Below are 57,671 nucleotides of genomic sequence, written 5' to 3' on the forward strand. Positions count from 1 at the left end.
GGTACACCAAGTAACTTGCCACAAAAGTGGTCTTCTAGACCTGCGCGTATAATTTGTTTGCCGTTAAAAAGATACTCTGGGCCAATAAAACCGACGACTGTATTTACTAAAAGCGGATTATATTTTCGGGCTACGGCATAGGCACGGGTTTCCAATGTTTGCTGGTCAACGCCGTGATGTGCGTTGCTTGATAAGGCGCTGCCTTGGCCCGTTTCAAAGTACATAACATTTTGTCCAATGGTCCCGCGTTTGAGTGCGAGCGTGGCTTCATATCCTTCTTGGAGTAAATCAAGTGAAATTCCAAAACCTTCGTTAGCTAGTTGGGTGCCAGCGATTGATTGAAACATTAAATCAATCGGCACATTTTTTTCAGCGAGTTGAATACCTGAGCTGATATGCGTGAGTACACAAGATTGCGTCGGAATTTGATATTCCTGAATTACATGATCAAGTAATTTCAGTAGCTCTGACAAATTATGTAGATTATCTGTTGCAGGGTTAATGCCAATCACAGCGTCACCATTGCCATACATCAAGCCATCTAAAATACTGGCAGAAATACCAAGAACATCGTCGGTAGGGTGATTTGGTTGCAAACGGGTAGAAAGATGGCCTTTTAGACCAATGGTGTTGCGAAACTGGGTAACGACTTCACATTTGCTGGCGACATAAATCAAATCTTGATTGCGCATAATTTTGCTGACAGCAGCCACCATTTCTGGAGTTAAACCTGATGCTAATGCTTTTAAGCTTTGTGCAGTTGCTTCTTCTCCAAGTAACCAATTCCGAAAATCACCTACTGTAAAGTGTGAAATAGGAGCAAAGGCTGCCAGATCATGTTCATCAATAATCAGTCGCGTAATTTCATCTGTTTCGTAATCGACCACTACTTCATTTAAAAAAGTTTTAAGTGGTACATCGGCCAGTGTCATTTGTGCCGCAACATGTTCAGTTGCATCTCTGGCAGCTACACCTGCTAACTCATCGCCTGAACGTAATGGCGTTGCTTTTGCCATTAAAGTTTTTAGGTCAGCAAAGTGATATTGCTGATTGGCGACAATATTGCGATAACTCATGGTTGCATCCTTTTATTTATAGCTCTTGTTCAGCAGCTTTAATATTTGCAAACTCTTCTTCTGGCGTACCTTTAACTAAATGATAGCGACTGTAGAATAAAAAGTAAGCAATAAATGCAGCATAAATAGCAGCAGCAATAAACCAGACTTTAGGGTTAACCACAAAACCTGCAACTACCGCAGCCACTGCTAAAACTAATGCAATACTTGAGGTCACAATGCCACCTGGTGTTTTATAGGGACGGGGCATGTCGGGTTTAGATAGGCGTAATTTGATGTGGGATAAGAGAATCAATACATAAGAAATAGTTGCACCAAAAACGGCAATTAAAATCAGTGAATCACCTTCTTTAGTAAGTGAAAGCAAGAAACCGATAATGCCCGGAATAATAATTGCGAGATAAGGGGCTTTATTTTTATTGGTTAAAGAGAGTGAGGTTGGTAAATAGCCAGCACGTGACAATGCAAAGATTTGACGGGAATAGGCATAGATAATTGAAAAGAAACTCGCGATTAAACCTGCTAAACCGACAAAGTTTACAAAGGTCGCAAGCCAAGTGTTGCTGCCATAAACTTTAACCAGAGCATCGACGAGAGGAGCGCCTGAGTTTTGTAAAGTACTTGCACCTGCTGCGCCCGCACCCAAGAATAAAATGAGCATGGCAAACGCCGTTAATATGAGCATTGCACCGATTAAACCGCGTGGGAGAGATTTGGCTGGATCTTTTGCTTCTTCTGCTGCTAAAGGAACACCTTCAACCGCAAGAAAAAACCAGATAGCAAATGGAACTGCTGCCCATATACCTAAGTAACCATGGGGTAAGAAACGACTAGCGCCAGCTGCTGTACCGACTGGAATATCTAACAGGTTTTGTGCATTAAAATGCGGGATCATTGCTGCAATAAATACAATAAGAGCAACTGCTGCAACAAGCGTAATTGCAAACATGATTTTTAAGGCTTCGCCAGCACCTTTCAAATGTATGCCCATAAAAATCGCATAGCAGGCGAGGTAAATCATCCAGCCATTAATTCCAAATAAAGATTCGCAATAACCGCCAATAAATACGGCAATAGCAGCAGGGGCAATCGCGTATTCAATTAAAATAGCTGTACCTGTTAAATAGCCACCAAAAGGACCAAAGGCAGCACGCGCAAAACTATAACCGCCACCTGCTGTCGGCATCATGGTGGACATTTCTGACATAGAAAGACATAGGCACAGGTACATGATTGCAGCGAGGGCAGTGGCAATAAACATACCACCCCAACCACCTTGGGCAATACCGAAGTTCCAACCGGCAAAATCACCAGATATCACATAAGCCACGCCTAAACCAATCAGGAGTAACCAACCCACGGTACCTTGTTTAAGTTGACGCTGAGCAAAATATTCTGCTGATGAAACTTCTGCGCTTGAAGCAATAACGGAAGTTGTTTCTGGTTGATTCATACAATACTCCTGCGAGTGGGTTTGTATGAATCAATGCAAAAGCAATGCCTAAATGAAGCACTTTCGATAATAGATGGCGCTTTTTTATTCCAAATGATAAAAACTTGAGAACTAACAATACTAAATAAAGAAGCCAGTAATCTAAATTACTGGCTTCTTACATAATTAATGAGCTTACTTCTTTCTAATGTTGATAATCTGGTATCAACTTGGTGCAGAACTTAGAAGAAGCCCATTGGTTTAGTTGAATAACTAACCAACAAGTTTTTAGTTTGTTGATAATGATCTAGCATCATCTTGTGGTTTTCACGACCAATACCTGATTTTTTGTAGCCACCAAATGCAGCATGTGCAGGGTAGATGTTGTAGCAGTTTGTCCAGACACGGCCCGCCTCAATGGCACGACCCGCACGATAAGAAATGTGAGCTGAACGTGACCATACACCTGCACCTAAACCATACATGGTGTCATTGGCAATTTTAATTGCATCGTCAAAGTCTTTGAACGTTGTCACAGCAAGTACAGGTCCAAAAATTTCTTCTTGGAAAACTTGCATGCCATTGTGACCTTTAAAAATAGTCGGATCAACATAGAAGCCATCGCCTACTTCTTTACGGCCACTACCACCAAGTAAGAGTTCTGCACCTTCTTCACGACCAGTGTTAATACAACGTAAGATTTTCTCTTGCTGTTGTAGAGATGCTTGAGCGCCAATCATGGTTTCAGTATCAAGTGGATGACCAGTTTTAATACGTTTTACACGCTCTACAGCCAACTCCAAGAACTGATCAGCAATACTTTCTTGTACTAAAGCACGAGAAGGGCAAGTACATACTTCACCTTGGTTCAAGGCAAACATCGCAAAACCTTCAAGTGTTTTTTCTAAGAAATCATCTTCTTTATCCATGATATCTTCAAAGAAAAGGTTTGGTGACTTACCGCCAAGTTCTAATGTCACTGGAATAATATTTTCGGTTGCATATTGCATGACCATTTGTCCAGTTTGAGTTGAACCTGTGAACGCGATTTTGGCAATACGTGGGTTTGTCGCTAACGGACGACCGACTTCTGAACCGAAACCATTAACAATATTAAGTACACCCGGCGGTAAGATATCTTGGATGAGTTCAGCCACCAGTAAAATACCTACAGGTGTTTGCTCTGCTGGTTTAATCACGACACAGTTACCCGCCGCTAGAGCAGGAGCAAGTTTCCATGCTGCCATTAAAATCGGGAAGTTCCATGGAATGATTTGGCCAACCACACCTAATGGTTCATGAAAATGGTAGGCAATTGTATCTTCATCAATTTCAGAGATCCCGCCTTCTTGAGCACGAATACAACCTGCGAAATAACGGAAATGGTCAATCGCAAGTGGAAGGTCTGCTGCTAAAGTTTCACGAACCGCTTTACCGTTATCCCAAGTTTCTGCAACAGCAAGCATTTCAAGATTTGCTTCTAAACGATCAGCAATTTTTAAAAGTATATTAGAGCGTACCGTTGGTGAGGCTTTATTCCATGTTGCTTTCGCTTTATGTGCTGCATCTAGAGCAAGTTCGATATCTTCGGCACTAGAGCGTGGAATACGGGTGAAAGCTTTTCCATCAACAGGAGATACATTATCAAAATATGCACCCTTTACAGGTGCAACCCATTCACCGCCAATAAAATTTTCATATTGTGATTTAAATTGAACTTTTGAGCCTGGTTGATTTGGATCGATATAGCGCATATAAATATTCCTTTGCTTTTTAGGACTAAAGACTAACAAGAACCCTGTCAGTAGGTACTTTCGTACTTTGTATAATTAGGATATAAAGAAGAAGGTTGGAGAAAGGTTGGAATAGAAATGTGGATATATAAGGAATTTACAAATGTTCACAAAAAAGGATTTATTGCAGCAACGGACGTTGATTGATCAACTGCGTACGCAAAATAGTCTCTCTCCTCAAAATGCTGCCAAACTGGGTCAAAGTATTGCAAGTTCATGGGAACGGTCAGCCTCTGCTGCGATTCCTAAAGAGCGTTTTGCTGCTCCATTAGTCGAGAAAAAATCTGCTTCACAAAATGCTTTAGATATGGCTTTAAGTCAGTGTGCCGATAATTTACGTCATATCGCTGAACAATCCTCAATGGTGATCGCTGTTGGTGACATTGGTAGTACGATCATTTGGACGGCAACAAGTGCTCAAATGCAAAGTGCAGCTGAGCGTGTTCACTTTGTGCAGGGTGGGCAATGGCGTGAAGAATTTGTTGGCACCAATGCATTGGCTTTGTCTTTAAAAACTCAGCAATCAAGCTGTGTTTTTTCCAATGAACATTATATGGAATCGATTCATGATTGGGTGTGCTATGCCGCGCCAATTATCGATCCATACTCAAAACAAACCCTTGGCGTGGTTGATTTATCAACCACATGGAAGAATCATAATAGTTTAGGAATATTGGCTGCTGAACGTTGTGCATCAATTATTCAATCTGCCTTGCTAGAGCAGCAGCGTCAGCAATTACATATTCGTGCATTTTCGACGCCACAAGTTAAATTTAATGGCAAAAGTTTGTTATTAACACCGCGTCAAATTGAAATTTTGACGATATTGGCCTTATGTCCACATGGCTTAACTTTAGAGCATCTTTATCAGGCGCTCTATGGCGAACGTAAAGTCAGTATGGGTACGCTTAAAGCTGAAATGTCTCAACTTCGAGATATTTTGGGTGGTTTACTTGGATCTCGGCCATATCGTTTGCTTGTACATGTTGAAGCTGATTTTTTACAAGCTGAACAGGCACTGGATGCGGGATATGCGGCTTCTGCTTTGCAGCTTTACACAGGTGTTTTTCTGGCAAAAACTGAAAGTCCGTTTTTATGTGCATGGCGTGATTGCCTCGAATCACGTTTAAGCGATGCAATTTTTAAAACGCAAGAAACAGATTTATTACTTAAGCATTTAGCTCATTTCCCTGAAGCAATCGATGCGGTAGAACGTCTTATGGAGTTAGTACCTATCGAACATCCCGCGCATCAATTGCTGATGAAATACCTTGACTTGCCTAAGCTCAGTTAAGTGATTTTTGATCCAGCCACTGGAACAACTGTTGATAAACTTGTTCTCGTACTGGCTGGACAGAAAGGACTAAATCATGCAAGCCATTGTGAATAGAGACAACAGAGACATCTCCTTTAATTTTTTTACCGTGTTTTTTAATGTCTTTAACATCTAAAATCACATCACTTTGAGTCGCATCTACTCCCCATTTTTTAGGGTTTTTAGTTTGGTGGGAGTGCATAATCAGTGCAGGGATATCGAGTTTAACCCCGCGATGAATCTCTTTTTGTGCCGTATGAATCGCATGTACAAAACTGAGTTGAACAGTAGGGGCAGAAGTTGGTTTCCAGTCCAGATTAAAGTCCCATTCGCCTTTAAGTTCTTTGTGAAGACTCGCGGTGTACCATTTGTTAAGTTGGCTTGGGAATTTAACTTTAGGTAGATATTTTCCTACTCGGCTGAGCATTGGAATACCAAACTTTTTTTCGACCAAGCTTAAATTAAAGTCGTAAAATGGACTATTTGCCCACAGCGCTTTAACAAGAGGATGATTTGGGTGATGGGCAGCATAAAGCGTTGCTGTCAGACCACCTGTTGAATGACCTGCAAGCAAGACTTGTGTGTGTTGTTCTTTAGCAATGATATCTAATGCTTGAGTAATTTCGGCATCGTATTCACTTAAATCAAGCACATTATAGAAGATTTGATGGGGTAGTTTGGAACGACCGTATTTTCTTAAATCCAAGGCATAGAAGTCATAACCATGCGCGTTGAATTGTTCAGCCATTTCAGTTTGAAAGAAATAATCTAAAAAACCATGAATATACAGCACAGCTTTTTGAGTAGATTGAGCGGCCTTTTTACGCACTAAGGTAGCTACAACTTTACCTTCATAATCATCAGGAAAGTTGAGTGTGAGCTGTTCGTAGCCAGTACCTAAAATATCTGGAACATAATTTTGAGTAGCTGAGGATGTATTCATTTTTATCGAGCTATTGTAATTAAGACATGCTGAGTATCCTTCAATGAAATGGGTGAATTGTCAATCAGGTTTAGAGGTTGGATTGGAATAGAGGTTTAAAAAAAGGGAATACCGCTGGAGCTAAGTATTCCCCAAAAAGTAAGTCAACGGTCGGAGGGGTTTGACTTACTAGAGGGATGTGCCATTACATCAGTATTAAAGTGCTGCTTTAAAAATCTCCACAACTTGTGCATGATTTGCTTTACGTGGATTGGTCAGCATACATGCATCTTTTTGAGCATTATCGGCCATGACCGCAAGGTCTTCAGTTTTTACACCAAGCTCTGTTAAACCAGATGGAATACCAATGGATGAAGACAGTTTACGAATGGCATCAATTGCAGCATACGCAGCTTCCATCACAGTTAGTCCATGAGTTTTTACACCCATTAACTCTGCGATTTTTGCGTAGCGATCTGGGCAGGCAATTAAGTTAAATTCGCACACGTGTGGTAACAAGATTGCATTACATACGCCGTGAGGTAGGTTATAGAAACCGCCCAATTGATGCGCCATCGCATGTACATAACCTAAAGATGCATTGTTAAACGCCATACCAGCCAAGTATTGTGCATAGCTCATTGCATCACGTGCTTCGATGTTTTCACCATTTGCTACAGCAGGTTGTAACCATTGACTAATCATGGTGATGGCTTTTTCTGCACACGCATCGGTAATTGGGTTGGCCGCCGTAGAAACATAGGCTTCAACAGCATGGGTTAAAGCATCCATACCCGTTGCCGCTGTTAAACCAGCAGGTTTGGCAATCATGAGTTTCGGATCATCAATTGCAATGAGTGGGGTACAACGCCAGTCAACAATTGCCATTTTTACGTGAGTGTCTGTATTGGTAATAATACAGAAACGGGTCATTTCAGATGCAGTACCAGCCGTTGTATTCACTGCAATCAGTGGTGTCATTGGGACTTTACTTTTATCGATACCTTCATAGTCACGAATATGACCACCGCCAGCAGTGACTAGGCCAATCCCTTTTGCACAGTCATGAGATGAACCACCGCCTAGCGAGACAATAAAGTCACAGCCATTGTCGTTATAGGCATTTACGCCATTATGGACATTAATATCGGTTGGGTTAGGTTCTGCACCCGGAAAAATATGGCTAGCAACGCCTGCTTCGGTTAAATAGTTTGCGATAAGATCTGAGACACCAAATTTAAATAAGCCTTCATCGGTCACAATTAATGCTTTTTTTGCGCCGAGGTTTTGTGCCTTTGTACCAATTTCTTTGGCACATCCTGGTCCAAAGAGTGATACGCATGGAATATAAAAACCGTTTGTTTGATCTGCAATATTTTTAAAAGCCATGGAGTGATTCCTTCTTCCATAAATCCATTGTTTGTTATTACAGGTGAGCCTCACCATGGCCTTAGTATTGTGATGTGAAGATTATTTTCCTACCTACCAAAAACCTACCAAATATTATTTTAATGTTAATTATTGATTTATATTGATTTTACAGAAATTCTAGCTCATTCATTTAATTTTTTCGGGAAAGTCGTTAAGCTATGGGCTGTTGAAGATGTACTTATGAGATTATGAAACAGGAAACTGCGCTTAAACTGCTTAAAGCAGGTGAAAATGTCTTTTTAACCGGTTCGGCTGGTGCAGGGAAAACCTATACACTCAATCAGTACATCCAATACTTAAAAGCACGTAAAGTGCCTGTGGCTATTACGGCATCTACAGGTATTGCTGCAACGCATATGAACGGCATGACGATTCATACATGGGCAGGCATTGGGATTAAAGATCAGTTAACTGATGATGACCTAAAACGTATGAAAGAGCGTAAATATCTCAAGGAACACCTTGAAAATGCGCAAGTTCTCGTCATCGATGAAATTTCGATGTTACATGCGAAGCAGCTTAATCTGGTGAATCAGGTTTTAAAATATTTTAAAGAAAGCGATGAGGCATTTGGTGGTATCCAAGTCATTGTTGCCGGAGATTTCTTTCAGTTGCCACCAGTTGGACGTAATAGTGAAGCCAACCGTGACAAGTTTTGTTTTATGTCTGATGCATGGGTCGAAGCTAAATTCCGCGTATGTTATTTAACAGAACAACACCGCCAAGATGATGAAATCCTTAACCAGATTTTAAATGCCATTCGTGCGCAAAATATTCAATCAGATCATTTACACGCGTTACGTCAATCACGCTCGCATGATATTGGTGAGACCTTTACTCGTCTCTATACACACAATATAGATGTCGACAATATCAATTATCAGCACTTAAATGAAATTGATAATGAAGGGCATCAATTCAATGCGGTTTTAGATGGTAATGAAAAACTGGTAGAAACTTTAAAATCTTCGGTTCGTGCACCAGAAGAACTCACCTTAAAGAAACATGCAAAAGTCATGTTTGTAAAAAACAACTTTGATATGGGCTATATCAACGGGAGTTTAGGTGAAGTCATTGGTTTTGAAGAAGATGATGAAAACGGTTTGTTACCGAAGGTGAAACTAACCGATGGTACGACATTGCTGGTTGCACCTGAAACTTGGTCAGTTGAAAATGATGCAGGTAAAGTGATTGCCAGTTTCCAGCAAATTCCACTTCGTTTGGCATGGGCGATTACCATTCATAAAAGCCAAGGGATGACTTTAGAAGCTGCTGAAATTAACCTCATGAACACCTTTGAAAAAGGTCAGGGCTATGTTGCGCTTTCACGTTTGAAATCTTTAACTGGATTAAAGTTATTAGGTATTAACGAGCAAGCTCTAGAGCTAGATAGTTTGGCTGTAAAAGCCGATCGTCGTTTCCAAGAGCTGTCTAAAGAAGCCGAAGACAACTTTACAGATGTAGATTTAACTGCTCAGCACAAAGCATTTATTCGTCATTGTGGTGGAACTTTAAATGAAACCGAGATTTCTCGTAATGAGAAAAAACTCACAAAAGGTGGAAAGCAAAATTACGCCTCGGCAACGCTAGACGAAACACGTGCGTTGTTTGAAGAAGGCTATGAGATTGAAGATATTGCGCATGAACGTGGCCTTACCCCAGCGACAATCATTAACCATTTGGCACGACTTCATAAAGAACAAAAACTGGATATTTCGGTTGCCCATCCTGGAGAAGAAGTAGTCGAAGAAATCCGAAAAATTTATAAGAAACTGAAAAAGCGCCAAAATCCAGATCATTTTTCTGATGATGGTTCGATCAAACTAAGACCAATCGTTGAAGCAACCAGTCCTCGAATGGGATATGATCAGGTTCGATTAGCTTTATTATTTATTGAGTAAAGTTTAATTGGCTTAATTACTTATTACATAAATTGAGGTGGCTATGCCGCACATTGTAGTTGATTATTCAGATAACTTAACTGGATTAAACGCAAAACAATTACTTGAAGAAATTAATACAACGCTCATTGAAACAGAGTTGTTTAGCCCAGAAGACATTAAAAGCCGTGCGCGTAAAGATGATGTTTTCCTAATTGGTTTGGGACTAGAACAGGCTTATATTCATGTAAAAGTTTATATTTTGTCGGGAAGAAATGCAGAGCAAAAACAGCTGATGGGTGATCAGTTGTTAGCGGCACTCAGCAATAAAAATTATCTACAACAAGAGTTTAATAAAGAAATTCAATTGTGTGTTGAACTTGTTGATATGCCAAAAGAAGATTATTTTAAGCAAGTTGTATAACTTTAAAAAGCGCAATTTCGATCAAGAATAGAGATCAGCACTATGTAAAAGTAGTGCTATCGAATGAACAGACATAAATGTATGGCTGTATATACACAAAAGCTGCAACTGGTTTGCGATTATATTCAAAGACATTTAGATGAAGATTTAGATGTTGATCGATTGAGCCAGATTGCAGCCTTATCCAAATTTCATTTTCATCGTATTTTTACTGTTCATATTGGTTTAAATGTGATGAAGTTTATTCAACTTTCTCGTTTAAAGCGGGCTTCTTTTCAATTGGCTTTTGAACCCGATCTCAAAATTATTGAGATTGCATTACAAGCAGGGTTTGATAGTCCAGAGGCATTTACTCGTGCATTTAAGCGTTCATTTGATCAAACTCCTCGGGCTTTTAGAGATAAACCGGACTGGGAATCTTGGCACCAGAAGTTTGTTTTTACACTTCCGAAAAGTGAGCTAAAAATGAATGTAAATATTGTTGAGCGTCCTGCCCAAAAGATTGCGTATCTGTCGCATCTGGGAAGTCCAGATAAAGTTTTTGAAACTGCTGCACGTTTTATTGCTTGGCGTAAAGAAACGGGTTTATCACCCGTGACTAAATCAAGAACGTATGGCATTCCTTTTTCTGACCCAGAACAGACGCCATCAGACGCGTTTAGGTTTGACATTGCAGGGTCAATTGAAACGGCTGTACCTGAAAATATTTATGGCGTACAAACAGGGCAAATTCCTGCTGGGCGTTACGGGACCGTAAGACATTTTGGTAGCCATGACCAGATCAAAGAAAGTGTGTATTACATCTTTAAAAACTGGTTACCTGAGCAGCCCGAAGAAGCTGGAGATTATCCAGTTTTCTTTCACTATCATAACTTTGTGCATGATGTGAAAGAATGTGATCTTATTACAGATATATACTTACTTTTAAAGTAGTCCGTTACCCACAAAGGCATAACTTCTTGTGGTTATGCCTTTAAACCAAACAGCTTGATATTTGCATATTGCTCAATCAGGTTGGCATCTAACATATGGATATAGTCCATAAAAATGTTACTAAAACTTCCCATGGTTTGTGCCTGATTGGATGCAAGTTTACCCGCAATTGCAAAATGTATATGAGCTGAAAGCGCTGCAATGGTTGGAGTCGTTACCGCACTATATGCAGCGATTAATGCACCCAAAGCACATCCTGTTGCTGTAATTTTAGGTTGTAAGGGGCTGCCGCCGTTAATTTGGATAACGACATCTAGTTCTTTAGATAGAATGTAATCTGACTCACCTGAAATTGCGATACAGTCTGTATGTACTAATAGCGCGTAAGCCTGTCGATAGACATCATCACTACTAAGGGTACTATCTACACCTTTAGATTGAACCTGATTACCTGCAAGGGTACTGATTTCTGAAGCATTACCACGAATAATGCTTGGCTTAAATTGTAAAAGCTCGTCTGTCATTTGACTACGCCAAGCTAATATTGGCCCATAGCCAACCGGATCAAGTACCCATGGAATATCATTTAGCTGAGCTGTTTTAGCTGAGATCTGCATGGCTTGCATTTGCTCAGTGGTGGGCGTACCTAAATTAATGCTCAAGGCCGATGCGATTTTGGTAAAGCTTTCTGCTTCATAAGGATTATCAATCATCGCAGGCGAAGCACCAGACGCGAGTAATACATTGGCCGTATAGTTTGCAGCAACGCTATTGGTAATACATTGTACAAGAGGCGTTTTTGCTTGCATGTTGTACCAAGCTTCAATGACCTGTTCAATCAAACTAGATGTCGATGTCATATTATTATCCCTAGGTAAGCCAAAGTGATTATAAATTCAGTGGGTAAAATAGTGGTCTTGATGCTTACATTTTTGGCAAATCAAAGAAACATAATCTGCTGCATCATAGTCAACGCTTAAATCATTTGAGCCACAATACATACAACGTTTGACAGAATAAAAGTTTAAACGTGGTTCAATTTTTCGCCATGCTTTCCATACAGGTTGCACAAATATCTGTTCGTCGTAACCTAAGAAACGATTAAGCAAAATATAACTCATTTTACTGTAAGGAATATTGTGAGGACGGGGGAGCATAGAGGTTTCCCACTTTTCGGTCACGGCTCTTTCGCGATATTGTTCTAACGTTTTCTTTAATAGATTAGTGTTAATAAATTTATCATTGCGAGGCTGTAAAACTTTTTGTTTATACAGATATTCGAGTGCAGTTTGTACCAGATAATAAATCTGCCCAATTGCGAGTGAATCCATTAAACGATAGCAAAAGCTTTGAAAATTTGAATTCCCGGCAATTTGGATACCCCAAGTTCGGCAGTAGAACTGCATGAACTGGATAATTTCTTGATAGAGCACCTGAAAAAGTACGTCTTTAACTTCATCTGCACTACGAAAAGGAATGCCGAAACTTAAGTTTTCATAAAACCAATTGCGTAACTGTTGAGCCACACTAAATAAACTTGGATCACTATAGCCATCTAAACGAATATTTAAGTGAAAACATTGTGGGTCATCAGTTTGGTCATTTGCATTCAAAATGCCATCTTTATGCAACTGTTTAATTAAATAGCTCTGAAACATCCAGTTAGGCGTGATGTGATGGTATTTAATTTTGTCCCAATGAATATATTCATCATGAGCGATTTCTTCACGGGCATAGTCGTCTAGGAGACTTAGCAAGAAAAGTTTATGTAAAAAGCTGAGCTGTTCCAGACTGCGTTGTGGTTGTTCTTTTGACTTAAAATGGCGTTGTTCTTGTAGGCGTGTTTGTTGTAGAAGCTTTTTCCGTTGTTTTGTGCATGTATCACAGTGGCAAGTCATTCTTTGATCTTTAAATAGACGGTGCTGACAATGACTGCATTCATGGAATTGAATGTCTTGTTCAAATTGCTCGGCATCTACCCAATACATTGAGGCTTGGCAGAGAGGGCAATGGCTACTTTCATCTAGCTGTTTCTGTAGAATTTGTAAGGCCATTTTGCTCCGAACATAAAATAAAAATGATGGGGCTATTATACACAGCCGTGCTGTAGATGGCGGAGATTGCCACTTTCGTTTGTTGCTAAAATAGAAAAACCTAAAATCTATGTTTCGATTTTAGGTTTTCATAGTGGGCTAAAAAGTTGAATTAAACAGGGCACGGCAAGCTCTCATCATTTTGGCCAAGCTTTTTGGCTTTAATAAGCGCCTGTACTTTTTTACTTGGTAATTTCAGTTTCCCTAACGAATCGTAAGTATTAACAATAGAAGTAACCTCCTGAGTAGTAATAGAAATACCTTCCGCAGATAAGAACACGGCAATCACATGGTGATCGAGTCCTGCTGCTGATAGATCATGAATAGCTTTAATGTTCTCTAGTCGATGAAAATGTGCTTTGAATTCCATGCTGACACCTCTTGTTCTAATTTAGATACCCATATTGGTATATTTAATTAGGCAAGAACCATGCCCAAAATGTAAGCTGACTCTAAAAAATGTTAAAAGCTAGAGGTGTTTTATTTTTATTGTATAGATTGCTTATATAAACAACGATTATCGTAAATTTGGTCTAATCTGTGCTAATAAAACAGGATTCTAATTTGAAATGTATAAATGAAGTCCCATTAATTTCATAAAGGTAATCAAATACAGTATGTATGACTTGGCGTATGATATTTCATGACGACTCATACTACCGTTTAGACGAGTATATAAGGAATAAAGATGAATATTGCGGCGCAGCCTCCAGTTCAGGCAGATCAGACAGTTTATTTAAAAGATTATCAAAAACCTGCGTTCTTGGTTGAATCAATTAATCTTGATATCCAAGTATATGATGACAAAACAATTGTTGATTCGACATTAGTGATGAAGCGTCAAACTGCTGGAGATTTGGTGCTATTAGGCCGTGACCTAGAATTGCAATCTGTTCAGCTCAATGGACAAATTCTCACTCCTGCACAATATTCACTCGATAGTGAACAACTGGTGATCACTAATGCACCAGATGAAGTCATTTTACAAACGCAAGTCATTATTCATCCTGAAACGAATACTCAATTAGAAGGCTTATATAAAGCAGATGACTTGTTTGTAACGCAGAACGAACCTGAAGGTTTCCGCAAAATCACATTCTATCCAGACCGTCCAGACGTACTTTCTGTATTTACTACACGTGTAGAAGCAGACAAAAAATATCCCGTGTTACTTGCAAATGGTAATTTGCTTGAAACGGGTGAGGTAGGTGAAAACCGCCACTTTGCAATCTGGCAAGACCCAACCAAAAAGCCAAGCTATTTGTTCGCTTGTGTCATTGGTGATTTAGCTGTTCTTAAAGATCGCTATACGACTTCTGAAGGGCGTGATGTTGCTTTAGAAATTTATGCAATTGAGAAAGACATTCCAAAATGCCATATCGCAATGGAAGCATTAAAGCATTCTATGCGTTGGGACGAAGAACACTATGGCCGTCCTTATGATCTCGACAACTATATGATCGTTGCGGTAAGTCAGTTCAACATGGGGGCAATGGAAAATAAAGGTTTAAATATCTTTAATACCGCATGCGTGCTTGCAGATGAAGAATACACAACTGATGCTGCAATTATGCGCGTACAGTCTGTGATTGCGCATGAATATTTCCATAACTGGACAGGTAACCGTATTACTTGCCGTGACTGGTTTCAGCTCTGCTTAAAAGAAGGCTTAACGGTATTCCGTGATCAGTCATTCTCTGAAGATTTACAATCTGCTGCGGTTCAACGTATTGATGACGTCGCCGTACTTAAATCACACCAATTCCCTGAAGATGCAGGTCCATTGTCGCACCCACCACGTCCAGATCACTTTGTCGAAATTAATAACTTCTATACGGCGACTGTCTATGAAAAAGGTGCGGAAATTAACCGTATGATGTCGACCTTGTTAGGTAAAGAAAAATACCGTCAAGGGACTGATGAATATTTCCGCCGTCATGATGGACAAGCCGTGACTGTAGAAGATTGGGTCGCTGCATTAACTGCTGGCTCAGGTGTTGATTTATCTGCCTTTTTAACTTGGTATAACCAACCTGGAACTCCAAAGCTTGAAGCAAAAGGAGAATATGATGCAGCAGCGCAAACTTATCGTTTAAGCTTTAAACAAAGCCTAAAAGCACATCCTAAATATCCAAATTTAAAAGCTGTTCCGATTCCTGTGGCATTAGCACTATTTAATGCTAAAACAGGTGAGCAATATACATTGCACAGTGAGAACCTATTTGTAAACGATGTTAAAGATGGCGTGTATTTGTTTGACCAAGATGAGGCAACCATTGAGTTTACAGGTGTGACTGAACAACCAGTTGTTTCGCTACTCCGTAATTTCTCTGCACCCGTAAACCTTGTGTTTAATTATACTGATGACGAGTTAGCTTTCTTAATTCAGCACGAAACCAATGGCTTTAACCAATGGCAAGCAACGCAAACTTTGCTTGAACGTATTTTGCTAGAAGACCATTCTGCGGATGCATACATTCAGGCAATTCAAAGTACTTTGCCTGAGTTAGTTGGTCGCGACCCGCTATTGGCATCGCGTTTGTTTGATGTACCAAGCGAAGGTTATTTGGGTAGCCGCATCGATCAGAACTATGCACCAGCTGATATTCATGTAAAACGTGAAGCATTGCTCAATCGTTTAGCACAAGAGTTGGGTTCATTCTGGAAAGATACTTACCTTACACTTGACCCAGATCTGCAAAAAGAATTTTCTTTGGCAATGGGTGTACGTGCGTTAAAGAACATCATGCTGATGATGATAGCTCGTCAGGGTGATCAAACCGCATTTGAACTCGCACATGTGCAATATCAGAACACGGGTAATATGTCTGAACGTTTAGGTGCACTACGTGTACTAGTTTGGCAAAATGCGCCTCAAGCTCAAGATGTACTTGCTGATTTCTATGATCGTTTTAAAGATGAAGCTTTATCTTTAGATCAGTGGTTTATGATTCAGGCTGCAAACCCGAATGCGACAACTGAAACAATTGAATACCTCACTCAACATCCTGATTATGATTTAACAACTCCAAACCGTATTCGTGCGGTGAGTGGAGGATTGTCAAATAATCCTGAAAACACGTGGGGCTTTGGTGTAGCTCACTTTATTAACCTTGCACAATATCTTGACGAGAAGAATCCAATTTTAGGTTCACGACTGTTACAGGTATTGTCACGTTGGTACACTTTGGCAGAACCTCAGCGGACTCAAGTGCAACAGGCTTTGCAAGCATTGCAGCCTAAAGTGAAATCGAAAAATGTCTCTGAAACTTTAAATAGTATGTTGAGTGTTTAATTAGACTTAAATATAAAAAATAAAGGTCTCGTAAGAGGCCTTTATTTTTATATGTCTCTATAGAGATTTAATGCTTTAAAAAATAAAACTTTCCTTGTAGTAATTCGTCTTTAGCTCCATTTCTCATAATTTTACTTTTATTTAAATTATAATATTTGATAGTTTGTTTGAAATTTATATTTAAGTAATTATATACAATCAAAATTTAAGAGAGCAATAATATAAAAATAAAGTAAGTAAATCTGTATTTAGTATTTAGTTTCATAAAATTAGCTAAATTTTTGACATATTTATTTAAATTTTACTTAATAAATTTTGTGAAGGTTTTATTTAAATTATTTAAATCAATGGGTTGGTTTTTTGGTGTGTTAATTTTTGTATCTGTGGAGTTGGCTTGAGTAATTATATTTTGTTAATTAGAAATTAAAATAGTAATAAGATCATGCATTTTAATTGTTTTTATGTATGATGTTTAAAATAGGGTAAAAAAATAAACTTTAAAAGGAGCAGTCAAATAAAAATGATTGTAAGAATAAGTGCTAAATTTTTTATATCTATTAGTTTTAACAATTTAATTTAAAAGGTTTTGACTATGAAAAAGACTTTTTTTCATTTATCAGTAATTGCTGCAGCATTATGTTCTCTCAATTCAGCAAATGCAGCTACAGCAACGGGTACATTAACTGTTCAGGCAACAGTAACGAATAGTTGTGTATTGAATACTTCAGCTACAGGTACAACAGCGAATGCAGTTTTAGACTTTGGGACTTTAAGTTCTCTTGCTAGCAACGTAGATGCAGACACCACAACGGCAGGTGGTACCTCAATCAAAGTCCTTTGTAACAACACTGTGCCGTGGACTTTGGCTTTTGATGCTGGGCAAAATGCTCAAACGACTCAACGCCGTATGATTGGTGGAGCAACAAGTAACGAATATATTCCTTATAACCTCTACTCAGATACGGGGCATGCCACAGCAATCGGCATTGCAACGACTGCCTATAGTGGAACTGGTAGTGGTGCAGTACAAACAGTGAATGTATATGGCCGTATTCCAGCTGGCTCAACGCTGCCGAGTGCGGGTAGCTATCTTGATACAGTAACAATAACAGTAACTTATTAATTTTTATAAATTAGAAATATTGTTAGCCCTTTTGAAAGGGCTAACACATTAAAAAAGTTATATTTGAGTAAATCATGAAAAAAAATATATTTATTATTACGGGATTATTCTTATCTTTTTCTAGCATTATTAACGCCGCTACAATTCGTCTTTCGCCTGTGAATGTAGAAATATTAAGTAATCAGAGTGCTGCTTCAATTAGTTTATTTAATCAATCGAATGAAAGTAGTGATTTGCAGATTCGTGTATTTGAATGGACTCAGAAAAATGGACAGGATCAGTTAATACCTACAGATGAAATCGCAATTAGCCCGCCATTTTTAAAACTACAGTCTAATGATTCTTATAACTTGCGTGTAGTTAGAATTAATCCAGCACCTGTTTCTGGTGAAAAAACGTATCGTATTATTATTGATGAACTACCAAAGCCAATTGATAGCCGTAAAGCAGCTCAAGGGGTTAACGTACTTTTACGCTCGTCATTGCCTGTATTTGTAGTAAATAAAGACGCGATTACTCAATTAAATTGGAAAATTGATGCTAATCAGGAGGTGCCTTCCTTAAATATTAGTAATATTGGAAACCGGCATGCACTTTTAAATGACTTAACGCTTGTGGATACCACAGCAAATAAAAGCTATCCGATTAAAGTAAATACGGTGAATGGTTATATTCTTGCGGAGCAGGCACGAAGCTACTCTATTAATAATTTTACATATCAGCCAAATCATAAATACAGCGTTTCTCTGACAGTTAATGGTAAGAAAATCACACTTTAAGAGGCTTATATGAAATACATTATAGGTGTCTTATGTGTTGCATATCTTCCTGCGTATTCTTTTGCTGAGCAACTCCAAGATAATACGAACACTCCAATTCCCAGTGTTCCTAAATCTATAGATAGCAATAATAAATATGCACAGGTGAATACCAATGGAGAGGAACAATATCTTAATTTTACTCAGCTTTTTTTAATTGTTTCTATCAATTCAAATGCGGCTGAAGACTTAGTTGCTGTGAAGCAATCTAAGGATGGAAAGCTATATATTCGCTCTGGTGCCTTAAAAACTTTAAGAGTGAAAATGGATGAGCATGTTGCTGATAGCCAATGGGTGGGTATTAATGAACTAAAAGGAATTCAGTTTAGATATCTAGAGAATGAGCAATCTCTAAACTTACAAGTTCCTTCAAGCATGTTGACGGATTATTCAGTTGACTTAAATGGTCAACAGCTCACGAGTCCTCATTTACTGAAAATGAAGCCCTTAAATGCGGCCATTTTGAACTATAGCCTCTATCACACCATGACCAATGACGAGAATGTTTTCTCCGGTTCGGCAGAAGGGATCTTTAACAGCGCAATTGGTAATTTTTCATCAGGGGTTTTATACAACGGCAGTAATGAAACTAGTTATAGCCATGAAAAATGGGTACGTCTGGAAAGTAAGTGGCAGTATGTAGACCCTGAAAAGATCAGAATATATACCTTAGGAGACTTTATTTCCAATAGTTCTGACTGGGGGAGTAGTGTACGACTAGCTGGTTTTCAGTGGTCGAGTGCTTACACCCAACGAGGTGATATTGTCACCTCGGCACTCCCACAATTTTCCGGTTCGGCTGCACTGCCTTCGACACTAGATTTATACGTTAACCAACAAAAGATTTATTCAGGACTTGTTCCCTCAGGTCCGTTTGATATTAAGCAGCTACCGTTTATTTCGGGTAATGAAGTCACGCTTGTGACTACCGATGCGACGGGTCAGCAGAGCATTACTAAACAGGCTTACTATTTTTCATCTAAAATTCTGGCAAAAGGGATTAATGAATTTTCAGTAGATGTCGGGGTTCCTCGTTATAACTATGGGTTGTATTCAAACGATTATGATGATGCCACTTTTGCTTCGGGTGCGATTCGATACGGCTACAGCAACTCGCTGACCTTAAGCGGTGGTGCAGAAGCTTCAACAGATGGGCTATCAAATCTGGGCACTGGTTTTGCCAAGAACCTGTTTGGTTTCGGGGTAATTAATGCCGACATTGCAGCGAGCCAGTATAAAGATGAAAACGGTTATTCTGCCTTAGTTGGTTTAGAAGGGCGTATCAGTAAGAATATTTCGTTTAATACCAGTTATCGCAAAGTATTTGATAACTATTTTGACCTTGCCCGTGTGTCTCAAATTCGATATTTAAAAGATAATCAAACCGATGCTGAACCCAAAAACTATCTAAGCTACAGCGCACTGGCAGATGAAATTTTTAGGGCAGGAATTAACTATAATTTTTATGAGGGGTATGGAGCTTATCTGGGTTATAACCAGATTAAATTTAGCGACAATTCTTATAAATTAGTGTCTGCCAATTTGAGTGGAAGTATAAACAAGAACTGGGGATTTTATACCTCAGCGTATAAAGATTATGAAAATCACAAAGACTATGGCATTTACTTTGCGCTGCGTTATACACCATCTACCAGAATCAATGCGATTACGAGTGTATCTAGTGATAGCGGCAGGTTGAGTTACCGTCAAGAAATATTCGGTTTATCAGAACCTCAAATCGGTTCATTTGGATGGGGTGGCTATGTTGAGCACGATCAGGATGCGAATCAAAACAATGCATCTATCTATGCTTCTTACCGTGCTCGGGCAGCCTACCTGACAGGTCGATATAACCGAATTGGGGATAATGACCAAGTTGCAGTTTCAGCGACAGGATCGTTGGTTGCGGCAGCTGGACGGATTTTTGCAGCTAATGAAATTGGAGATGGCTACGCTGTTGTGACCAATGCTGGACCGCAAAGCCAAATTATAAATGGTGGAGTCAATTTAGGTGTAACTGATAGTTCTGGAAGATTTCTGATTCCTAGTCTAATGCCATATAAAGAGAATCATATTTATTTAGATCCATCGTATCTACCTTTAAATTGGAGTGTTAAATCTACAGATCAAAAAACAGTGGTTGGTTATCGCCAAGGCGGTCTTATTGATTTTGGTGCTCATCAGGTTATTTCAGGGTTAGTAAAACTTGTTGATTCGAACAACTCAGCGTTATTGCCAGGTTATACGGTTCGAATTAATGGGCAACAAGATGGGGTGGTTGGCTACGACGGTGAAGTATTTATTCCAAACCTTTTAAAGCAAAACAAACTTGAAGTCGATCTTCTGGATCATGGTTCATGCCAAGTTGACTTCACATATAACAGTAATCAGTACTCAACTAAAAAATTGGGACCTTATGTATGTCATTAAATATTATGAATAAGGCTCAAATAGAGAGCTATAAGAAATTTTCATTGTCTTTAAAATACTTTATAGGCATTGGCTTATTTTATCTCGTTTATGCATTTTTTAGTCCGGCACATGCGGCTTGTACGGTAACTGGAACCACTAATAGTACGTTTACTTACACGGCAGCAAATATTAATAGTGATGCAACTGTAAACCTTTCAGGCACAATTACTTGCACGAATTTAGGACTTCCCCAGATTTCTAATTTCATGTGTATGAAAACCGTATTTACTGGAACCACAAATGCAATTAACAGTGTTTCATTACCTTATACAGTCACTGCAACTGTAGGTGGGGCTGGGTCTTCTTCCACAAATCAAACTTCAAATGTATGGTATGGTCCAGTGAGAACGGTCGCTTCAAATAATATTGTGAGTTACTCGGTAAATGTAAAAGTACCAGCCCAAACGGGGTCACTCATTGCATATCCTAAAGGAACATATACGGCTTCGGTTCGGTTGTATTGGGATATGGATCTTTTGGGTTTATCATGCGGTGATTTAATTGGTGGCTGGGATTCAGGTGATACATTGCTAACAGCAAACTTTGTGGTGCCAAGTTTGTGCCAATTAAACTCAACCTCTACTGTAGATTTCGGCAATATTAATGATATTAGTACGACTAAGCATGATTACACAGCGCAAGGAGCTGTAAATTCGACCTGTAATTATGGAACGCCATATAGCATTTATTTAGGGGATGGGAATAACCGTATTGCTGGTGGCTTTAGACGTATGACCAATGGCAATAATGAATTTATTCCCTATCAGTTATATAAAGATTCTAACTATAGTACGGTGTGGGATGCTACAGGAGGCGTAACCAATGTTGGAGGGGCAGGAGGAGTCTCAAAAACTGGTACAGGTAGCGCTCAAACTACTCCAGTGTATGGAAAAATTCTGCAAAGTATTTCCATTGCAAGTACACCAGGTAATTATTCTGATAGTGTTGTTGTTACAGTGACTTATTAATTTATCAAATATACGCGGTTCTATTTTAGTAAAAATGGTTCCGCATAATTTTAATTATATTCATTAAAACTGGCTGAGCATAAAACGATATAAATCAAATTATTTTAGTTTTTTGAAACTTGTCCGTCATCAAAAACGGTTTGACTTAAAAATACATACTGTATATTTATTGATTAGTTCTAAAAAAGAACTAGTAAGCAAAACAGGCAATTAAAATAAAGGTGAATAAATGTCGGATATTATTTTGCATCAATGGGAGATTTCCCCATTTTGTCAGAAAGTTTCAAGAATTCTGAAATTTAAAGGAATTTCATTTGAAACAGTTAACTATAACGGCATTTTGGGGGCTAAAGTTCCTTTACTGAGTAAAGTGGGCAAGGTGCCTGTAATTGACCATAATGGACAGCGAATACAAGACAGTACCCGAATTGCTCGTTATCTGGATGAAATTTACCCAGATAAGCCTCGGCTCTATCCAGAAGATCCAAATCAAAAGGCTCTTGCAGAGTTATGGGAAGACTGGGCAGATGAGTCTCTCTATTTTTATGAAGTCTATTTACGAGTAAATGATCCAGAAGCCCTAGATGAAGCAATTCGTATTAGCAGTATTGGTCGCCCATCTTATGAAAAGCCAATGATAAAAGGATTTATTTTAGCTGAATTGAAAACACAGCTTTTCTTTCAGGGCCTTGGCCGAATGAAAGCTGAACATGTTGAAGAAGAGTTTAGAAGACACTTAGGCCGCATTGAACAAGTTTTATCACAAAGTGAGTGGTTGGTTGGAGACTCTCAGACAATTGCTGACATTGCTGTTGTCGCTCAACTAGGTGAAGTGATTCACACAAGCAAAAAGTTTCGTAAAGAAATTTTGGATCATCCCTCTATTGCATTATGGTATAAAAAACAAACAGGGTGAAATGACTATGACATTAGCAACACCAGATAAAATATTAGATTGTGTAGTTGTTATTGGCGTTGGGGCATCACAAGGTATTGGTGCAGCTGTGTGCCATCGTTTTGCAAAAGAAGGCTTAAAAGTTTATGTCGCTGGGCGTACTTTCCAAAAAATTGAAGCAGTGGCTGCCGAAATCCATTCGAAAGGCGGTGACGCTGTTGCATTTCGTTTAGATGCAGAAGATGTAAAGCAAGTACAAGCCTTGTTTGACACAATTACTAGTCAAAATGAGCGCATTACTGCTGTAATTCACAATGTAGGAGGGAATATTCCCTCAATTTTTTTACGCAGCCCGCTATCGTTTTTTACTCAAATGTGGCAATCCACTTTTCTATCGGCGTATTTAGTTTCTCAAAGCTGTCTAAAAATCTTTAAAGATCAAAACCACGGTACGCTTATTTTTACTGGGGCGAGTGCTTCTTTGCGCGGAAAACCTTTTTTTGCAGCTTTTACGATGGGTAAGTCTGCCTTGCGAGCTTATGCACTAAATTTAGCTCAAACCTATAAATCACAAGGCATACATATTGCTCATGTGATTATTGATGGAATGGTCGATGGCGATAGAGTGAATAAAGCATTATTTGGCCTAGGGCGTTTAGCCCGTCTTACGCGTGGAACGGGTGGGCTCAATATTGATGCAATTGCAGAAAACTATTGGATGCTTTACCAACAAATGCCTGAGCTCTGGACACATGAGTTGGATTTACGCCCTTATCAAGAAAAATTTTGAGAGACTAAAATGCTAAAAAAAATATGTCAGAGATTTCAAAAAAAGCAGGGCTGTGTTGTCGTTGCTGGTCATGACTTACACTTGATCGAGCGTGATTTTGTAATTCTAGATAGAAATGCCCAATTTCCATTACATCTTTATCAAGTTGTACATGATTCTGCCGTGCAGAATATGCAAGCCCATTCTATAAATGATGGCGTGACAGCAGTTCATTTGAACTTGGTGAATGCTGATCATTTAAAAAGCTTGTTGAATTATATTTCCAGTCACAGACATACAATTGAACTGTGTGTGTTTCAGCCTAACTTTTCATCTTCGCCAAATATTGAGGCTTTATCTTTAGAAGAGATTGAATACCATTGGCAGACCACAGGTTTAAGTGCAGTGAGTGTAGCGCAAGCTGTGATTAAGCCTATGTTAAAACAGCAACGGGGCACAGTTATTTTTCTTGGAGCGCCATTTAGCAACTCGACTCATTATGATGTATTAAGCCAAAGCATGTTTGCGGGTGTTCGCGCTTTATCTCAATCGTTGGCAAGAGAGTTTCAACCTAAAGGCATTCATATCACCTATTGTATGGTTGAGAAATGGGATGGACAAAACCAGCACTTTATTTCATCTGTAAAGCAAGTGTGCCAACACATCTATCAACAACCTGATTCGGCATGGAGCCAAGAACTTAGCCTATCTTGAAATTTTACTTTTGCATGTTGTTAAAATACAGTACTGATCTGGAATGATGACAGAACAATAATTTCGATAGGTATTACATGGCAAAAATTAAGCGTGTTCAGCAAGCTATTAAAGCGGTTTGTACGTTGGCAGTTTTCATGTGCTTTTCTTCATTAGCTCAAGCATATCAATATGATCAAACTGCCCGTTTAATTAACGAGCGCTTATCTTATATGAAGGATGTAGCGGGTTATAAAGCAGAGCAGCATTTGCCGATTGAAGATTTAACTCAAGAAAAGAAAGTTCTCGATCAATCTGTTTCCGAAGCTGAATCTTTTGGTTTAAATAGCGAAACAGTGAAGCCATTTATTGTGACTCAAATGAATGTTGCTAAGGCAATTCAGTACCGATATCGAGCAGACTGGTTGTCGAGTCCGGAAACCAATTGGAAGCCCCAAGATTTAGCAGAAGTACGCTTAAAAATTAGTACGCTAAACACGGAGCTTCTAAAAAATATTGCCTATGAACTTAAGAAAAATAACAACAAAGCACCTCATAGCTGTGGCTACATGTGGTCTGTGCAGCATCCTCAACTTAAAGAAGCAGACAAGAAAGTTTTATGTGTGGCACTAAATAAAATTAAGTTAAAAGACTGAATTTCATAAGCTTCATTAGAAACTGATTATTCAAGCAATATTTTGGGATGAGCAACCCTACATTGTTTCTATACATCAAACTTTTCTGAATAGGAGTTTTGATAGACTAAAGAGTACTGTTGCATTAAGAGTGACTAAACAGGACTTCTTAGAGATCGGATAAGGTATTAAATATCAAAATGTTAACTTAAGAATGCAGTAAAACTCTTGCATTTGAAACTTAAGTCATCATCTTCCACTTGTCTAATTTCATAATTAACATTATCCCACTGATTTTTGTGCTTTTCGATAAGTAACGTCGGGAATTGTTGAAAATTATTTCTAAAACTATCATTCAGACTTAAATCTGAAATATGGTTAAAGCATACATTAAATTTAGGGGATGAAGGATCATGTAAATTCTTAGATAGAATCAAAACAAGGTTGTAGCAGTTCATTATAGGATCATGTTCTAGCTTGAATGTATCTACATGATCAAAATTAAAAAAATTCCCATTCATTTCGTCTAGGTCTAACATAATTATCCTTATTTTAAAGTAGTTGATAAAATATATTATTAAGTAGTGGTTCATATTAACTAAAGATGAGCTAATAATGAGTTTTTAACTAAGTAATTTAATACTCTAATCTAATGAAAAATAATAATTATTTAACCATTTTCTAGTCAATATCACATTGACACCTAAAACCTCTCCGATTATCCTTTGCCTGCTGGCCACATTGCCAGTCGGTTTTAGCAGACCGTTTTCATCTAGCACATCAAAAAAGCAATTTTTTGGTGTCGAACTCGTTCGTCTCCCTTCGTAGCGGTAGGACGGAGGAGGGACGCCCTCGGGCGTGCCGGTTCCTAGATGACTGGTCTGCTAACCCTTCTTCGTTCTGCCACCATAATCATTTAGCAGTGATTTGGTAGAACTTCTATTTCATCTAGGAGTCCGCTATGCGTACCAATTCTTCTTATTTCTTGGCCTTTGCCAAATTCTCACTATTCATACCATTTAAACAGTTTTTAAAACGGTTTAATCGACTATAGGTTTTCTACACCTTTAGATCATTACGACTAAAAAATCATAGCAACAATAAAACCTGAGATAGGCGAACACACCACTTTTGTGTCGTTTTCGCATGCCTGTTTTTAGCGCTCATTTTAAGAGTGACGGTATTTCTATCTCTTTTATATACAACAAAAAATTATTTTAAACGGTATGTCTATGCCAAATTTAGAAGCTTCATTTAGAGCACTACAAGTGTTCCACGCGGCAAAAGATTTATTTAATCAACATGGGTTTCACGTCGGTATCGACCGAATTATTAGTGAAGCCAAAATTCCAAAAGCCACCTTTTATAATTACTTTCACTCTAAAGAAAAACTGGTTGAGATGTCTCTGACTTTTCAAAAAGATGCATTAAAACATGAGGTGTTTTCTATTATTCATTCGTACCAAGAACTTATGGTTTTCGATAAGTTAAAGAAAATCTACTTCTTACATGCAAACTTAAATGGCTTTTATCGATTGCCATTTAAAGCGATTTTTGAAATTGAAAAGCTTTATCCAGCGGCCTATAAACTCGTCATTGACTACCGAAATTGGTTTATTAACGAAATTTATAAGCTACTTTTAACCATAAAAGTTACAGCCACAGTTGAAGATGCTTACATGTTTTTATTTGTGATTGATGGGGCAATGGTTCAACTTTTAAATGCAAATAAGATTGATGAAAGAGATAAGCTATTAGAATATTTTATGTCGATGCTTGTTTAGGTTGATTAATACTCTAGTTTTTAATGCCTTTAGAAAAGCCCTCCGAAGAGGGCTTTTTGTTCAATTTGATTTAGCTTTAAAAGTCAAAAGATGTTTGTAGATAGAAAGTACGTGGTTGCCCTACATACTTACCACCTGTAGAGTCAGTTGAGCGGGTAAAATATTGCTTATCAAAGACATTCTTTATTCCGCCAGCGATTTTTAAACCTTTAACTTGTGAACTTAAGTCATAAGAGGTACGGACCGCAAAAGTGGTATAACCCGGAATATCTCCATATTTACCATCAGCAGTTTCTTCTGTTTGATAGACATTACTATCTGGAAGATCTGGTGAATGCTGCTTAGACTGTGCAAACATATCAGCATTTAAAGACCATTTATCCATGGTATAACCTAACCCAACATTACCGACATGGCGCGAGTAAAATGGTAGGTCTTTATCTTTAAACTGACCAGCTTCAGCTACTGCTTTGGTGAAAGTATAGTTACCATATACTTTTAAGCCTTCTAACACGTCTGTTAATTGACCGAAATCATAGCTAATACCTGTTTCGACACCCTTATGGCTGGTTGCACCTAAATCTGTCCAGATTCCGTTATTGCCAGCATCACGTACTAATGAAAGCTCTTTATCAAAGTCTAGATAGAACACGGTAAATTCGGCATTTAAACCGTTACCTAAATATTTGGTTCCAATTTCGTAGTTATTAGACTTCTCTGGATGTAAACCTTCGGTTGTAGCCGTTGCGGTTGTTCCTTCAAGACGTGCTAATTGGCTGTATTGCTGTGGACCAAAAGATACACCAGCGTTTGCAAATATATTCCAATTTTCATTTGCTGAGTACACGACAGACAAACTTGGCAAAAATTCGTCTGAATCAATTTTTGGATAAACAGTATTAGGTTGTCCTTTGTTATAACCTGTGAAGTTATTATGGGTTTCAATTGATTCGAAACGAACGCCTGGTGTAATCGTCCAACGACCCAGTTCCATACGGTTGTCGATATATACCGCATGCGCTTTAGTACCACCTTCGCTGCTACTACGTGGAGCAAAATCTGGGGCTGATGAACCTGCTGAATAAGATGCAGTACGTCCAGCAAACTCAGAACTTTCTTCTTTTAAGTAGCGATAGCCTACCGTTACTTCATTTTGAGTATTACCTAGTTGATAAATACGAGAGTAACGCGGTTCAATTGCGTAGACCTTATAATCACGTGGAGCAGAGTCGAGGCGCTTTTGACCATTAGCTAACACAGTCTCAAGATTACTTGTGCGGAAAGAGTCAATGTAGTAAGTCAGAACTTCGAAGTTATTTTTTTCATCTTTATGGTTATAACGTAAAGACACATCAGTACGTCGACCTGCAAAGTAGTTTTTTTCACCAGAAGACTGATAAGGGTTTTCAGCATACTGAGCCTGAGTTAAACCCTCTGGCATTTCGCCTCGACCTTCATAATGATGCAGATTTAAAGCAACTGAATCTTTATCATTAAATTGATAAGCAGACTTTAACATTACATCATCGATATCAATCTTATTGTTAGCTTCTCGATAACCATTTCCTTTAGTCCCTGAGTATAATATGGCAAGGCCTAATCCATTATCTAAAGTTCCCCCAACAAATAGATTAGGACTGAGTTTTACTTGGTCAGTACCAGATGCATATTCTGAAGTTAAGCTAACAGTTCCACTAAAATCTTGAGGAATTGATCGGGTCGCAAAGTTAATAATTCCGCCTACGTTTTGAGGCCCAAAACGAACTGACCCCGCACCACGGACGACATCAACTGATTCAATATTACCAATTGAAACAGGCGCTAAAGATAACTGTGGCTGACCATATGGTGCAAATGAAAGAGGAACGCCATCGACAAGAACTGTTGAGCGAGGTGATAGGCGGGATGCTAAACCACGAACTCCAATATTGAGAGAAACATCACTACCACCTGTTCCACTGCTATCTTGAGCCTGAACTCCAGGAATTTGCTTTAGAGCTTCTCGAATTGAAGTTGCAGCTGTTTCATCTAGACGCTTGCGGTCGACAATAGTTCGGGCACCAGCATGTTTGTGAACAGTTTCAGCATTTGCTTCTTCTAACCAGTTACCTTGCGCCTTAATAGTGATGGTTGGTAATGCGCTGGTAGCTGTATCTTCGGCATGTGCTGGAATTGCTAGATAAGTACAAGCAATTCCGATTGCATAGCTAAGTGTAGAAACTTTGAACTTAAAATTTGGAAGTGAAGGGGTTGAGCGGTCCATGTTTATGTATCGAAATCCTAAACGATAATTATAATCATTATAGTGAAAAAGTAACAAAATTTTATAAATGGTGTTTAATTTTTTTAGAAAAATTAAACACAGCTTTCATCTCTAATCATTTTTATATAGAAGCCCTCTAGCGAGGGCTTTTAACTTATTTAAAAGAAGGTTGGCTTAAGATCTTGTAGACCTTTTCTTTATATACATCATTGGAAATGACGCCTTTATCTCGCTGTTGTTTTAGCGATTTAAACTGCTGACCATGAATTTCTCTTTGAATATTCACATTATCATGATTTCTAATGTAGTAAAGACTACGCTCATGATCACTCATATTGACTGTTTCTTCAGTAGAGTAGGACGGCTTAGCTTCCTTTTCTTGATATTGTTTTGCAATTTCAAAAAAATCTACATTTTGAGGAGGAGTGTTAGAATTAGAAAAATCTTTTGGTTGCCCATTAAATTTATGGTCTTGAGAACTCGCGTTTACTGCAAGCATGCTTTTATGCTGATTAAATTTAGGGTGATTATATTCTTGTTTCATTTGAAACGTGTTTGTGTCAGAAAATACTGAGGAAGAAAAAAGACTAATATTTAAAAATAAAAAAGTTAATAACAATCTATTCATTTCTTTTGAAGTCCAATTGAAATTGATTAAATCACTGTATTGTAACATTAAAGTTTAATTTTTAAAGGTTTTGTCTTTAGGATATTTGATCATCTGGTCAATAATGAGGTGAGTGAACGGGTTTGTGTGAAGTTCTATTGAAAGCTCCAGACAAAGAATTTTATATAAAATAAAATCTAAAATTCTTAACTTTAGAGTGTTTGTCCATTATCTAATTTGAATATTTGTCCCGTAACAGATTCTAATTTTTTAAAATACTTCTTTTAAAATTTATTGTTAAGCTCAACTAAATAGTTCTAGTGTGACAATAGTGATTCATTTTGTTAAATTGTGTGGTTTTTATAACAGTGAGCGAAATTTATGAAGACGTTTTTAGTTATATCTTTATTGGGTTTTGAGCTGATTGGCTGTGCTTCACCTACATATAATTCTCAAGAAAATTACTTAAATAAACCTCCAATTGTTCCAGAAAACAAAGCCTTTAATAGTTTTAAAACACCTGAACACGGAATTTTTACCGATCAAGATATCTATAATATGCCAGAAAATTCAAACATGAATATCCGTTATGAAGTCCCTTTTTAAAGAAAAATAAAGCATTAATTTAAATAAAGGTGAAATAAGAACTGCTTACTACCTTTGCTGACTACGGATAATCAATGATTAATGCCACCTTCGGGTGGTTTTTTAAATTTTAAACTGTTAAATTTTAATTATTGAAAAAAGGTATTTTAAATGAAAAACTTCACTATTATTGCTTCCTTATTTTTATTGGTTGGGTGTACTACTGGTCACAAGCAAGTTACTTCTGCTCAAGTGAATGATAATAAAATTACTTCAGAGGCTGAGATATATAAAAAGCAATATCAAAAGAAAATTTATAAAATATGGGATATTCCAAAGTCATCTACAGCTATGAGTGCAAGCGTTAAAGTATTTTTAAGTGATAGTGGAGAGATTGAGCAAATCATCTTTTTAGATAAAGAAGAACAAAAATTTAAAACAAGTATTGAAAAAGCGATCTGGCGTGCAAGTCCATTTGTTTTGCCTTCGAATCCAGAGGTAAGAAAACAAGCAAGAAAATTCAATATCAAATTTCAGGCGAAATAAATTAGTTTTTCTTAAAACAGTCGAAAAACATTTATGTTCAGTACTGCTAGTTTGTGGAAATAGAGTGAAATAAATTATTTTCTTTAAATATAGAGAAATAATTATTTACTGTACTTCTATCGCTAGAGAATAAGAGTTTAGCAACCGCCTTTTGAGGCGGTTTTTTATCGGAAAAGGTATCTTAAAGTGTCAGTTACACAAATGATGATTGTTTGGTGTTGAATCTATCCGTTAATTATTTAAGGATGGAATAACACAAGTTAAGTAAAGGATGAATCTCATGATAGATGAAGAAAAGCCCTTAAATTTTGACGATGATGAAGAGCCTCTCGATTTTGCCGATGAAGAATTTATCGATGATAAAAAAGAGGATGAGTTGTATAACAGCATTACAAAAGATGGCTCAAGCGTAGATCCCGCAGATGATGGTGAGCGACACATTCGCCCTGAAGATGGGGATCCGATCGAAATCGAACAATAACTCAAAGCCCAATTCAATATTGGGCACTTTTAATAGGTTTGATTTTTTTATCTGAACAGTACGATATGCTAGAGGTTATTCAATCATTATCATTAATGACTTAAAAAATTGATACCTAAGCAATGAGTGTAGAGAGGTGTACATATATATTTATTGAATGATTTATTCTCGAATTGAAGTAAAACTATGAGTAATTATATTTCTACATTTACCAACAAAATCAAAAATAAAGCAGTTCCACCTGTCCCTGATGTTCTGATTGCTTTTAGGACTTTGAAAAATGTACCAGGCGGATTAACGCTATTGTCAAAAGTCGTTAGTCGAGTTGCTCCATATTTTCAGACTGTAAATCCAATTATCCAAAAATTAGATGTAGATGTGTGTGAAGCCTCGATCAAAAAAAATAAATCAATCGAAAATCATATCGGGACGGTACACGTGATTGCGATATGTAATGGGCTGGAATTTGTCATGGGTGTGTTAGCTGAAGCATCTGTGCCTCAACATTTAAGATGGCTACCTAAAGGCATGAGCGTAAATTATGTCGCTAAGGCAGATTCTGATATTAAGTTAGTGGCAACAATTGATGAGGAATGGAAGGTGGGAGATATGCAAATAAAAATTAACGCTTATAGAGCGGATGGGCAGCCTGTAGTTCAAGGATATATTACGCTTTGGGTTACAGAGAAAAAGTAAATAGCAGGGCATTAAATGCAAAAAATATTGGATTTTCTCCGCAAAATTTTTACTGCCAAGCCTCAGCAAGATGCAACAGCGGATCACCTTATTGCTACGGCAACTGATTATGGCGATGAATTGATAGGTATCGCAGTTGATGAGATGTCTCTTAGTGTGGATGGTGTAAATCAAATCTGTAATTTTGAAGGGTTAAAGCTCAGTGCCTATGATGATGGTACTGGCGTATGGACTATTGGATATGGCACGACGCGATATCCTAATGGTAAGCGTGTAAGTAAAGGAGACCAATGCTCTCTTGAGCAAGCTAAAGCTTACATGCAGCATGATTTAAAGATATTTGAGCGTGCAGTAAATAGTTCTGTAAAAGTGCCTTTAAAACAGAATCAATTCGATGCACTAGTCTCTCTAACGTATAACATTGGGGTAGGTGCCTTTAAACATTCGACCTTACTCAAAAAGTTAAATTCAGGTGATTACAAAGAAGCAGCAAACCAGTTTGATGTCTGGGTAAATGCAGGCGGTAAGCGTTTGCAGGGACTGGTTAATCGCCGTGCAATGGAAAAGAAATTGTTTTTATCATCAAAGTAGTTATCTCACTTTTTTATTAAACTTGGTTAAAAAGTCATGAAAAAGCCTCGAATGGTCAGGGCTTTTTCATATAGGAATTGAATCGATTAACTTTTATCCCCTAAGGTGATTCTAAGTCTGTTTAATGCTCCCATGAGTGAAATGCTGGTCGTCAACTCTACAATCTCTCGTTCATTAAAATACTCGGCTAAATGAGCTTTTACAGTTTCAATTTTTTCAGATAAAAAAGTGACTGCCTCTGCAAGTTCAAGAGCAAGGAACTGCTTCTTTGAAAAGACATTCGAGTGTTTATAGCCCGGAATTTTATCAATGACTTCTTGGCTTACTCCCATATCTCTTAATTCTTGAGCATGAAAAGCGCAGCAGTAAGCACAGCCGTTGATTTGTGACACATATAACTCAGCTAAAGCAACTATCTGAGGATCAATGCCAGAGGTTCGTATAGATGCATGTGCTGAGTACAAATGATTAATCGTTTTTTTAGCAACTTCTTTATATTCCATCATATTGGCTAGTCTTTTCGTGATAAAAAACTATTATTCATCACTAGGTATAGATTGTAAGTTAGGCACTATTTTGTTATATAGGTATATTTTTTATACCTAATTAGACAATGAAAGATAATATTTCTGGCTGTTCTGTAGAAGAGGCAATGACAGTATTAGGTGGCCGTTGGAGAATGTTAATTATTTCATTTCTCATCGAAAGACCTATGCGTTTTAATGAGCTAAGACGGGCAATACCTAATATTTCTCAAAGAATGTTAACTTTAGAGTTACGTTTTCTTGAAGAAGAAGGTTTTATTAACAGAGAAGTTTTTGCGGAAGTTCCTGTTAAAGTTGAGTACTCATTAACGGAAGATGGTAAGAAATTAAACGGTTTAGTTGAGGTGCTAAAAGAAGTTGGCTCTTGGCTAAAAGTAAGATAGTGCAGTTTATTTTATAGTTTTATTTACTTTGTTTCAGCTTGCGCCGAGATCGTATGTCATCATTTTGACAGGATCATTTATACAAGTTTTAGGCGTAAAAAAGCCTGATGCTACGAATCAGGCTTCAGTATTCATCGACAATAGGAGTTGATGAACAAGACCAATCTAACAGACCTGCTCTATAAAGGCAAACCAATGGTCGACCGAACAGTTCATATAGGCATAATTTTCTCAAATTATAGGCATTAAAAAAGCCCTTGCTCGAAAGCGAAGGGCTTAGTCGTTCATTGATCTAGCAATGAACTATATAAGGCTCATCTCATACTAAGTGCAGTATATCTGAAATTGAAGCAAGAAAGAAGAAAACTTATGACAGTTATTTGATAACTTCTTAAATGTAATTTCAATCTTTAATAAGTATTCTAGTTTTAACCAAATATACACACTTAAACAATTAGTTGAAAAAAGTTTCCGTAATCGAATCAAATAGCATGTTAAGTTTTTCTCAATCATAAAAATTTAAAAAGGATTGAAGCATGAAATTTTCATATCAGGATCTTGATGGAAAGAACGTTGAAGTAGTGTGTGAAAGTTATATTCATATACCGTCAGGAACAGCAATAAAATCTACAGAAGCTGGCAATTATCATCTTACTGAAAACTTCAGTTTCTTTAAGAAAACTGAAGCTGATTCTATACCTATCTATCGATTTGCCATTGACCAAAATTTTAATGTTTTTAATAGTGATGAATTACCCGCATTAGCTCAAATCGGCACTGACTGGAAAAAATTGGTTTAAGTTTGTATTCAAAAATAAAACCCTCAACTGAGGGTTGCACCCTAAAATTTTTAAGAATTATTTCTTTTTAAATACGAGCATTAAGCCTAGCAAAATTGCAATCATCCCAATTAAACCTGCCAGCGGTAACTTATTTTTTAAAATTAGAAAATCTAAAAGTGCAGTCACGATAGGAACCAAATAGAACAGGCTTGTCACATTTACAATATTGCCCTGACTTAGAAGTCGGTAAAGTATAAGCTGAGCAACTACAGAAATTAAAATTCCAAGAAATAAGACTGAAATAATCAGTTGTGAATTCCACGTTATTTCAAAATGTTCAAAGGGAACTATAAATAAGCAGACGACAAGACTGATTACATATTGTAGCGGTAAGACATCAGTCGGGGCTTGTTGAATGTTCTTTTGCATTATGGCCCCAAAAGTTATACAGATTAGGGCAGCCAAGGCAAACAGCACACCAATTGGAGCAATAAAAGACATTGTCAGGCTTTTCCATACTAAAAGTATGAGCCCTGCTAAAGAGATGCATAATCCTAACAGTCTTTCTTTTTGCCAATTCTTTTCCATAAGGCAAAGCGTGAGTATGGGCTGTATTCCCATAATTGTTGCCATTAAGCCAGGAGTGACTCCATGGGCCATGGCTTTAAAATAGCAAATTGAATAACCTGCGATTATAAGCAACCCAGTAAGTAGAACTTGTTTTCGAGTTCCATGTTTGGGTAAAAGTCTTTTTCTAAAAAGGGCAAGTACGAACAGAATAATTAAAGCAGTAGAAAAACGCAGAATTAATAATGCTATGGGTGAGGCATTATCAAGTCCCCATCGAGTAAAGATCGCGGCACTACCCCAGAGTAAAACAAAAGCGGATGTTGCACTTTGTGATGCAAGCATCTGTTTATTTAGGCGCATAAAACCTCCTCCTAGTGTGTGTAATACCTAAGAAATACGAAGTGATAAAATTGTTAGTAATCGCCGTGTTCACACATTGTAGTGCTCCTGAGCATTTAACCATATTAGGTGCAGATCATGGCCTCGGACCTTTAGAGCCAATGGAGGCTGCGGTTTATCGGAGTAGGTCATCGTTAGAGTCGAAGGCTGTAGATCACTTATATGAATTACTCATTAAAACGCTCAGACACTCAGTTAACGTTTAATGGCCAAATCTTAAATTGATATTTAAATGTAAAACTAAAGAGCTTTACATTTTTGCGTGAAATCTACAAAAAAGCCTAGAAACGTATGCTGATCGTAAAACTAATAAAAAGTATTTATTAACTCACTATCTGAACAATTCATGAGGCGAAGTATGACAAAAATTATGGCTACCTTAGGTTTGGCTGCGATTATTTCTTTAAGTGTGAGCGCTTGCCAAGGTGAAAATGATACAAAACAGCAAGATAAAACGACAACACCTCATTCAATGGACAAAGATTCATGATCTAGATGAATGGTTAGGCCCATCGTAAGATGGGTTTTTTTATATCTTTTTATTTTTACTCTAAAGTGTGATTTGTAACTCACAATATTTATTTTTAATGTCACTGTTCAAAATATGTTGACTAGTACGCTAGGTTTTAAATATATTTAAATGCAACATGAATCATTTTAAATATAACTCTATATTTAAAGTAAATCGATTCAAGTGCCATCAGATCAGAAATTTAACCTTTAAATTTGATTATAAAAATATTAATTAATCAAGGAGGTGGGTATGGACGCTAAATTTCATTCTGAAAATGAATATGGTTTTATTCTAGACATATTGAATACTTATGTTGTGGTAAAGAAAACACTAAAAAATGATCATTATCCTTATGATTCATTTGGTTATCTTCTGGCTCTTTATCAGCCCCTAAAAGTCTATATTCCTCAGCTTCCACATCCGAAAATTTATATTGAGATTGGTGGAATTTCATATGACCGAATGATTGTGATGCAAACAACAGACGAGACGGAAGCCATGAATGTTTTATTGGATTTAGGACAACTTGTTGTTTAACAATTAAGTGATATTTTAATGCTGAGTTTAATTTACTTAAGGAAAGCGTTTTCTTAAGTAAATTAACGACATAACTAAAGGTTCAAAATGGTTGTTGAAAGAGAAAACTTAAACAGATTATTTGTTGTTTTTATCCATCCTCATTAAACAAAGACTCTAATAAGATACAAAAAACCACAAAAGCTAAATCTATAACTTTAAAAGAATTTGTTTATATAACTAAGAACATTAAAAGTAGGTCATCGTAATGAAAAAAATATTCTTAGCAACACTCACTGGGTTGGCTTTATTGGGTAGTAATGCGGTATTGGCTAAACCAGATGCTGCCTTATTAAAAGAAGCGACAAAAAATGTAGTCACGGTGTCTAAAGCAAAAACCTTGGCTGATGAATCTGGTGTTACGTTAACAGGCACCATCGTAAAGCATATTGCTGGTGATCATTTTGAGTTTAAAGATGCAACTGGATCAATTGTAATTGATATAGATGATGACTTATGGAAACCTTTACAACTAAAAGCTGGAGATAAAGTCCGTGTTGTGGGAGAGGTGGATACACATAGAGTTAAGCCAACTGATATTGAAGTTTTCAAGATTGAGAAAGTTAAATAAAATCTGAAAATTTAGGTTAATACTGCTTAGATATATCGAAAACATTTAAAAGAGAACTCCTGCAAATAGGAGTTTTCTTTTTAAGGACGATAATTTTTATTATTGTGTTGCATTAAATGCCTCATGATAGTGTACGTTTCCTTTAGGAATATTGCCTGAGAAGCTTAAGGCTTGGAAATATTCACTTGGCACATCGGGCAAAATTAGCTCAGGATAGGTTTTAAAACCAAATCGGCTGTAATAGTTGGGATCACCCAGTAAAACACATCCTTTTGCACCTAATTTTTTTAATTTATCTAGTGATTTATTCATCAGAAGTGAGCCAATACCAAGCCCCTGTTTATTTGGATGAACAGAAATAGGGCCTAAACCATACCAACCCATTTCCCCTGAACTTATTTGAACAGGAGAAATAGCAACATGTCCTATAACAGCGCTATCTTCAATTGCAACTAGAGAGATGGTCAATTGTCTGTGGTTTCTTAAACTATTCACAATAAAATGTTCGGTATGACTGGTGTGCTCAGCATTTTGAAAAGCTGCTTTCGTTAGTTTTTCTATTGCTTCAACATCCTCATTTCGTTCATCACGAATCGTAATATTCATTAAAATTATTCCTTATTTATTGAACATTCATACGCTTTAATTTTTTAAATAAGTAAAACTGTAATTTAGATTTCTAAGATACTTTATTTGTTACTGGTTACAACTACTAATTATCAAAATCATACATAAAGTAAAATTTTATAAAAGTTATTTTTAATATAATAATCTCAAAATAATTTTGAGGATTGGAAATTGAAAAAAATCATTAAAACTTTATTATTATCTACATTGATTTCAACTATATCATTCTCTGCTTTAGCTAAAAATATTGAGCAAAAAGTTAATTTTTTACAAGGCTCAACACATGCCACATTCACTGGGAAATTTCAGGGTTATGACGATGTGAGATATAGAATCTCTGCAAATAATGGACAAATATTGAAATTTAATATTAATAGTCTTGGTAATTTAGCCTATGTCAATATTTTTGCACCAGGTAAAAAACCGGGTAAAGATAATGCATTATTAATTGGTTCAACTGTAGGATCGAGAGGAGAACTTACTTTGCCAGTTGATGGCGACTATATTATTCAAGTTTATCAAATGCGTAATAGTGCTCGTAAAAATAAAACTGTGAAATATAGTCTAGATATCGAATTATTAAATAAAGTAAAAAAATAATATTTTATAAAATTTACTAGCTTTCACATGAGAGCTAGTAAATTTAAAAAATGATATAGATAGTCACTATTCGGTTAAAGAAAATGACTCGCGAATGCCACAACTTTCAACAAACATTTGATCATGTGAAACTAGTAATACAGCACCTTCATAACTCTGAATAGCACTAGCTAATAATTCTCTAGATTCAATATCTAAATGATTTTCGGGTTCATCTAATAACAGGAGTTCGGGGGGAGGGTGTATCTGGCTAAGTGCCAATAAAGCTACTTTGAGTTTTTCTCCACCACTTAGTTGCGACAAGAAATAAGTACTTTTATCACCGCGAATTCGAAGTTGACCTAATAAATTTCTCCATTCTAATTCTGAAAGCTCGTTATTCATGTGAGTTAAATTCTCAATAACAGTCATCTCATCACATAAAAAGCTAAAGTTTTGATCGAGATAAAAACACTTTACAAATAATTGAATGCTGTTACAGGGCTGATTTTTCTGTGCATTGATTGCTTTAAGCAAAGTTGACTTTCCAATACCATTTTGACCCGTTATGTGAATTTTTTCGGCTGCATGTACAGCTAAATCTATTGGTTGTTGAGTCCCATAGTTCAGTTTGAGTTTTTTAATTCGAAGAATTTCGCCAGATTTTTTATGAAAAGTGGGGAAGACAAACTGTTGTGGTTTGACGGTTTCAAGATGCATTTTTTTGTCTTTTAAGTCATTTTGACTATTTGAGATTTGACGTTGATGCTGAGACTGTATAGCCGCAATGCTTTGGCCCGCTTGTTCCTTTTTAAAGTCGAGCAAAATTTTGGCTTGAGAATTTGACTCTCTTAATTTATTGCCAGCACGTTCACGTTTCTGAGCTTTCATTAATACTTCATGTTGCTTTTGCTTCATGTGCTTAACTTCACGTTGGTTTTGTTGAACAGATTGTTCTAAAGCCGCAATGTTAGTTTGATACTGTGCATAAAATTGTTCATAGTTTCCTGTTGTGTGATGTAAGCCGTGTTCATTTAAATGATAAATATGGTTTACTTCGTTCAACAAAGTTCGGTCATGACTAATGATAAGTGCACCTGCTGGGTGTGTTCTTAAATGGTCAATTAACCATTTTCTAGAGTCTTGATCTAAATGATTGCTAGGTTCATCAAGAAGTAAGTAGTGATCTGATTTTAAAAATAAGCAGCTTAATGCCAATTTAGTTTTTTGACCTTCGCTTAGGTTTTTAACTGGGAAGTCTAAATTAGTGGGCAAATGAGCGGATTCTAAGAGGGTATTCCATAAGTTAGGTAAATCCCATTTGCCTTCCAGTAAATCATAATCATTGAAACTGGCAACACCTTGCTCAACTCTTTTAAAAGCTTGATAAATGTCTAAGATATCTAATGCTTCAGCTATGGTCAGTCCAGTTAACCGATGCAATTGAGGTAAATATGCATGTTTTATATGCCAAGATATTTGTCCAGATGTAAGACTTGAATCTGATTTAAGCATCTGATTTAACATTTGCATAAGCAAGGATTTGCCCTGACCATTACGGCCAATTAAGGCAGACACTTGATTCGATTCAAGGCTAAAATTGAGTTGTTTAAACATGACTTTAGAAGAAAATTCTAAAGTCAGCTGTGATATTACACATGCCTGCTGAGTCATAAAAACCTCATAAATACAGGATGTACAAAATAGGAAAAAGCAGTTTTAAGCAGAGACGTTAAATCACAAAAAATAGTCTATTTTGCACATCAAAAAAAGAAAAAATGATGAGAAAAAAGACTTACTTCATTGGCGTGACTCACGAAATTGAAACAATAAGAACTATTCTATCTGGGTTTTTAGTTAGTGTAAAATTTATACAATCTATTTTATTAAAAAACCCAATCATTGGATTGGGTCTTGTGCATCTAAAACAGTTTATTCTTTTACAACCAATACCTGAATTTTAGTACTGTTTAAAACATCTTGAGCAAAACTACCCAAAATAAGTTTTTGGAAGCCTTTGCGACCATGAGAACCAATCACAATCAAATCGGAACCTAAGCCTTCTACAGCTTTTAAGATACCGTCTGAAGAAATTTCACCTTGTATAATCTGAATTTCGGCATCAATACCTTCTTCGGCGCATAAAGCTTTTACTTTTGCGAGAGTTTTTTCTGCATTCGCGCGGGCTTCAACAAAATAATCTTTTACAACAGGTGAGATGTAATAAAAATCTACACCGCTAAAAGGATCTACTGCAACTAAGCTAATAGCAGTCAATTTACTTCCAAAAGCTTTAGCAATATGAGCTGCTTGTCTTGCTGCTGCTAAAGAAATTTCAGAACCATCGACAGGTACAATAATATGTTGGTAATTCATAATGTTATTCCTCTTATTTACAGTTGTTATATGTATGAAGCATTTATTAATTAAAGATTAACATATTTCATTCTCGGTAAACATCTATTCGACTAAAGGAAAGAAAAATTAAATAAAATTACTTTAAATCAATTGGTTGTGTTTATTATTCTATCGACTGTGATGGAGTTTAAGAGCTATTGCTGAATAATTGATAATATTTACATGAAAATTACAAAAAATTACCGTTCATATTTCTGTCATATAGAAAACGTATAACAAAATAGTAAACTAAGGGGAGAGTGATGAAGATGGCTGATTTAACAGCAAAGAAAATCAATAAACTCATTGAAGAGTTTCGTCAAACAGGTAAAGAACCAGAAAAATTAGTCGTTGGTTATAAAACGTATGCCAGACTGATGACCGAAGATAAATTTGCAGAAAAAGTTGTCCCTTCACTAGAAAATTCAAAAGAGCGGTTATATAAAAATTTAAAAATTAAACTTGTGACTGAAAAGCATTACTTTGAAATTAAATAAAATTTATGTGAAATACATCACTGTTTATTAAAGCAAAGTAACACTAAATAAGTTTAATAACATGTTCAATGTATAGTGATACAAATTAATAGTGTAATCAACATTTGAAAACAGCAATCGTTTATAAACTCGATAGAATAAATTGCTTTTATTTTAAGTAGTGGAATAAATTGAAATGCCAACACTCAGTGTAATTATATTTTATGTTTTAGCTATATTAGGCACTGTTGCCATCATTTATGGATTAGTCAGTTTAAGTGTTTTTTTAATTGTTATTGGATTAGCTCTATTATTTGCAGCATTATTATTAAAAAAAGAATTTAAATTAGATATTTCGTTCTGGAAATAAATATAATATGTATTTATATTTTTAATTGTCTATAAAACTGTTTCAATAGAGCTGAAACGAAAAATTTCAGTTCTAAAAAGATTAAATTAGTTTTTATGATGAATATTGATGTAATAACGTTTTTTTGATCGAAATTATTACAATAAAATATAAAAGTAGAAAATTTTAAATTTATTTAAGTATTTAAAAATAAAAAAGTTTCATTTAGGATGAAAGTAAAATTGTAAAAGCGTTTGTAGCGATTAAACAATAACAAAGCGAGGTGAGCATGGCTTATAAGTATGAGTATGCAGGGTTCTGGTTAAGATTTGGTGCAATGATTATTGATACTCTTATTCTTTTTTTGGCAGTTATTCCTGCGGCTTGGATTTTTTATCAAGGGGATTATGATTTAGTTTTTGCCACGGGCTTAAGTGCGAAACCACAAAATTATTGGTTCGATCTGATCGTGAACTATGTATTCCCTTTATTGTATTCAATTTTATGTTGGCTGTATTTTGCAGGTACTCCAGGTAAGCGATTGATGCGATTAAAAGTTTTAGATGAAAAAACAGGCAATAAGCTAACAGTCATGCAGAGTATTATTCGATATATTGGCTATATTCCATCAATTTTAGTCTTTGGTATTGGTCTTTTTTGGGTCGCGTTTGATGCTAAAAAACAAGGCTGGCATGACAAAATGGCAAAATCAGTTGTAGTAAGAGAGCTATAAGAAATAAGATGAAAAAGCGTTCATAGCATTGAAAATAAGGGCTATGAACGCTTTTTTATTAACTTTTTTTGACTTTAAGTTTTAAAATAAAATATACAACTACACCCACTACCAGTCCCCAAAAGGCTGATCCAATACCGAAAAATTGAATGCCCGAAGCACTACATAAAAAGGTAAATAATGCAGCTTCACGGTCTTCAACTTGAGCAAATGCGATTGCAATGTTGTGGCTGATCGTACCAAATAATGCAATGCCGGCTAAAGCTACAATAAAGATATGTGGAAAAGACATGAGTAAGCCTGTCAGTGTTGTGGCAAACAGGCCCATTAAAATGTAGAAAAAACCACAGCTCATGCCTGCAATATATCGTTTACTTGGGTCAGGGTGGACTTGATCGTCTAAGCTTACAGCCGCACTAATCGCAGCAATATTTACGCTATAACATCCAAAAGGTGCAAGCACAACTTGGGTTAAACCTGTCCAGCCAATCAGTTGATTAACATGCGGTTTATAGCCATAACTTTTAATCATGGCAATTCCGGGTAAATATTGCGAAGCCATGCTAATCACAAAAAGTGGCAGAGCTAATCCCAAAAGTGCTGACCAGCTAAATTTAGGACTAATCCAAACAGGTCTAGCCAAAGACCACTGAAGTGTAGGCATATGAAATTCTAAAAAGACAGGGCACAGGGTAATACCCGCAAGTGCTGTGAATACAATGCTATAGCGGGGCCATAATCTTTTTGTAATTATATAAATGGCGAGTAAGGATAAAACGAATTCCCAATCATTTTGCAAACTGGCGAACAGGGAAATACCAAATTTGAGTAAAACACCTGCAAGCATGGCACTGGTTAAGCTTTGAGGAATATATGAAAGTGCTTTTTGAAATATACCTGAAAAGCCTAAAATAGCAGTCAGTAAACCACCCACTAAAAAAGCACCAATGGCTTCATTTAAGCTATAGCCACTGCCTGTTGCCATAATTAAAGCGAGGCCTGCGGTTGACCATGCTGTCGCTACAGGATATTTAAATTTCCAAGAAAGTATGAATCCGGATAAACCAATACCTAAGCCTAAAGCCCAAAACCATGAGGTAATTTGCTCGGGTGAAGCACCTAAAGCTTGAGCCGCCTGAATCACTAAAATGGCTGAAACACTAATACCTATTAAAAAAGTAATAAAGCCAGCAAATACGGCTGGAATCGAGAAATCTTGAAGAATCTTTTGCATAGCTAAATGTTCTAAATCCCTGAAAAATTAATATGTTTCTGTCTTTGCTTTCAGCTAGGTAAATCTAACAATTTTTTTTAAGAAGGTGCTTTCTATTTTTTACTTAAAATAGAAATAATATTTTCAAAATATTGAATAATGCTATTATTCCTTTCGTAAATAATACTAAATTTGGGATATTGTTTTATGGATGAACAAACTGAAAATTTGTCACCACTTGAATTGAAAATTATGCGTGCTTTACAAGAAAATGGGCGCTTAAGTAATGCTGAACTGGCCAAACTTGTAGGTATAAGTACTTCTTCTTGTTGGAATCATACACAGCGTCTTTTTAAAATTGGGGCAATTCTAGATGTGCGTGCTCGGATCAATCCGAGCATGGTGCAGCGTGATACGGTAGTACTCGTTGGTGTGGTTTTAGACCGCTCAACGCCTGATAGCTTTCAGGCATTTGAACAAGCATCTGGTGATTTGGAAAATGTTTTGGAATGTTATCTGGTGGCGGGAGAGGTCGATTATTTTTTAAAAATTCGTGTTAAAGATTTAGCTGCTTTTAACCGATTTCATAGTGAAAAAATTATTGCTTTACCGGGGGTAAGACAAGTCAGAACATTTTTTGTGCTCAATGAAGTTAAAACAGATGGCATGCTGGCATTTTAGCAGTTCATTATGTTTTAACTTTATAAATGCAAAACTAGGGTGAAGATTATTAGATTGTTGAGGTTGCCAGTTTTAAACCGAATCCGAAAAATAGAATCCCTACTAAAAAAATACTACTTGCTGCAATTTTATGGTTCTGTTTAAAAAATGCTGAAAGTTTAATTCCAGAGAAGATTAATGCAGTTAAATAACTAAAGCTAATCACCTGTAAAATAATCGCTAAAATTAAAAAGCTTAGTGCGGGATAGGCATAGTCGGGTTCAACAAATTGAACAAAGAAAGATAAGAAAAATAAAATCGCTTTCGGGTTGAGTAAACTAATACTTAATGCTGTTTTATAAGGATGAATTTTATCTAAAGCTGGTAAATCAGCCATTTCAGGTTGTGGTTGATTACGTTGTTTCCAGCGTTGAATACTACCTTGTAAGAGCTTAAAGCCTAGATAAGATAGATAAAGTGCACCTGTTAATTTAAGAATAACAAATACCCATGGGAATGCTTTTAATAAAGAGGCTGCACCTAGTACGGTACAAAGCATTAAAATAAGATCACCGGTAAAAATACCTAACGCACCCATATATCCAGTTTTAATGCCGTAACGTGAAGCAATTGACATCACATAAAGAGAATTGGGCCCCGGCAATAACACAATTAGGAATGTACCAATAATATATGTTGTTAAATCTGTTATGCCGAACACGATAAACCCAATAAAAAACCGATTTTTGCCATGATAACAAAAATCGGTGATTTTGTATGAAAAGTGAAGTTTTAAGGTTTAATTTCCGCATCAATTCCAAAAGATTGACGTAATAAGAAACTTAATTGGTCACGGGCTTTAATAAAGCCATCAACACCACCTTGTAAAAGTTGGAATGCCATTAAGTCATGATTAAGTTCGTCTTTAAAACTTTGTTCATCTTGAACGGGTCTAACAATAGCATCTGCTTGCTTTGATTTAGTTGCATCAAGAGCTGCATCAACTGTACGTGTATCTTGCTCGAGCTGGGTAAGTAAGCCCGGAGAGATCGTTAGCAAATCACAACCAGCAAGTCCAAGAACTTGATCGATACTACGGAAGCTCGCACCCATCACTTGAGTTGGAATATTTTGTTGCTTGTAGTAGTTATAGATTTTCTTAACTGACACCACACCTGGGTCTTTTTCGATTGGGTAAGAATCTACACCTTCAGCTTTTTTGTACCAGTCCAAGATACGACCTACAAATGGTGAAATTAAAGTTACTTTTGCATCTGCGCATGCTTGAGCTTGATGTAATCCGAAAAGGAGAGTGAGGTTACAAGCAATACCTTCAGCTTCGAGTACTTTTGCGGCTTGAATACCTTCCCAAGTCGACGCAATTTTAATAAGAATACGTGACTGATCAATACCGTAACCTTTGTAAAGTTCACATAATTCATGAGCTTTTTGAATGGTCGCTTCGGTGTTATATGAAAGTGCAGCATCAACTTCAGTCGAAACGCGACCTTCGATCAGTTTTAAAATTTCTACACCGAATTTTACGGTTAAAATATCAATGGTTCTTTCGATTAACTCATCGTTGCTATAGCCTTCTTCTTTGGCTTGATAATAAGCATCTTCAATGAGTTCTTTACTTTCTGGTTGTTCTGCTGCTGCCGTAATCAATGAAGGATTAGTCGTCGCGTCTAATGGACGAAATTTACGAATTGCATCAAGGTCGCTACTGTCGGCAACAACGGTCGTTAGTGTTTTTAATTGGTCAAGTGCTGTATGAGTCATTGATATTCAACATCTTCAGTAATAAATCTTATATTTTCTTTATAGCACAAAGTCTATTCATACTGTCGATATATCAATTGTTATATTTCAAAGAAAAACGTTTAGATTCTGCATCTAAATTGAAATAATTTTAAGGGACCTGTTGCATTCGTTGCTTACGGATATATTCAATAAGAAATCTGGCAGCGGCACCAAGCTCACTTTCACGACTCCATACCAAATCTACGTAATATTCAAATCTTGGAGTGAAATCTAATAAATTCAATATTTTAAGCTTATTTTTAAGTTCAGGGTTTTCTTTAAACATTTCTTGAGGAAGAACACCCCAGCCCAGATCACGTAAAATCATTAAGCAAGCAGAGTGGTGGTTATCCGTACGCCAATAATGCTTTGAAAACAACAATTCAGGTTTTAATGTTTCATCTCGACTTGCCACTACAATTTGTCGTGTAGTGAGGATCTGTTCATAAGAAACCTGATTTTGGCTTGCAAGTGGATGTTCTTTTGAAATAACGGGAATTAAAGCCTCACGTTTGAGCTCTACAAACTGTTCTCTGTTATCTAGATGCTCACGTTCAAACATGAGTGCAAGTTGGGCAGAACCATCTAACAACATTTGAAGTGCATCTTCTTGGGGAGCAGAAACAATATTAATTTGTAGGTCAGGGAAACGACCCTCTAAAAGGCAAATATAATCGGTCCAGTTGGTGTGCAAGAGTTCAGATACAATCACAATGGTTAAGTTAGCTTCTAAACCTGTGCTTAATGCATGTGCATGTTGTTTCCATTGATTCATCTCAATCAAAAGTTGAGAAGTTTTTTCATATAACACCCGTGCTTCGTCAGTAGGGACGGGCTCACGACCTTTACGATCAAATAAGTTTAAGTCCAGATCAATTTCTAAGTTGGCAATAGACATACTTACAGCCGAAGGAACTTTTCCAAGTTTACGTGCTGCTGCTGCTGAAAAGGATCCAGTTTCAATCACGGCCTGAAACATGAGTAATTGTTCTTGATTAATATTCATCTGTCAAAAAAACTGAAAGAACCTGATTGGATTAATCAATATTATAAAAATAAAATGCACATTATCCAAGTATTATTGAGTATTTAAAAATGTTGATTTCCAAGAGAAGGATCATTCATGCAATCAGTTATGAAGGAATTTTATTGGTCATCATTGCGATTGCATTAAGTTTTATTTTTGATATGCCTATGGACGTAACCGGAACACTCGGTGTGTTTATGGCAGTGGTTTCTGTTTTTTGGAATATGATTTTTAACCACTACTTTGAAAAAGTAGAGCATAAATATAATTGGGAAAGAACAATCCCTGTAAGGATTTTGCATGCGGTTGGTTTTGAAGGCGGTTTGCTGATTGCAACAGTGCCGATGATTGCTTATATGCTACAAATGAATGTCATTGATGCGCTTATTTTAGATATTGGTTTAACACTTTGTATTTTGGTCTATACCTTTATTTTCCAATGGTGTTATGACCATATCGAAGATAAGTTTTTCCCTGAAGCAAAAGCTGCCTCACTGCACTAAATTTATAAATCCTAAAATGAAATAAGCACCCAAATGGGTGCTTATTTTTTGTAGTTAGATGTAGAAATTATTTCTCTACAATTGCAACTACACCTTCACCGCCAGCAGTACAGATAGAGATTAATGCGCGGCCTGAACCTTTTTGATTAATCAATTTAGCAGCAGTTGCCAAGATACGACCACCAGTTGCAGCAAATGGATGGCCTGCACCTAAAGATGAACCATTTACGTTCAGTTTAGAGCGGTCAATTGAACCTAAAGGTGCATCTAAGCCAAGACGTTCTTTACAGAATTTTTCATCTTCCCATGCTTTAAGGGTAGACAATACTTGAGATGCAAATGCTTCATGGATTTCGTAGAAATCAAAATCTTGAAGTTTAAGATTAGCGCGCTTAAGCATACGAGTTACTGCATAAGCAGGAGCCATCAATAAGCCTTCTTTAGGACCATTTTTACCAATGAAGTCCACAGCAGCGGTTTCAGAGAAAGAAAGGTAAGCTAAAACTTCATGACCGTTTTCTTTTGCCCATTCTTCAGAAGCAAGTAACACAACAGATGCACCATCAGTCAACGGAGTTGAGTTACCTGCTGTCATTGTTGCAGTTTCGCCTTTACCAAAAACAGGCTTTAATTTAGCAAGTTTTTCAACTGTGCTGTCTGCACGTAAGTTGTTGTCACGGTTAAGACCTAAGAATGGAGTGATCAAGTCATCAAAGAAACCGCGCTCATAAGCAGCAGCAAGTTTTTGATGGCTGCTTGCAGCGAGTTCGTCTTGAGCTTCGCGAGTAATACCCCATTCTAATGCAGTAATTGCTTGGTGCTCGCCCATTGAAAGGCCAGTACGTGGCTCACCATTGCTTGGCGCATCAAGAAGCTTTTTAAAATCAATTTTTGTTAATGCTTTAAGACGGTCTTTACCAGTTTTAGCAACATTTAACTCAAGTAAAACTTTACGTAAGCCATCACCAACAGCGATTGGGGCATCAGAAGTGGTGTCTACACCGCCTGCAATACCGACATCAATTTGACCAAGCGCAATTTTGTTAGCAACAACAAAAGCAGCTTGTAAGCCTGTACCACAAGCAATTTGAATGTCGTAAGCAGGGGTTTCAGGAGCAAGATCAGTGCTCAATACAACTTCACGAGTCATATTAAAGTCACGGCTGTGTTTTAAAACAGCACCAGCAACGACTTCACCAATACGCTTACCTTGTAAGTTAAAGCGCTCAACCAAACCATTCAATGCTGCTGTCAGCATGTCAGAATTCGATGCTTTAAAATAAGCAGTATTTGAACGTGCAAATGGAATGCGGTTGCCACCAATAATTGCAACGCGGCGAACAGTGTTTTGGCTCATGGTTTTATCCTGTTGAACAGAAGTTTTGGTTTTTGTTGCTTTTGGTGCTGCAGCTACATTATTAGAAGATGTAGATGGGGTTGCAGTAGCAGCGCTCTTAGTACGAGGGCTACGTGCAGGTGCAGTCGTTGAACGAGTACGTGTCGTTTTTGGAGTATTAGTTGCTGCTTTAGGTGTTGTGCTGTTACGCTTAACCGTGTTAGAAGCCGGCTTTGATGTATTTGACACTTTTTCCTGAGCAGAATTTTCGACTGCTGGATTTTCTTGAGTTGGTTTGCTCATAAGGCTTTTCCAAGCATATTAACGATATTCTTATAAGCTACCTTAACACAATTCAAATAGACCTGTATTGACTAGAATGACATTGTAGATAGCATTCAGGTCAAGACATCAAAAGATCAACTCAAGTATGATTTGGGATGACTCTAATGAACGACTGCTTTCATATTGTTTCTCTGCATTTCCTAACATAATGAAGCCTGTCGTAGAAAATCATTTTTTTGAGAGATAATAATCATGACTGATCAATACCAAGCATTTACACAATCTCCAATTGGTAAATTCGTTGTTAAAAATTTGGGTTTACCATCGCCTGTAGCATTAGAGCGTTTTGAAAATGCTCAGCCAGTAGTGAATGGGGCAGTATTGGTTGGCGCGGCGCCGTCAAGTGTATTGTCTGGTGCGATTGCACAAGTACTTAGCAATATTCATGCAGATAGTTATGTTGGCAATAATGTTGCATTACAACAAGAAGCTGCAAAAGTTGGTTTAAATTTACGTCCATTTAATGCTGGTGATAAAGAATCAAAATTCAAAGCAGTTGTATTTGATGCTTCTGGAATTCAAAACTCAGAACAGTTAAATGAGCTTTATAAATTCTTTAACCCGATTGCACGTCAAGTTGCGACTTCTGGTCGCGTTATTGTGATTGGTACAACACCTGAAACTGCAAAAACTGTAAAACAGGCGATTGCTCAGCGTGCTCTTGAAGGTTTTATCAAAGCTGTAGGTAAAGAATTTAAAAAGGGCATTACGGCTCAAGTTGTCTATGTAGATGAAGGTGCTGCTGCAAACCTAGAATCAACTTTACGTTTCTTGCTTTCTCCGCGTTCAGCTTATGTATCTGGTCAAGTTGTTCGTGTTTCTAAAGCAGATGTTGTTGATGTTGATTGGGCAAAACCACTTGCTGGTAAAACTGCGTTAGTAACAGGTGCAAGCCGTGGTATTGGTGAGGCAATTGCACATGTGTTGGCACGCGACGGCGCTCATGTCATTTGTCTAGATGTACCACAGCAACAAGCTGACCTTGACCGTGTAGCTGCTGACATTGGCGGTTCTACATTGGCAATTGATATTACAGCTGCTGATGCAGGTGAAAAAATTAAAACTGCTGCTGCAAAACAAGGCGGTTTAGATATTATCGTCCATAATGCGGGTATTACGCGTGACAAGACTTTGGCAAACATGAAGTCAGAGCTTTGGGATTTAGTGATTAACATTAACCTGTCTGCTGCTGAGCGTGTAAACGACTACTTGTTAGAAAACGATGGTCTAAATGCAAATGGCCGTATTGTTTGCGTATCATCAATTAGTGGTATTGCAGGTAACCTTGGTCAAACTAACTATGCTGCATCTAAAGCAGGTGTGATTGGTTTAGTTAAATTTACTGCACCTATTCTAAAAAATGGTATTACCATTAACGCAGTAGCTCCTGGTTTTATTGAGACACAAATGACTGCTGCGATTCCATTTGCAATTCGTGAAGCTGGCCGTCGTATGAACTCGATGCAACAAGGCGGTTTACCTGTTGATGTAGCAGAAACGATTGCATGGTTTGCATCAACTGCATCTACAGGCGTAAATGGCAACGTGGTACGTGTGTGTGGTCAAAGCTTGTTAGGCGCTTAAGCACTCTTAGCTAAAGATAAGGGGTGCTTGGGCATCCCTTTTTTATTCAAGAATCTATAAATTATAAAAGGTTAGGTATGAATACTCGTCATTTTAGCCAGCTACCAAAAGCGGCATTGGCTTATCCAAAAGTTGTGCAAGGTTTAATCTTTAAAAAGCCTAAAGGGCCAAAAATCTTGCCGCAAGTTGAATATGTGGTTGATAGTCTTGAGATTGATCAAAGTCATCTCAAAGCTTACAACGAAGTATGTGGCTTTAAAAATAATGGCTTTGTACCAGCAATTTATTTGGCTGTGCTGTCGCAAAGTTTGCAAATGCACATGATGACGGCAGAAGCTTTTCCATTTCCGATTTTAGGTTTAGTCCATATTCGTAACCAGATTAAACAAACCAGACCGATTGGTGTAACTGAGAAATTAACCCTGTCATGTAAATTTGGGGAACTAAAACCGCATGATAAAGGTGTTCAGTTTGACTTTATTACAACTGCAAAAGTTGGCAACGAAGTAGTTATGGAAGGCCTAACGACTTATTTATCTCGCCAAAAAGTGGAGAAAAGAGTCGGCGAAAAAGCCAAAGAAGAACAAGTACCAGCTTATGTGCCAAAGGCAGAGTGGGATATTTTAGAAAACACAGGTCGCCGTTATGCGAAAGTGTCAGGTGATTTCAACTTAATTCATATTCATGCCATTACTGCGAAAGCATTTGGCTTTAAGCAAGCAATTGCACATGGCATGTGGAGCAAAGCTAAAGCACTAGCGAACCTTGAATTACCAAATGCTTATGAAGCAGATGTGTGGTTTAAACTGCCAATGTACCTACCTTCAAAAGTTGAGTTTTTAACTGCCAATGCAGACAAAAAGACTGATTTCTTGATTCGTAATACGAAATCACAAAAACCGCATGTTGCAGGAACTGTAAAAGCATTATAAAAATATCAGCAGCCTGAACAGGTGTTTGGTCTGCTTTTGAGCAAAATAACAAAAAATGCAAGGAACTTCATGTGATTAAAGAGATTTTACTGGCCGATACCCAAAACTATCACGGTATTTTAGATGAACGTTTTATTGATTTAGCTCACCAGTTTAGCCGTCTTCAAGATGCCAGAACGGGACAAGGTGGAGCTGCATTAGCGGTTTATTTTAGAGGTCAGAAAGTTGTCGATATCTACACCGGTCTAAAATCACAAACTGAAGCTTGGCAACCAGATACCTTGGCAGTTTGCTACTCTACAGGTAAAGGTATACTTGCGACTTTAGCTCACATTTTAGTAAGTGAGGGTTTTTTAGAATACGACAAACCGATTTCGACTTATTGGCCTGAGTTTGCTCAAAATGGTAAAGAGCAAATGACATTGCGTCATGTGCTAAGCCATCAAAGCGGCATGTTTGATATTCGAAATACTATCGAAAGTGCGAGAGAAATGCTCGACTGGTCACACATGTTAGATGTGGTCGCGGCTGTTAAACCAAGATTCGTTGCAGGAGAGGGTAATGCTTATCAGGCATTAACATTTGGTTGGCTTGTGGGTGGTGTACTTGAAAAAGCAACTGGTCAATCTTTAGATCAGCTCATGCAAAAATATCTTGTTGAACCGTTGCAGTTAGATGGCGCTTATTTTGGAGCGCCTGCAAGCGAGTTGGATCGAGTAGCACGTTTAATTATTCAACCGAAACCAGAAACTAAACCTGCATCTACTCAAGTTGAAAAACCTAAAAAGCCGCAGCCGCGCAAAAGTTCACTCTCTGAAAAAATGATTACGTGGACGGGGCAAGACCCACAAGATTTTCAGGATGCCATGATTCCAAAAGGAATGAAGCATTTTAGTTTCTTTAGTGATGAAGGATTACAAGCCGTTATTCCGGCAGCAAATGGGACATTTACTGCAAGTAGCCTTGCCAAAATTTATGCGATGCTGGCAAATCACGGTGAATGGGATGGACAGCAACTGATTCGCCCAGAAGTATTTAAAGAATTGAGTACGATTCAAAGTTATGCACGTGATCGTGTTATGCCAATTCCAATGAATTGGCGTTTAGGTTATCACCGTATTATTACCATGGGTAAGCGTGCTAAAAATGGTTTTGGGCATATTGGCTACAATGGTTCAGGTGCATGGTGTGATCCTGAACGTGATCTTAGCTTTGCTTATACACATAACTTTCAGATTGGTTCAATCACGGGTGACTATCGTTTGTGGGGGCTTACTCAAGAAGCCTTACGTTGTACCGACCAAATTTTAAAAGGCCGAAAAGGCTGGTTCTAAATTCTGTACTTTCAAAAATGCTGGTATTTGAATAAATGCCAGCTCTGCATTTATAATAATTCTAAGCGAATAATCACTTCTGTATGGCGTTTAAAATCTTCTTCAGCCAGTCCTTGTAATCCAAGTTTATAAATGCCTTCTAGACCGCATACAAAAGCAATCAAACGCCAAGCAATGTCTGTTGAGTTAGATAGAGTTTTAAACTCACCGTCTTTTTTGCCACTTTCAATCGCTTGAACAATCGTTTGATGCCAGCTTTGCATGGCCAAGTTATAAGCTTTTCGTATTTCTATATCTTGTTCAATCAAGAGTTCAGCTTCATTCCATAATCGTAAGTAAGGTTGAAGTCTGTCTATGTTTTCCGCACCTAATAAGATAAAGAGCCTTTGAAATTGGCTAGTTGTTTGTAGAGCTTGTTCAATTTCATCCAGCTGTTCCATAAGCTTTAAAAAAGCTTCAGCTTTTAAATGAGATGCCGACGAAAAGTGATGATGAACTTGGCCAGTCGAGGTTTGGGCTTCACTTGCGATTCTACGTACCGTCATGGCCGTAAAACCTTCAGCCAAAGCAACTTGCATGGCAGCTTGCAGAATCATTTCTCTGCGTTGATCACGATTAAGATAGGCCATGTTTATTTCACCTGACTGAATTCGACACAAACTACATTAAAATTTAAAGTTGGACAAGTGTCCAGTTGTGTATATAATAACCGTAATTTGAACACATGTCCAAGTTTTGGATATCGAAGAGCGTTATGCAAAAGAAATGGTTAATTCTGACAATCATCGTCCTTATTTATTTGCCGGTTACAATTGATGCAACAGTTATGCATGTTGCAACACCATCTTTAAGTGCAGCATTGAATTTAACTGCCAATCAGCTTTTATGGATCATTGATATTTATTCACTGATTATGGCGGGTTTGATTTTGCCGATGGGTGCACTCGGTGACCGTATTGGCTTTAAAAAATTATTATTTATTGGAACTGCAATTTTTGGAGTCGGTTCACTGGCAGCTGCTTTTTCACCAACAGCCTATGCTTTAATTGCTTCCCGTGCTCTTTTAGGGCTAGGGGCAGCCATGCTTATTCCTGCAACTTTATCGGGAATTCGAAATGCTTTTACCGAAGAAAAGCAAAGGAATTTTGCACTTGGCCTTTGGTCTACAGTAGGGGGCGGTGGTGCCGCTTTTGGTCCATTAGTTGGCGGTTTTTTACTAGAGCATTTCCATTGGGGAGCAGTATTCCTCATCAATATCCCAATTATTTTGGTTGTTCTGGTCATGATTGTCATGATCATTCCTAAGCAGGAAGAGAAAACCGACCAGCCAATTAATTTAGGCCAAGCTTTAGTGTTGGTTGTAGCGATTTTAAGTCTGATCTATTCGATCAAATCGGCCATGTACAACTTCTCAGTACTCACAGTCGTGATGTTTGTGGTTGGGGTAAGTGCTTTAATTCACTTTATTCGTAGCCAAAAAAGAAGTACGACTCCAATGATTGATTTGGAGTTATTTAAACATCCAGTCATTTCTACCAGCATTGTCATGGCTATCGTTTCCATGATTGCTTTGGTTGGTTTTGAATTACTCTTGTCTCAAGAATTGCAGTTTGTGCATGGTTTTTCTCCATTACAAGCAGCGATGTTTATTATTCCATTCATGATTGCAATTAGTTTAGGTGGTCCATTAGCAGGAATCTGTTTAAATAAATGGGGACTTAGACTTGTATCTACTGTTGGGATTTTAATAAGTGGCTTTAGTCTATGGGGACTTGCCCAGCTTAACTTTTCGACCGATCATTTTTTAGCATGGACGTGTATGGTCTTTTTAGGTTTTAGCATTGAGATTGCCTTACTAGCTTCGACTGCTGCGATTATGTCTTCTGTACCACCAAACAAAGCAAGTGCAGCAGGTGCGATTGAAGGTATGGCCTATGAGCTCGGTGCTGGTTTAGGTGTCGCTATTTTTGGTCTAATGTTGTCTTGGTTTTATAGTCGCTCAATTATTTTGCCAGAAGAGCTTCCGACGAACTTAATTGAAAAAGCGAGTATTTCGATTGGTGAAACCATGCAGTTGGCTTCTAACCTTGAAAGTCCTTTGGGAGGACAATTAATTGCAGTTGCGCAGCAAGCTTTTAGCTATGCACATAGTTGGGTACTTACAATCTCAGCCATTTGTTTCTTCTTTTTAACAATATTTGTCTGGTTTAGTTTTCCAAAGAAAGTGAATTAATGATCTAAACAAGCTTAACAGTCGTGGAAAAAGAGAGAAAAATTTCTCTCTTTTTCTTGTTATAAATATAATTTTTAAATACACATAAATTGATAGAACTTTCCTCATCTCAGAATATTTTTAGTTATGTAATTCTCATAAAAAAATTATTATTTAATAAGTTTCATATTTTTATTTCAAAATGATTCAGTGATCATGTAATTGAAATTTAATAAAAAATTAATTGATCGAAAATTGACTATAAAAAAATGGTTTGTTAATCTGCTACTCGAAAAATCTAAAAACAAATAAAAGAGGCTGCTGTGAATTTAAAATTAAAAACATCACTCATTATCGGAGCAATTGTTGCATCTTCACTTGTATATGCCGCAACTGTACTTTCACCCAATCAGAATAATAATAGTGGATCAATTCCGTCTGGTTATTCAGATTTAGAATTTTCTTTAGCAAATGGGAATTGGGTCAAAAATCTCTCTTTACCAGCAAGTGCTAATAATCTAGATAAAATTACGATTCGCTCTAGTGCGGCTTATAGTAGTTATTTAGATACTTCTAATACGAATATTCCGTTAGAAGTGTTGAAGATAAATAGCGGGGATGTTTACCAATTCGTCTTTAATACCACTCAAAATAAATGGATTGCTCAGTTAGCAACAGTAAGCCCTACGAATGGTGTTAACTATGAGGTTGTACCGTTAACAACTGCATCCATACAAAAAGTACTCATTCAAAATGACAAATGGGCACAAACCATTGCATTACCAAGTGACGTACGCGATGGTACGACTGTACAAATTGTCTCTACAGCCAGTGCTGATTCCAATATAGATAAAGCAAATTTGCTATTTCCAAGCAGTTTTTTATTAAAAAATGGGTCTGAATATTGGTTTAAATATTTTTCGGCTTTAGGGAAATGGGTGCCAGAATATATTAAATCGCAGAAGTTAAATGTTCAGCAAATTGGAACATCTTTAGCAGTTGTAAATAGTCCACTTACAGAAGTTTCATTTGGGGATGGGAACTGGGTATCCAATTTTACTCTTCCTGCGACTGCAAATGATCGGGATAGAATTGTTATTAAATCTACCGCGACTTGGTCTGCAAAAATTAATAATACCAATATTAATAGCCAAGCGACTTTAACGCTAAAAACAGGCGATCAATATGAGTTTATGTATGTCAGTGATAAAGGATATTGGCAGCTGATCTCTTCACCAACGAAGGTGATTGATTCATCGGCAACAATTCCTGCAATTTTACCGAATATGACTCAACCCGCTTTAAAGGTAAATCTTTCTACCTCAAATTGGCAGCCAACCTTGCAATTACCAGTTAAAGCTCAAGTCGGGGATAAGGTGGTTATTGCGTCAAATGCATCGGCTGATACCTATATTAATGCGGCTAATGGTTTGTCTACAGCAATTAAAAATGGTGAAAACCGCCGTTTTATTTACACCGCTCAAGGTTGGACAGTAGATAGTTATACAATTGATATGTTGTTGGTTTCTAGTCCAGAAGTAAATTCAATTTTAGGAGAGAGCGCTGCAAAACTTAGAATGATTGAAGGCGTAAATCTAACAAATTTAACTGCTGAAAATTCAAATGCTCGTTTTTACTTAAGAGATGTGGGCTATTTAACTTATAAAATCCCTGCTGCAACTTTAAAAGAAGCGATTTCTTTTGGACGTGATGACACGACCGTACAAAATGAGCGTAAACGCGTATTGGCTGATGGCGTCTATTATCAAGGCAATGAACCAGGCGATGGCGGTTGTGGCTGGGCATGGATTAATGCATCTTCATATAACATGATTGGTGCAAATGATATTGCAGGTTGTTCTTTTGCAGCTATGCGCCATGAGGTGGGGCATAATCTTGGTCTATACCATAATGGTTCAACCAATATTGGTTCAGGGTTTGCCCATCCTTTAGGAAGTACTGCGATGGGAGGTAATAATATTAATTTTTACTCTAGCCCGTATCTATATAACCCTAAATATGGTGTCCGTTTGGGCGTAGAAGGAAAAATTGATGCGGTGAGTGTCATTAACCTAAATGCACAGAAAATTTCTCTATATAACTAATCTCTATTTTTAGCTGTAAATAATGAAAAAAAATAAATTTTTAATAGGAACTGCTATCGCTTGTTTAGCGCTAGCAGTTCTCATCTGGCTCGCATTTTCACAGCAGAGTTCTTCTGCTTTAACGTCATCTGCAGATAGCCTGAAAAGTGAAGTTGGCTTAAAGCGAGTTGAAAGTCAGAATGGTTTTGCTCGTCAAAATACAATGAATCTGAGTCCGTCAGAGAAAGAAAGGTTATCTAAACAACAAATTGTTTTTAATGAGATAGAAAAGGATCAGCTACCTTCTAATGTTAATTTTCCATTGATTAAAAATGGACAAGGCATGGTGATTAAGTATGATCCAAACGTGATTGAGCTCAAAAAAGTGGGGGATACGGTCAAGTTTCAAATGTTGGAATACGGCATTAACCGCACAGGAAAAATTGTAGAGATTGAACCTGTTGATCAAGATATTGTTCGGTGGACTGGAAAATTTGATCAGGGAGATCCAAATCAGAATTTCTTTACCATCACCCAAAGTCAAAAAGACCACTATACGATCATGCAAATTTTTACCGAGAAAGGAAATTATGCGGCTGAAATTAAAGATGGGGTTG

Annotated in this window: 58 protein-coding genes and 1 pseudogene (2 of these 59 only partly in view); 37 read left to right on the forward strand and 22 right to left on the reverse strand. The window is 37.2% G+C overall.

Going from position 1 to position 57,671, the window contains the following annotated elements; genetic code table 11:
• The 3 genes from F936_RS07780 to exaC all read right to left on the reverse strand — a co-directional run.
• On the reverse strand, positions 1 to 1,076 hold the 5' portion of the coding sequence (locus F936_RS07780; RefSeq protein ID WP_005046422.1) for an ethanolamine ammonia-lyase subunit EutB. Its footprint begins 310 nt before the window's first position; the window shows 1,076 of its 1,386 coding nt (coding positions 1-1,076); it begins with the start codon at positions 1,074 to 1,076; the stop codon falls past the left edge of the window.
• A 16-nt stretch (positions 1,077 to 1,092) separates the two neighbouring features.
• Positions 1,093 to 2,529, reverse strand: a complete 1,437-nt coding sequence (gene eat / locus F936_RS07785; protein WP_005046423.1) for an ethanolamine permease — start codon at positions 2,527 to 2,529, stop codon at positions 1,093 to 1,095.
• 221 nt (positions 2,530 to 2,750) lie between these two features.
• Entirely contained in the window at positions 2,751 to 4,262 is a 1,512-nt protein-coding gene (gene exaC / locus F936_RS07790; RefSeq protein WP_003652388.1) for an acetaldehyde dehydrogenase ExaC, read from the reverse strand.
• A gap of 142 nt (positions 4,263 to 4,404) precedes the next feature.
• On the opposite strand from exaC, the gene F936_RS07795 reads away from it, so the two are divergent.
• Positions 4,405 to 5,595 (forward strand): helix-turn-helix domain-containing protein, encoded by a 1,191-nt coding sequence (locus F936_RS07795; RefSeq protein WP_005046425.1) that lies wholly within the window; start codon positions 4,405 to 4,407, stop codon positions 5,593 to 5,595.
• Here F936_RS07795 and F936_RS07800 read toward each other — a convergent pair.
• Together F936_RS07800 and mdh are read right to left on the reverse strand one after the other, a co-directional pair.
• The gene (locus F936_RS07800) at positions 5,588 to 6,559 is read right to left on the reverse strand and encodes an alpha/beta hydrolase (RefSeq protein ID WP_004643245.1); all 972 of its coding nucleotides are present in this window, start codon (positions 6,557 to 6,559) and stop codon (positions 5,588 to 5,590) included. The genes F936_RS07795 and F936_RS07800 overlap by 8 nt on opposite strands.
• 195 nt (positions 6,560 to 6,754) lie before the next feature.
• Complete coding sequence (mdh, locus tag F936_RS07805; protein ID WP_005046428.1) at positions 6,755 to 7,927, reverse strand: iron-dependent methanol dehydrogenase; 1,173 nt, start codon at positions 7,925 to 7,927, stop codon at positions 6,755 to 6,757.
• 230 nt (positions 7,928 to 8,157) lie between these two features.
• Between mdh and F936_RS07810 the strand changes: the two genes are divergently transcribed.
• The 3 genes from F936_RS07810 (at position 8,158) to F936_RS07820 (ending at position 11,206) form a co-directional block, all read left to right on the forward strand.
• Positions 8,158 to 9,870: an AAA family ATPase gene (locus F936_RS07810; protein ID WP_005046431.1), complete on the forward strand. Its 1,713-nt coding sequence runs from the start codon at positions 8,158 to 8,160 to the stop codon at positions 9,868 to 9,870.
• Positions 9,871 to 9,913: 43 nt separating this feature from the next.
• Positions 9,914 to 10,273, forward strand: a complete 360-nt coding sequence (locus F936_RS07815) for a 5-carboxymethyl-2-hydroxymuconate Delta-isomerase (RefSeq protein ID WP_005039756.1) — start codon at positions 9,914 to 9,916, stop codon at positions 10,271 to 10,273.
• 81 nt (positions 10,274 to 10,354) lie between these two features.
• Entirely contained in the window at positions 10,355 to 11,206 is an 852-nt protein-coding gene (locus F936_RS07820) for an AraC family transcriptional regulator (RefSeq protein WP_016802061.1), read from the forward strand.
• A gap of 32 nt (positions 11,207 to 11,238) precedes the next feature.
• On the opposite strand, the gene thiM is transcribed toward F936_RS07820, so the two are convergent.
• The 3 genes from thiM to F936_RS07835 form a co-directional block, all read right to left on the reverse strand.
• Positions 11,239 to 12,066 (reverse strand): hydroxyethylthiazole kinase, encoded by an 828-nt coding sequence (gene thiM / locus F936_RS07825; protein WP_003652378.1) that lies wholly within the window; start codon positions 12,064 to 12,066, stop codon positions 11,239 to 11,241.
• A gap of 36 nt (positions 12,067 to 12,102) precedes the next feature.
• Positions 12,103 to 13,260 (reverse strand): hypothetical protein, encoded by a 1,158-nt coding sequence (locus tag F936_RS07830; RefSeq protein WP_004643238.1) that lies wholly within the window; start codon positions 13,258 to 13,260, stop codon positions 12,103 to 12,105.
• Positions 13,261 to 13,411: 151 nt separating this feature from the next.
• Positions 13,412 to 13,669: a hypothetical protein gene (locus F936_RS07835; protein ID WP_003652375.1), complete on the reverse strand. Its 258-nt coding sequence runs from the start codon at positions 13,667 to 13,669 to the stop codon at positions 13,412 to 13,414.
• A gap of 318 nt (positions 13,670 to 13,987) precedes the next feature.
• Between F936_RS07835 and pepN the strand changes: the two genes are divergently transcribed.
• The 9 genes from pepN (at position 13,988) to F936_RS07880 (ending at position 24,988) form a co-directional block, all read left to right on the forward strand.
• Positions 13,988 to 16,594, forward strand: coding sequence for an aminopeptidase N (gene pepN / locus F936_RS07840; RefSeq protein WP_005046439.1), 2,607 nt, complete (start codon positions 13,988 to 13,990; stop codon positions 16,592 to 16,594).
• A 592-nt stretch (positions 16,595 to 17,186) separates the two neighbouring features.
• Positions 17,187 to 17,717, forward strand: a complete 531-nt coding sequence (locus F936_RS07845) for a Csu type fimbrial protein (RefSeq protein WP_003652371.1) — start codon at positions 17,187 to 17,189, stop codon at positions 17,715 to 17,717.
• A 74-nt stretch (positions 17,718 to 17,791) separates the two neighbouring features.
• The gene (locus F936_RS07850) at positions 17,792 to 18,496 is read left to right on the forward strand and encodes a fimbrial biogenesis chaperone (RefSeq protein WP_005046442.1); all 705 of its coding nucleotides are present in this window, start codon (positions 17,792 to 17,794) and stop codon (positions 18,494 to 18,496) included.
• Positions 18,497 to 18,505: 9 nt separating this feature from the next.
• Entirely contained in the window at positions 18,506 to 20,965 is a 2,460-nt protein-coding gene (locus F936_RS07855) for a fimbria/pilus outer membrane usher protein (RefSeq protein ID WP_005046445.1), read from the forward strand.
• Positions 20,956 to 21,975 (forward strand): Csu type fimbrial protein, encoded by a 1,020-nt coding sequence (locus tag F936_RS07860; protein WP_005046448.1) that lies wholly within the window; start codon positions 20,956 to 20,958, stop codon positions 21,973 to 21,975. Before F936_RS07855 ends, F936_RS07860 begins: the two co-directional genes overlap by 10 nt.
• A gap of 229 nt (positions 21,976 to 22,204) precedes the next feature.
• Entirely contained in the window at positions 22,205 to 22,891 is a 687-nt protein-coding gene (locus tag F936_RS07865; protein WP_005046451.1) for a glutathione S-transferase family protein, read from the forward strand.
• Between the two features lie 7 nt (positions 22,892 to 22,898).
• Positions 22,899 to 23,660: an SDR family NAD(P)-dependent oxidoreductase gene (locus tag F936_RS07870; protein ID WP_016802073.1), complete on the forward strand. Its 762-nt coding sequence runs from the start codon at positions 22,899 to 22,901 to the stop codon at positions 23,658 to 23,660.
• Positions 23,661 to 23,669: 9 nt separating this feature from the next.
• Complete coding sequence (locus F936_RS07875; protein WP_005046457.1) at positions 23,670 to 24,353, forward strand: SDR family NAD(P)-dependent oxidoreductase; 684 nt, start codon at positions 23,670 to 23,672, stop codon at positions 24,351 to 24,353.
• 77 nt (positions 24,354 to 24,430) lie between these two features.
• Positions 24,431 to 24,988 (forward strand): chorismate mutase, encoded by a 558-nt coding sequence (locus tag F936_RS07880; RefSeq protein ID WP_005046459.1) that lies wholly within the window; start codon positions 24,431 to 24,433, stop codon positions 24,986 to 24,988.
• Between the two features lie 182 nt (positions 24,989 to 25,170).
• Here F936_RS07880 and F936_RS07885 read toward each other — a convergent pair whose 3' ends face one another.
• Positions 25,171 to 25,506, reverse strand: a complete 336-nt coding sequence (locus F936_RS07885) for a hypothetical protein (protein WP_004643226.1) — start codon at positions 25,504 to 25,506, stop codon at positions 25,171 to 25,173.
• Positions 25,507 to 26,199: 693 nt separating this feature from the next.
• Between F936_RS07885 and F936_RS07890 the strand changes: the two genes are divergently transcribed.
• Complete coding sequence (locus F936_RS07890; protein ID WP_017390030.1) at positions 26,200 to 26,751, forward strand: TetR/AcrR family transcriptional regulator; 552 nt, start codon at positions 26,200 to 26,202, stop codon at positions 26,749 to 26,751.
• A gap of 76 nt (positions 26,752 to 26,827) precedes the next feature.
• Here the strand turns inward: F936_RS07890 and F936_RS07895 are convergent, their stop codons facing one another.
• Positions 26,828 to 29,014: a TonB-dependent receptor family protein gene (locus tag F936_RS07895; RefSeq protein WP_005046464.1), complete on the reverse strand. Its 2,187-nt coding sequence runs from the start codon at positions 29,012 to 29,014 to the stop codon at positions 26,828 to 26,830.
• Positions 29,015 to 29,168: 154 nt separating this feature from the next.
• On the reverse strand, positions 29,169 to 29,690 hold the full coding sequence (locus F936_RS07900) for a hypothetical protein (RefSeq protein WP_017390029.1): 522 nt from the start codon (positions 29,688 to 29,690) through the stop codon (positions 29,169 to 29,171).
• 312 nt (positions 29,691 to 30,002) lie between these two features.
• Between F936_RS07900 and F936_RS07905 the strand changes: the two genes are divergently transcribed.
• From F936_RS07905 to F936_RS07925, 5 genes are all read left to right on the forward strand, one after another.
• On the forward strand, positions 30,003 to 30,227 hold the full coding sequence (locus tag F936_RS07905; RefSeq protein WP_005046470.1) for a hypothetical protein: 225 nt from the start codon (positions 30,003 to 30,005) through the stop codon (positions 30,225 to 30,227).
• A gap of 150 nt (positions 30,228 to 30,377) precedes the next feature.
• The gene (locus F936_RS07910; protein WP_003652346.1) at positions 30,378 to 30,752 is read left to right on the forward strand and encodes a TonB C-terminal domain-containing protein; all 375 of its coding nucleotides are present in this window, start codon (positions 30,378 to 30,380) and stop codon (positions 30,750 to 30,752) included.
• 280 nt (positions 30,753 to 31,032) lie between these two features.
• The gene (locus F936_RS07915; RefSeq protein ID WP_003652344.1) at positions 31,033 to 31,233 is read left to right on the forward strand and encodes a hypothetical protein; all 201 of its coding nucleotides are present in this window, start codon (positions 31,033 to 31,035) and stop codon (positions 31,231 to 31,233) included.
• Positions 31,234 to 31,419: 186 nt separating this feature from the next.
• Entirely contained in the window at positions 31,420 to 31,929 is a 510-nt protein-coding gene (locus F936_RS07920; protein ID WP_005046471.1) for a hotdog fold domain-containing protein, read from the forward strand.
• Positions 31,930 to 31,944: 15 nt separating this feature from the next.
• Positions 31,945 to 32,520: a lysozyme gene (locus F936_RS07925; protein WP_005046472.1), complete on the forward strand. Its 576-nt coding sequence runs from the start codon at positions 31,945 to 31,947 to the stop codon at positions 32,518 to 32,520.
• Between the two features lie 86 nt (positions 32,521 to 32,606).
• On the opposite strand, the gene F936_RS07930 is transcribed toward F936_RS07925, so the two are convergent.
• Positions 32,607 to 33,023, reverse strand: coding sequence for a carboxymuconolactone decarboxylase family protein (locus F936_RS07930; RefSeq protein ID WP_026055625.1), 417 nt, complete (start codon positions 33,021 to 33,023; stop codon positions 32,607 to 32,609).
• Positions 33,024 to 33,133: 110 nt separating this feature from the next.
• On the opposite strand from F936_RS07930, the gene F936_RS07935 reads away from it, so the two are divergent.
• Both F936_RS07935 and F936_RS07940 read left to right on the forward strand, forming a co-directional pair.
• Entirely contained in the window at positions 33,134 to 33,448 is a 315-nt protein-coding gene (locus F936_RS07935; protein WP_005039816.1) for a winged helix-turn-helix transcriptional regulator, read from the forward strand.
• Between the two features lie 536 nt (positions 33,449 to 33,984).
• Positions 33,985 to 34,248, forward strand: coding sequence for a hypothetical protein (locus tag F936_RS07940; protein WP_005046475.1), 264 nt, complete (start codon positions 33,985 to 33,987; stop codon positions 34,246 to 34,248).
• Between the two features lie 57 nt (positions 34,249 to 34,305).
• Here F936_RS07940 and F936_RS07945 read toward each other — a convergent pair whose 3' ends face one another.
• Entirely contained in the window at positions 34,306 to 35,160 is an 855-nt protein-coding gene (locus F936_RS07945; RefSeq protein WP_005046477.1) for a DMT family transporter, read from the reverse strand.
• A 53-nt stretch (positions 35,161 to 35,213) separates the two neighbouring features.
• On the opposite strand from F936_RS07945, the pseudogene F936_RS18710 reads away from it, so the two are divergent.
• The 4 genes and pseudogenes from F936_RS18710 to F936_RS07955 all read left to right on the forward strand — a co-directional run.
• A pseudogene (locus F936_RS18710) lies at positions 35,214 to 35,405 on the forward strand (LysR family transcriptional regulator); the annotation flags it as partial.
• A 152-nt stretch (positions 35,406 to 35,557) separates the two neighbouring features.
• Positions 35,558 to 35,689 (forward strand): hypothetical protein, encoded by a 132-nt coding sequence (locus F936_RS18715; protein WP_004643213.1) that lies wholly within the window; start codon positions 35,558 to 35,560, stop codon positions 35,687 to 35,689.
• Positions 35,690 to 35,962: 273 nt separating this feature from the next.
• Positions 35,963 to 36,250 (forward strand): hypothetical protein, encoded by a 288-nt coding sequence (locus tag F936_RS07950; protein ID WP_005039828.1) that lies wholly within the window; start codon positions 35,963 to 35,965, stop codon positions 36,248 to 36,250.
• Between the two features lie 247 nt (positions 36,251 to 36,497).
• Positions 36,498 to 36,860: a NirD/YgiW/YdeI family stress tolerance protein gene (locus tag F936_RS07955; protein WP_005046479.1), complete on the forward strand. Its 363-nt coding sequence runs from the start codon at positions 36,498 to 36,500 to the stop codon at positions 36,858 to 36,860.
• A 99-nt stretch (positions 36,861 to 36,959) separates the two neighbouring features.
• Here F936_RS07955 and F936_RS07960 read toward each other — a convergent pair whose 3' ends face one another.
• Complete coding sequence (locus F936_RS07960) at positions 36,960 to 37,466, reverse strand: GNAT family N-acetyltransferase (protein WP_005046482.1); 507 nt, start codon at positions 37,464 to 37,466, stop codon at positions 36,960 to 36,962.
• A gap of 192 nt (positions 37,467 to 37,658) precedes the next feature.
• On the opposite strand from F936_RS07960, the gene F936_RS07965 reads away from it, so the two are divergent.
• Positions 37,659 to 38,087, forward strand: coding sequence for a hypothetical protein (locus F936_RS07965; protein ID WP_005046484.1), 429 nt, complete (start codon positions 37,659 to 37,661; stop codon positions 38,085 to 38,087).
• A 66-nt stretch (positions 38,088 to 38,153) separates the two neighbouring features.
• Here F936_RS07965 and F936_RS07970 read toward each other — a convergent pair whose 3' ends face one another.
• Complete coding sequence (locus tag F936_RS07970; protein WP_005046486.1) at positions 38,154 to 39,740, reverse strand: ATP-binding cassette domain-containing protein; 1,587 nt, start codon at positions 39,738 to 39,740, stop codon at positions 38,154 to 38,156.
• Between the two features lie 258 nt (positions 39,741 to 39,998).
• Entirely contained in the window at positions 39,999 to 40,442 is a 444-nt protein-coding gene (locus F936_RS07980) for a universal stress protein (RefSeq protein ID WP_003652324.1), read from the reverse strand.
• 290 nt (positions 40,443 to 40,732) lie between these two features.
• Between F936_RS07980 and F936_RS07985 the strand changes: the two genes are divergently transcribed.
• From F936_RS07985 to F936_RS07995, 3 genes are all read left to right on the forward strand, one after another.
• Entirely contained in the window at positions 40,733 to 40,960 is a 228-nt protein-coding gene (locus F936_RS07985; protein ID WP_003652322.1) for a hypothetical protein, read from the forward strand.
• 175 nt (positions 40,961 to 41,135) lie between these two features.
• On the forward strand, positions 41,136 to 41,309 hold the full coding sequence (locus F936_RS18720; RefSeq protein WP_005046490.1) for a hypothetical protein: 174 nt from the start codon (positions 41,136 to 41,138) through the stop codon (positions 41,307 to 41,309).
• 268 nt (positions 41,310 to 41,577) lie between these two features.
• Complete coding sequence (locus F936_RS07995) at positions 41,578 to 42,021, forward strand: RDD family protein (RefSeq protein WP_003652320.1); 444 nt, start codon at positions 41,578 to 41,580, stop codon at positions 42,019 to 42,021.
• A gap of 58 nt (positions 42,022 to 42,079) precedes the next feature.
• Here F936_RS07995 and F936_RS08000 read toward each other — a convergent pair whose 3' ends face one another.
• Positions 42,080 to 43,255, reverse strand: a complete 1,176-nt coding sequence (locus F936_RS08000; RefSeq protein ID WP_005046493.1) for a benzoate/H(+) symporter BenE family transporter — start codon at positions 43,253 to 43,255, stop codon at positions 42,080 to 42,082.
• 186 nt (positions 43,256 to 43,441) lie between these two features.
• Between F936_RS08000 and F936_RS08005 the strand changes: the two genes are divergently transcribed.
• Entirely contained in the window at positions 43,442 to 43,915 is a 474-nt protein-coding gene (locus tag F936_RS08005; RefSeq protein WP_005046495.1) for an Lrp/AsnC family transcriptional regulator, read from the forward strand.
• A gap of 49 nt (positions 43,916 to 43,964) precedes the next feature.
• Here F936_RS08005 and leuE read toward each other — a convergent pair whose 3' ends face one another.
• The 3 genes from leuE to aceR form a co-directional block, all read right to left on the reverse strand.
• Positions 43,965 to 44,615: a leucine efflux protein LeuE gene (gene leuE / locus F936_RS08010; protein ID WP_003652317.1), complete on the reverse strand. Its 651-nt coding sequence runs from the start codon at positions 44,613 to 44,615 to the stop codon at positions 43,965 to 43,967.
• A 71-nt stretch (positions 44,616 to 44,686) separates the two neighbouring features.
• Positions 44,687 to 45,676, reverse strand: a complete 990-nt coding sequence (gene tal, locus F936_RS08015) for a transaldolase (RefSeq protein ID WP_005046497.1) — start codon at positions 45,674 to 45,676, stop codon at positions 44,687 to 44,689.
• A 130-nt stretch (positions 45,677 to 45,806) separates the two neighbouring features.
• The gene (gene aceR, locus F936_RS08020) at positions 45,807 to 46,703 is read right to left on the reverse strand and encodes an HTH-type transcriptional regulator AceR (RefSeq protein ID WP_005046499.1); all 897 of its coding nucleotides are present in this window, start codon (positions 46,701 to 46,703) and stop codon (positions 45,807 to 45,809) included.
• Positions 46,704 to 46,792: 89 nt separating this feature from the next.
• On the opposite strand from aceR, the gene aceI reads away from it, so the two are divergent.
• Positions 46,793 to 47,227, forward strand: coding sequence for a chlorhexidine efflux PACE transporter AceI (aceI, locus tag F936_RS08025; RefSeq protein WP_004643197.1), 435 nt, complete (start codon positions 46,793 to 46,795; stop codon positions 47,225 to 47,227).
• Positions 47,228 to 47,294: 67 nt separating this feature from the next.
• Here the strand turns inward: aceI and F936_RS08030 are convergent, their stop codons facing one another.
• Positions 47,295 to 48,866 (reverse strand): acetyl-CoA C-acetyltransferase, encoded by a 1,572-nt coding sequence (locus F936_RS08030; protein ID WP_005046503.1) that lies wholly within the window; start codon positions 48,864 to 48,866, stop codon positions 47,295 to 47,297.
• Between the two features lie 234 nt (positions 48,867 to 49,100).
• On the opposite strand from F936_RS08030, the gene F936_RS08035 reads away from it, so the two are divergent.
• The 3 genes from F936_RS08035 (at position 49,101) to F936_RS08045 (ending at position 52,758) form a co-directional block, all read left to right on the forward strand.
• Complete coding sequence (locus F936_RS08035) at positions 49,101 to 50,492, forward strand: 3-oxoacyl-ACP reductase (RefSeq protein ID WP_005046505.1); 1,392 nt, start codon at positions 49,101 to 49,103, stop codon at positions 50,490 to 50,492.
• A 77-nt stretch (positions 50,493 to 50,569) separates the two neighbouring features.
• The gene (locus F936_RS08040) at positions 50,570 to 51,424 is read left to right on the forward strand and encodes a MaoC family dehydratase (protein WP_005046507.1); all 855 of its coding nucleotides are present in this window, start codon (positions 50,570 to 50,572) and stop codon (positions 51,422 to 51,424) included.
• 71 nt (positions 51,425 to 51,495) lie between these two features.
• A complete protein-coding gene (locus F936_RS08045; RefSeq protein WP_005046508.1) occupies positions 51,496 to 52,758 on the forward strand; it encodes a serine hydrolase domain-containing protein in 1,263 nt (420 codons plus the stop codon).
• Positions 52,759 to 52,808: 50 nt separating this feature from the next.
• Here F936_RS08045 and F936_RS08050 read toward each other — a convergent pair whose 3' ends face one another.
• Complete coding sequence (locus F936_RS08050) at positions 52,809 to 53,387, reverse strand: TetR family transcriptional regulator (protein WP_005046510.1); 579 nt, start codon at positions 53,385 to 53,387, stop codon at positions 52,809 to 52,811.
• Positions 53,388 to 53,512: 125 nt separating this feature from the next.
• Between F936_RS08050 and amvA the strand changes: the two genes are divergently transcribed.
• The 3 genes from amvA to cpaB form a co-directional block, all read left to right on the forward strand.
• Positions 53,513 to 54,991, forward strand: a complete 1,479-nt coding sequence (amvA, locus tag F936_RS08055) for a multidrug efflux MFS transporter AmvA (RefSeq protein ID WP_005046513.1) — start codon at positions 53,513 to 53,515, stop codon at positions 54,989 to 54,991.
• A 302-nt stretch (positions 54,992 to 55,293) separates the two neighbouring features.
• Complete coding sequence (gene cpaA / locus F936_RS08060) at positions 55,294 to 57,075, forward strand: metalloendopeptidase CpaA (RefSeq protein WP_005046515.1); 1,782 nt, start codon at positions 55,294 to 55,296, stop codon at positions 57,073 to 57,075.
• Positions 57,076 to 57,097: 22 nt separating this feature from the next.
• Positions 57,098 to 57,671 carry the 5' portion of a metalloprotease secretion chaperone CpaB gene (cpaB, locus tag F936_RS08065; protein WP_005046516.1) on the forward strand. Its footprint extends 62 nt past the window's final position, so the window shows 574 of its 636 coding nt (coding positions 1-574); its start codon is at positions 57,098 to 57,100; the stop codon falls past the right edge of the window.

The organism is Acinetobacter calcoaceticus DSM 30006 = CIP 81.8, from assembly GCF_000368965.1.
Lineage (GTDB): Bacteria > Pseudomonadota > Gammaproteobacteria > Pseudomonadales > Moraxellaceae > Acinetobacter > Acinetobacter calcoaceticus.

Coding starts and splice junctions, on each gene's coding strand:
- eat (WP_005046423.1), bottom strand. CDS start 2,529: ATGAATCAACCAGAAACAACTTCCGTTATTGCTTCAAGCGCAGAAGTT.
- exaC (WP_003652388.1), bottom strand. CDS start 4,262: ATGCGCTATATCGATCCAAATCAACCAGGCTCAAAAGTTCAATTTAAA.
- F936_RS07795 (WP_005046425.1), top strand. CDS start 4,405: ATGTTCACAAAAAAGGATTTATTGCAGCAACGGACGTTGATTGATCAA.
- F936_RS07800 (WP_004643245.1), bottom strand. CDS start 6,559: ATGAATACATCCTCAGCTACTCAAAATTATGTTCCAGATATTTTAGGT.
- mdh (WP_005046428.1), bottom strand. CDS start 7,927: ATGGCTTTTAAAAATATTGCAGATCAAACAAACGGTTTTTATATTCCA.
- F936_RS07810 (WP_005046431.1), top strand. CDS start 8,158: ATGAAACAGGAAACTGCGCTTAAACTGCTTAAAGCAGGTGAAAATGTC.
- F936_RS07815 (WP_005039756.1), top strand. CDS start 9,914: ATGCCGCACATTGTAGTTGATTATTCAGATAACTTAACTGGATTAAAC.
- F936_RS07820 (WP_016802061.1), top strand. CDS start 10,355: ATGGCTGTATATACACAAAAGCTGCAACTGGTTTGCGATTATATTCAA.
- thiM (WP_003652378.1), bottom strand. CDS start 12,066: ATGACATCGACATCTAGTTTGATTGAACAGGTCATTGAAGCTTGGTAC.
- F936_RS07830 (WP_004643238.1), bottom strand. CDS start 13,260: ATGGCCTTACAAATTCTACAGAAACAGCTAGATGAAAGTAGCCATTGC.
- F936_RS07835 (WP_003652375.1), bottom strand. CDS start 13,669: ATGGAATTCAAAGCACATTTTCATCGACTAGAGAACATTAAAGCTATT.
- pepN (WP_005046439.1), top strand. CDS start 13,988: ATGAATATTGCGGCGCAGCCTCCAGTTCAGGCAGATCAGACAGTTTAT.
- F936_RS07845 (WP_003652371.1), top strand. CDS start 17,187: ATGAAAAAGACTTTTTTTCATTTATCAGTAATTGCTGCAGCATTATGT.
- F936_RS07850 (WP_005046442.1), top strand. CDS start 17,792: ATGAAAAAAAATATATTTATTATTACGGGATTATTCTTATCTTTTTCT.
- F936_RS07855 (WP_005046445.1), top strand. CDS start 18,506: ATGAAATACATTATAGGTGTCTTATGTGTTGCATATCTTCCTGCGTAT.
- F936_RS07860 (WP_005046448.1), top strand. CDS start 20,956: ATGTCATTAAATATTATGAATAAGGCTCAAATAGAGAGCTATAAGAAA.
- F936_RS07865 (WP_005046451.1), top strand. CDS start 22,205: ATGTCGGATATTATTTTGCATCAATGGGAGATTTCCCCATTTTGTCAG.
- F936_RS07870 (WP_016802073.1), top strand. CDS start 22,899: ATGACATTAGCAACACCAGATAAAATATTAGATTGTGTAGTTGTTATT.
- F936_RS07875 (WP_005046457.1), top strand. CDS start 23,670: ATGCTAAAAAAAATATGTCAGAGATTTCAAAAAAAGCAGGGCTGTGTT.
- F936_RS07880 (WP_005046459.1), top strand. CDS start 24,431: ATGGCAAAAATTAAGCGTGTTCAGCAAGCTATTAAAGCGGTTTGTACG.
- F936_RS07885 (WP_004643226.1), bottom strand. CDS start 25,506: ATGTTAGACCTAGACGAAATGAATGGGAATTTTTTTAATTTTGATCAT.
- F936_RS07890 (WP_017390030.1), top strand. CDS start 26,200: ATGCCAAATTTAGAAGCTTCATTTAGAGCACTACAAGTGTTCCACGCG.
- F936_RS07895 (WP_005046464.1), bottom strand. CDS start 29,014: ATGGACCGCTCAACCCCTTCACTTCCAAATTTTAAGTTCAAAGTTTCT.
- F936_RS07900 (WP_017390029.1), bottom strand. CDS start 29,690: ATGTTACAATACAGTGATTTAATCAATTTCAATTGGACTTCAAAAGAA.
- F936_RS07905 (WP_005046470.1), top strand. CDS start 30,003: ATGAAGACGTTTTTAGTTATATCTTTATTGGGTTTTGAGCTGATTGGC.
- F936_RS07910 (WP_003652346.1), top strand. CDS start 30,378: ATGAAAAACTTCACTATTATTGCTTCCTTATTTTTATTGGTTGGGTGT.
- F936_RS07915 (WP_003652344.1), top strand. CDS start 31,033: ATGATAGATGAAGAAAAGCCCTTAAATTTTGACGATGATGAAGAGCCT.
- F936_RS07920 (WP_005046471.1), top strand. CDS start 31,420: ATGAGTAATTATATTTCTACATTTACCAACAAAATCAAAAATAAAGCA.
- F936_RS07925 (WP_005046472.1), top strand. CDS start 31,945: ATGCAAAAAATATTGGATTTTCTCCGCAAAATTTTTACTGCCAAGCCT.
- F936_RS07930 (WP_026055625.1), bottom strand. CDS start 33,023: ATGGAATATAAAGAAGTTGCTAAAAAAACGATTAATCATTTGTACTCA.
- F936_RS07935 (WP_005039816.1), top strand. CDS start 33,134: ATGAAAGATAATATTTCTGGCTGTTCTGTAGAAGAGGCAATGACAGTA.
- F936_RS07940 (WP_005046475.1), top strand. CDS start 33,985: ATGAAATTTTCATATCAGGATCTTGATGGAAAGAACGTTGAAGTAGTG.
- F936_RS07945 (WP_005046477.1), bottom strand. CDS start 35,160: ATGCGCCTAAATAAACAGATGCTTGCATCACAAAGTGCAACATCCGCT.
- F936_RS18715 (WP_004643213.1), top strand. CDS start 35,558: ATGACAAAAATTATGGCTACCTTAGGTTTGGCTGCGATTATTTCTTTA.
- F936_RS07950 (WP_005039828.1), top strand. CDS start 35,963: ATGGACGCTAAATTTCATTCTGAAAATGAATATGGTTTTATTCTAGAC.
- F936_RS07955 (WP_005046479.1), top strand. CDS start 36,498: ATGAAAAAAATATTCTTAGCAACACTCACTGGGTTGGCTTTATTGGGT.
- F936_RS07960 (WP_005046482.1), bottom strand. CDS start 37,466: ATGAATATTACGATTCGTGATGAACGAAATGAGGATGTTGAAGCAATA.
- F936_RS07970 (WP_005046486.1), bottom strand. CDS start 39,740: ATGACTCAGCAGGCATGTGTAATATCACAGCTGACTTTAGAATTTTCT.
- F936_RS07980 (WP_003652324.1), bottom strand. CDS start 40,442: ATGAATTACCAACATATTATTGTACCTGTCGATGGTTCTGAAATTTCT.
- F936_RS07985 (WP_003652322.1), top strand. CDS start 40,733: ATGGCTGATTTAACAGCAAAGAAAATCAATAAACTCATTGAAGAGTTT.
- F936_RS18720 (WP_005046490.1), top strand. CDS start 41,136: ATGCCAACACTCAGTGTAATTATATTTTATGTTTTAGCTATATTAGGC.
- F936_RS07995 (WP_003652320.1), top strand. CDS start 41,578: ATGGCTTATAAGTATGAGTATGCAGGGTTCTGGTTAAGATTTGGTGCA.
- F936_RS08000 (WP_005046493.1), bottom strand. CDS start 43,255: ATGCAAAAGATTCTTCAAGATTTCTCGATTCCAGCCGTATTTGCTGGC.
- F936_RS08005 (WP_005046495.1), top strand. CDS start 43,442: ATGGATGAACAAACTGAAAATTTGTCACCACTTGAATTGAAAATTATG.
- tal (WP_005046497.1), bottom strand. CDS start 45,676: ATGACTCATACAGCACTTGACCAATTAAAAACACTAACGACCGTTGTT.
- aceR (WP_005046499.1), bottom strand. CDS start 46,703: ATGAATATTAATCAAGAACAATTACTCATGTTTCAGGCCGTGATTGAA.
- aceI (WP_004643197.1), top strand. CDS start 46,793: ATGTTGATTTCCAAGAGAAGGATCATTCATGCAATCAGTTATGAAGGA.
- F936_RS08030 (WP_005046503.1), bottom strand. CDS start 48,866: ATGAGCAAACCAACTCAAGAAAATCCAGCAGTCGAAAATTCTGCTCAG.
- F936_RS08035 (WP_005046505.1), top strand. CDS start 49,101: ATGACTGATCAATACCAAGCATTTACACAATCTCCAATTGGTAAATTC.
- F936_RS08040 (WP_005046507.1), top strand. CDS start 50,570: ATGAATACTCGTCATTTTAGCCAGCTACCAAAAGCGGCATTGGCTTAT.
- F936_RS08050 (WP_005046510.1), bottom strand. CDS start 53,387: ATGGCCTATCTTAATCGTGATCAACGCAGAGAAATGATTCTGCAAGCT.
- amvA (WP_005046513.1), top strand. CDS start 53,513: ATGCAAAAGAAATGGTTAATTCTGACAATCATCGTCCTTATTTATTTG.